We start from the raw sequence: 57,671 nt of genomic DNA, 5'->3' as shown, positions 1-57,671 counted from the left end.
ATCAGGTTGATAGCCAGGAGACAACAGAGCAAACAACGATTCAGCTGCACACAGAATCGACACTGAAATCATTAGATTGGTCGCTTGCGGTGCAGCACGCGGCGAACAAAGAGGATTTAGCTCATGACTTACTGCGTATGCTGCTGGAATTACTGCCGCAAGTGACCCTGTGTGTACAAGCTATTGTTGATGATGAAAAAACTCCAATGATCAGTGATGAAGATTTTTTATCTTTAATCCACAAACTGCATGGCAGTTGTGCATATTGCGGTGTACCTCGTTTGAAACAAATTTGTTTCACTATAGAACAACAATTACGCCGACAGCTAGATTTACAAAGCTTACAACCGGAATGGTTGGAATTATTAGATGAGATTGATAATGTCACTCAAGCGGCACGACTGCATTTATAAATATATTATTATAGTTAATCAAAATAATAATCTTATTTCTATAAGATGTTTTTTATAAAAAGTCTACTAACACTTTGCCATAATAAAGCGTGTTGCAACAGAGATAGAATGATATATTGGCAACCAAATTAGCGTGACACAATAGACCTCTTCGGAAACTCTGATTTATCTAATTTCCATGTTATAAATTGCTGCAATCAGATTAAATCGTAATCCAAAACGTTTTCGCCTGTTTCGATAACGATCTGATACGATTTTAAATCGTTTAATCATACCAAGGACATTTTCGTTTAATACACGCTGGCTTGATAACTCACGATTGTTGCGTTTATCTTCTTTTGTTAAGGGATTTTTCTTTGTCTTTTTCTTAGGCAACGCCGAGTTTGAATGGATCTTGCCAAGCCCTTGGTAACCTGTATCTGTCACTGTTTTGATTTCAGGATGTATTCGCACGCCAGACTCTTTGAACAACCTAAAATCATGACGCCTCCCATGAGTAAAGCTTGTACAGATGACTGCTTTGCTTTTTTTATCGACGATCACTTGGGTTTTTAAGGTGGGTCGTTTCTTTTTTCCTGAGTAAAACTGCTTTTGTTTTTTTGGGGACGTTCAATCGGCGTTTCTGTGGCATCAATAAGAACGAGCTCATACTCCCTATCACTTTTTAATAAAGCTTTGCGTCCAGGGAGTGCAAAATCAGGATGCTTTATTAGCGTATTTTCTATCCATTTAATCGTTTCATAGCAGGTGCTCTCACTCACCCCATCGCTTCGGCTAACATGAAAATAAGTGCGATATTCGCGTAGATACTCAAGGGCCATTAATAAGCGATCTTCTAAACCCAGCTTGGGTTTCTGACCTCCTTTCCCTTGCTTACATTTATCTGCTTCATTCAATATCTTTATCATCTTTTCAAATGTACTGCGTTTAACTCCGGTTAAGCGCCGAAATTTTTCCTCTTCCAATACCTTTATTTGTTCATATTTCATGGGGGCTCCTTGTTCAGGAGATTTTTAACAACATTCCTACATGAATGCTATAGCAGGCGCCGTATCAGTTGATTATGAAAATCAGAAATAACATATTGATATTAATTAATATTTATTAACAAAAGTGATCACGTTACATGGCGCCTGCTATAGTTTCCGAAGAGGTCTAATAAATAAAAAAGCTATTGATTAAAAGTCATCTAATATTTCCAATGCCGCCGCCAATTTTTTCACACCAAATACCTGCATTGTGGATGGTTTTTTTTTCGGCATATTGGCATAAGGGACAATGGCACGGGTAAAACCGTGTTTAGCGGCTTCAGCGATACGCTCTTGTCCACTGGGTACTGGCCGGATTTCCCCCGACAGACCTACTTCACCGAATACAACGACGTCTTGTGGTAAGGGACGATTACGAAAGCTGGAAACCAAAGCCAGTAATAACGCCAAATCAGCACTTGTCTCGGTGACTTTCACTCCGCCGACAACATTGACGAAGACATCTTGGTCTGACATTTGCAGACCGCCATGACGATGTAAAACCGCCAACAATATCGCCAGACGATTTTGCTCGAGTCCCACGGCTACACGGCGTGGATTAGACAGCATAGAATGATCTACCAATGCCTGGATCTCAACTAATAGAGGGCGGGTGCCTTCCCACACCACCATCACTGAGCTGCCAGCGGTCATTTCATCGCCACGACTAAGGAAAATTGCAGAAGGGTTGTTCACCTCACGTAGCCCTTGTTCTGTCATCGCAAATACTCCCAGTTCGTTAACGGCGCCGAAACGATTTTTATGGCTACGTAGCGTACGAAAGCGAGAATCACTCTCGCCGTCGAGCATCACAGAACAATCGATACAATGTTCTAGCACTTTGGGGCCAGCTAGCGCGCCGTCTTTTGTCACGTGCCCGACCATAATAATTGCCACTCCGTGGGTTTTAGCAAAACGGGTCAGATGAGCAGCACTTTCCCGCACCTGTGCTACGCTGCCTGGTGACGAATGGATGTCGGCGATATGCATCACCTGGATCGAGTCGATAACCATCAGTCGTGGCTGCTCTTGCTGAGTGATCAAACAAATCTGTTCAATGCTGGTTTCCGATAGCATATTCAGATTAGCGGTAGCCAGACCAAGACGGTGAGCGCGCATTGCTATCTGTTGTAACGACTCTTCGCCGGTAACGTACAGGGTTTTCATTTGGGGGGCGAGTTTGCATAGTGTCTGCAATAATAAGGTACTTTTACCGGCACCGGGGCTACCACCGATAAGAATGGCGCTCCCGGGGACTATGCCACCACCTAGTACGCGGTCGAATTCCTGAAATCCGCTAGAAAAACGAGGAAGTTCTTTGAGACTGATTGCCGATAATTGTTGCACTTTATTGATACCGCTCTCGCCAGCGTAGCCTACAAAGCGCTCATTACGCATAACAGAAGGAGAGGATGTTGCCGCTATACGCACTTCAGTAATGTTATTCCAGGCGAGACAGGCGCTGCACTGCCCCTGCCAACGTGGGTAATCTGCACCACATTCATTGCAGACAAATGCGCGTTTTGCTACTTTAGCCACTGTGCTTACCTCTATTTGGTTAATGTTAAATGAGTAACAAAAAACTGTCGCATTGCTTTTTATTTGCGTTACTGAACGCGATTGGCATTACCGGTGTGATAAGTGGGTTGTCTTTTGTCGATCTTAACAATCTGTGGGCATTTAAATATCACCTGTTTTTGATAATACAGCTTAATTTGATAATTTTGCCACCGATGGTCGTGATTAATCACTTTTTTTGCCAAAAAAGCGCGCGTATAGTCATTGTGTTGTTTGTTGCTTTGCTAACAATACTGTTTTATACCGATGCGTTGGTTTACAGCCAATATCGTTTCCATCTATCGATCAATGTATTGCGCTTATTTTTTTCTGGTGGTGTCAATTTTGATATTAGCGTGATGTTACGTTTTGCTCTCTATTTTATCGGATTGATTGTTTTACAACTGATTCTATTATGGGGATTGTTGTTGATGGAGAGCAGTGTGGCTAAAAAGATTACGCTGGTGTTATTGTTGTTAATAGGAACAGCTTTGATCACCAGTTTCATTTTTAATAATAAAGGCAATAACGATGCGTTGCGTAAATCCTTTCCGCTGTTATGGATCCCGGTTCATCGTACCGGTAATGATGCTTCGGCTTTCGATTTTCAGCAACTAAGACAACAAATTAATAATTCGACAGCTAATTATCCACGTCATCCGATCAATTATGCGACGGCACAGCCACTAAATTTGCTGTTTGTGGTGATAGATGCCTGGCGTGCCGATGATATGAATATGATAACTACTCCGAATGTGGCGGCTTTTGCCGATAACTCACGGGTGTATAAAAATCACTGGTCGGGAGGGAATGGCACACCTCCGGGTATGTTTTCGCTGTTCTATGGTTTGCCCGAAATTTATTCTTCACTGTTTGTTAAAGAGGGGGTACGCCCGTTGTTATTACAGCGGCTTGCAGAGCTGAATTATCAATTTCTTGTTTATGGATCAGCGGCCTTAACCTCACCGGTGTTTAGAAATGGGCTATTCCTCGGTATTGATCATCTGCGTCGTTATACGCCCGGTGATACCCCGTGGTTGCGTGATGTACAAATCACTAAAGACTTTATTAACCATCTAGATGACCGTAAACCTTTCTTTGGTCTGCTATTTTATGATGCTGCTCACGGTTATAGTCTACCCGAAAATAGTACACCGCATTTTCAGCCCTCCTGGACGGCTTTGGATGTATTGAAGTTGACTCCCAATGCTTCATCGGTGGAAGTACATAATCTTTACCGCTCGGCACTGTACAATATCGATGGTTTAATCGGCAACGTCTTGACCCATTTAAAAAACAGGAAGTTACTGGATAACACCATAGTGATCATTACCGCTGATCACGGTCAAGAGTTTAATGATAATAAAAAGAATTATTGGGGGCATGGCAGTAATTTTAGTCGTACTCAACTTCAGGTACCGTTAGTGATCCATTGGCCGGGCAAAGACAAACAGCAGGTGTTAGCAAAGACCCTGCACTATGATATTTCTGCCACGCTACTCAAGGAATTTTTACATGCTCAAGGGAAGACAGATAACTACAGCAGCGGTCACTCGTTATTTGAACCCATTCCAAACTCTGAATGGATGGTTGCCACTGCGTATGGGGAATGCATAGCCTTTATCTCCAGGGATATCATCAAGGTGTTTTATCTTGATGGGACGACAGAAACCTTAAATCCACATTTGGATCCGATTAGCAGCGGCAAAACCCCTCCTTCACTGGGAGCACTGATGGCATCGCTGACTGATTATGTAAAGCCGTCGATTGATAAAGCGGCGGTAAATTAAATAAACGTTGACTGTTGGCATGAAGTTGCTGAGCGATATGTTGTGGTGACTCTGGTCTTAGCCGACACAATGCAGCAAAAACATCGGTTATTCTCTCTGGTCGATTCGCCTGTCCTTGGAAACCAGACAATGGCATGTACGGGGCATCTGTTTCTAATAATAATACGTTCAGGGGGAGCTCTGCCATTACTTGCCGCGTTTTTTTCGCGCGTTGATAGCTGATGATCCCTCCGACGCCGATATAATAACCTAGCCGGATAAAAGTCCGCGCCTGTGCCAAACTACCGGCAAATCCATGTATTACACCGGTGCGCGGTAATGCTATTTTACGTAATAATGCTGCTAATTGATCATGTGAGCGGCGTGAATGTAATATCACGGGAAGATCATATTGCTTTGCTAGCATCAACTGTGCTTGTAGCATTTTAAGCTGTTGTCTTACAGATAGCGCATTGTCTTGGTATAAATCTAAACCAATTTCACCCACTGCCACTAACTTTTCTGGCATTGTCGCTAGTCGATCAGCTAACACTGTCAATTCTGCATCCTGATGTGGGTTTAGATAAAGCGGATGCAACCCTAAAGCAGCAAACAGTGCGGGATAATCACGCGCTAGCGCGAGTACACGATCGAAATAACGCGCCGCCACGGCGGGAACAATCAGTTGTTTAACCTGTGCTTGATGTGCAGCAGCCAAGCTATCAACTTCGGTACCGCTAAAAGGGGAGAAATCAAAATGACAATGGGTGTCGATAAAATAAGATGGCATGTAATTTTATTTATTTAAGCTGGTCGGTGAAAATAGTAGATTCCTTGCAAAACCGTAGTGAGTGCTGCGAAGTCAAGGTGCCTGGCGCGCAGTAACTGCGCGGTACAGGCGAGCACTAGGTAACTCAGAATTTCGCAGCACGTATTTACAAACACGTATGTAAGTTTTGCAAAAAATCTATCAGTGTTTGACCTTTATATCGTTAATGACTTTATTCACGCCGTCAGTCTCTTTGGCAACTTTCTCTGCATTTTTAGATTGCTCTGCATTTTCTACATCACCGGTAAGTTGTACAACACCGCCAGTGGTAACAACTTTGATATCATGCGAAGGCACGCCACCAGTCGTCAGCAATTTTGCTTTCACTTTACTGGTGATGGTTGCATCATCTGTATACGCACTGATGGATTGAGCGGTATTTTCTTTTACTACCTCTAGCTTATTATTGACCGACTTAACACCCATGACTTTAGCTGCCACTGCCATTGCCTTTTCAGACTGAGCGAGGTTATGAACTGAGCCACTGAGAGTAACCACGCCGTCTTTGGTTGCGACCGAGATATTACCACCCTGCTTCAAGCTTTCATCCTCAAGCAACGCTTTTTTAACTTTCATGGCAATGCCACTGCTGTCCTCCGTGGCAGCGTTATCGATTTTTTTGAGCGAATCATCCACTTTTTTGAGCGAGTTATCTATTTTTGCACCGGTGTTTTCCATCGTGTTTGATACTTGACTACCGATGGATCCTTCAGCAAGAGTTCCACTACTCAGCGACAATGTACCTAAAGCAGCCACAGCTATCAGCGAATGAATAAATTTTGTATTCTTCATCGATCTCTTCCTTTGTTATCACGAATCCATAAAATTTTGGATCCTCAAAACGAACCCCAGCACTCTAGAGCAAGGCCGTAACAAAATATTTCAATAAACAATATAGACTATAACCAAAATAATGCTGCCAAAGTTGATCGCTATTGTTAATGTTCACGTGTTTCGTGGAATATTACTTCGGGATAACGTTTTTGTGTGAGGTTAAGATTGACCATTGTGGGTGCGATATAACTGAGATTATTCCCCCCATCCCAGGCTAGATTCTGTTCGTTCTTATGTTTAAATTCTGCAAACTTTTTCATATCGTTGCACTCTACCCAACGAGCAGTAGAAACATTGATTGATTCGTACACCGCTTGAACTTTGTATTCACTTTTCAGCCGTGCAGCGACCACATCAAATTGCAGTAGCCCCACTGCGCCGACAATCAGATCGTTATTGGTAATGGGGCGGAATATTTGTACTGCGCCCTCTTCCGAAAGCTGAACTAGGCCTTTCAACAGTTGCTTTTGCTTAAGTGGATCACGTAGGCGGATACGGCGAAACAGTTCAGGGGCAAAATTCGGAATACCGGTAAATTTCATTTCTTCACCCTGAGTAAAGGTATCACCAATCTGGATAGTGCCGTGATTATGTAGCCCAATGATGTCACCTGCGAATGCTTCTTCAACCTGGGTGCGATCACCTGCCATAAAGGTCAGTGCTTCGGAAATCACCACTTCTTTTTTGGTGCGCACCTGGCGTAGTGTTATCCCTTTTTTATAACGACCGGAAACGATGCGCATAAAAGCCACCCGATCTCGATGTTTGGGATCCATATTGGCCTGAATTTTGAATATAAAACCGGTAAATTTTTCTTCCGTGGCGACGACTTGCCGTACATTGGTTTGACGTGGCATGGGTGTAGGCGCCCAAGTGGTCAGTCCATCTAACATATGATCGACGCCAAAATTGCCCAAAGCTGTGCCAAAGAATACCGGTGTCAGATCGCCTGACAAAAAATCAGTGTGAGAAAATCTGTGTGATGCTCCCCACACGAGTTTTACTTCTGCACGTAACTGATCTGATAGATCGGCTCCCACTGCTGTATCTAATTCTGTATTATATAACCCTTTGACAAGGTGTACTTGCTGAATGGTATGACCTTGACCTCTCTGATACAGATAAACCTCATCCTTATAGAGGTGATAAACGCCTTTAAATAACTTACCGCAGCCAATGGGCCAAGTAATGGGTGCACAGGCAATATTCAGTTCCTGTTCAACTTCATCCAACACTTCCATAGTGTCTCGGGTATCCCGATCTAACTTATTCATAAAAGTTAAAATTGGCGTATTGCGCAATCGAGTCACTTCCATCAATTTACGGGTACGATCTTCAACCCCTTTGGCTGCATCGATCACCATCAAACAACAATCGACAGCAGTTAGCGTACGGTAAGTATCTTCGGAAAAATCTCCATGCCCAGGTGTATCGAGCAAATTCAGCAAACAGTCACGATAGGGAAACTGCATCACTGAGGTGGTGATCGAAATACCGCGCTGTTTTTCCATTTCCATCCAGTCAGATTTGGCATGATGGCTAGAACCCCGCCCTTTTACCGTACCTGCGGTCTGAATCGCTTGTCCAAACAGCAATACCTTTTCAGTGATGGTAGTTTTTCCTGCATCGGGGTGTGAGATGATAGCGAAAGTTCTTCGGCGAGAAATGTGTTGTTGGATTGCAGTATTTGACATTGATTAAAATCTTCTAATGTATATGCGGTTGATTTCGTAGTGTACCGCAAATGACACTACCGGATACAGTAACCCCATTTTCTAAAGATGAATTCAAAAAATGGGATCAGGGTAGATTTGATGCCATTAATGGAACGTCAATAAACGCTGGTACCAGCAACGTTTTGATCTTGGTTTGACAATAAAAGGTCTACTGTATCCCTTAATAAATGGTACTGCGTGGGTTTTAGGTTGGAAATGGCGCGCGTCAGGTGTTTCTAGCCAGCCCCGTTGTGCGCGCTGTTCTACTGCCATTTTTATTTCTGCTTCATGTTGCAGAAACTGTTGCCAACCTTTTGTCATCTCCTTTTTCTTCGCTTTTTTTCTTGGTGGGTTAAGTGAGACTACCACGAGAATAATGGCGACCAGGATGAGTAATGCGTTGCTATAATTCATCGTAAACTTTCCTCCTCCTTCATCTGATGAAGCCAATCGATATGCTTTGTTGCCTGTTCCAATGTATCTACTTTGCCAAACGAGTGGTTGTTAAACCACAAATGATAACGATTCACCAGGTTGGTTACCGTTTTCGGATGGCGAATAATGACGAATTCACGGTATTGGTGAGAATGGCGGCTTAGTGTAGTCAGACTATGTATCATTATTTTTTTAAGCCTCCATTCCCATTACGTCAAAACCTTCGATAAAAGGGATGGCATAGAGCGCAACCATATTAACGCGTTTTAATTCGCGACGATTGCTGACTGCTGGTTTTAATAATGGAAGGTAACGACGTTCGGCGTCACTTTGAACTTGACGTAATGACATACCGGAAAATTTTGCATATTCATTCAGCGTCATACTAGGCTTTATATTATTCGTTATTAGGTAAGATAGTGCCAACTCCATGGCTTCATTTATCGATGGGCGTAAATTTATATTTTTCTTCAATGGAATTATCTCCCTTTTTAATTTTTCCACTGAAATTCCCTTGTTTTCCCTTAGTTTATTTTGCTGCATTTCTTTCATGAGTTATCCTTACTCTACGGATTGAAGATCCTTTATAATTTCTCCTTGTATGGAGTATTGGTTGAAGGTTAACTCCTATATAGGATATATGTCAATGACACTAAGCGAAAAAGTCAAAGCAATAAGGAAAGCCGAGGAAATGAGTAAGGCTACGTTTTGCAAACTTACTGGCATCCCTTTGAGTACATTAGATAAATATGAAATGGGTAAATTTGAGCCGAGTGGCACAGCACTAACGAAAATTACTCAACATCCCATTTTCATGAAGTACACTTTATGGTTAATGACAGATCATGCAGCACCTGAAGCCGGGCAAATATATCCGGCGCTCTCCCCTGATGGGCACGAAAATATATTCAATCTCCTAAAAAGCCAGAAGGTTGGTTGATTGCGGAAAAAATAAAGAGAATGTGGGGAAAAGGCGGTATTTGCTACGAAAGGAATTATTTCGATTGATATTGATATCTGTTAGATGTAAAGAAGCTCAATTTTTTCTAAATGTGATTGAGCGATCTTTATCAATATCTCTGTCACACCTCTTTTTTTTGCGATGGAGGCAGAGTACAGTTAGTCATGCACCGATAAAATCGAGAACATAAGGGTGCTTTTGGGCATGTTGTGTGGCTAGAGTAATAAGTAATGATCTTGGATTAGTGTTTTTATTAATATTGGGTGTGATGGTCAGTGTAGAGGGAAATAGAAGCGATATCCGTTGTGATATTGCTGGTGGTATCTCGTTGCTCCCGATCCCGAGTTCACTGACCCCATCAGCAAGCAGTTGGATAAAATCAATTTTTTTATTTACCTGACAGGGTAGTGCAGCAGCAATCTCAAGTTTTGCGAATTGCTGTACCCAGGAAGGTAAACTTTGTAATACTCCCCGCCTTGATAGCAACGCGCGATGGCGCTGACAGGCAATCAAAAAACTAATCTGTGGTAAAATATACCAATGCTTGACCAATTGTTGGTTAAAATCGGCAATGACCGGTCGCTCAATATCCAATTTATATTGATTTATTAACATGTCATTCAGTACTGAACGGGATCGACTCCCACTAAAAAAAAGTGGCAAATGAAATCGGGTGTGATGAATATACGATACAGGGTCGAATAATATCCGATCAATAGTCGTGAGCTTAAGCATCAGACTTTTCCTTATTTTTATTTTTCATCGGTTGTATTTTTATCGGTAATAATTGCTTTTTCCAGGCCAGTAACAACGCTGCAATCAGCATAATCAGGACAATAACAATATAAATCCAGCTTTGATTACCCTGACTCTGTTGTAGCTTGACAGGAGCTTGATGCTGAATGACTGATCGTTTTGATAACACTACTGAAATATTGTCATAGTCAACATCATGAAAGCTATTTTTCAAAAAACGTTTAACATCTCCGATTAATAAACTGGGGTCGACACTTTGATCGTAAGTGACCAAAGTTGTCATATGTATCGGCACTACTTTTCTTCCGCCCTCACCTGAATCCAAATCATAGCTAACATGAACCCGGGCGGTAACGATACCATTCATTGTTTGTAATGATTGTTCCAACCGTTGTTCTATTCCTGAATATAAACGCGCTTTTTCTTCTCGCGGCGACGATATTAATGAATCGCTGGGAAACATGTGCGAAATTTCCATTCGTGGTTTAGAAGGTAAATTATAAACTTTCATTAGATCGACAGCAGCCACAAAATCGACAGGATCTACCGTAATACGATAGCCTTCTTTCACACCATCGATTTTATTGGATGCAATATTATTGCGCTGTAATAGCGCGGAGACTTCATTAGCTTGCTGTTGATCCAATCCTTTAAGCAAATCTTGCTGTTTACAGGCTGCTAGTAGCAAAATAAGTGAAAGGATAATAAGTCGTTTTGTCTTTATCATGGGTGTCATAACTCTTCTATTTTGATGTAAATAAATAATAGACTTCTTGCAAAACCTACTACGTGTTGCAAACTGTGTGCTGCAAATTCGGTGTTACCTGGTGCTCGCAATCCTCATGTATTCGCATGTCAGCGAAGGTTGCTGCTCCAGGCTCCTTAACTTTGCATAACGAACGACGGTTTTGCAAGAAGTCTGATGAAACACAAAAAGGAAAATCAGGTAAAGCCTTATCTTTTTTATAAAGGTTTAGGAAAGTACCAGTAACCAGGAGTCACCTTTATATAACCTTGGTTACCGTATTTAAATGATTCACCTTTTAGCCAATCATCTTTTAATTCAACGGAAAATTTCACATAGTGTTCGCCCCAAGCCTGAATGTAATGAGCGACAAACCTGCGTAGTTGTTGTAGTTGTTCATCATTCAGCGCGCCTTGAATAATAAAGGTGACACTATCTCCATTATCATAGCAGGTGTAAGGAACGGCCATTTTTTTAATTCCAGATTCAGCCTGATAAGAGACTTCTTTATCACTAATCGACAGCAATTGACTTTGACTGGCATAAGGAATTTGTTTATTTAAATTGTTTATCAGCTGTGCCCGTTTTTCATTATTGAGTTGATTACGCTCTTCACTGATTAGTATTATCGGTGCTCGAGGCGTATCTATTCTGACACGATGATATTTCACTGTTGGCCAATTCTCAGCTAACCATGATCCTATCCGTTCTTCTTCGTTTTGAATATTGAGCACTTTCACCGGCTTGGAAAAATGAAGTTGTATCAAATATTGCTGCACCCATGCGGCTTTTTTTTCATTATTTGCCAGGATATAAATCCAACCATCATGACCGTAAAAAATATGGTATTGTTCTCTGCTATCACCAAGCAGTGATGAAAGTTCACGGATTTGCTGTTGCCTGGTATCTCTGGAGTGAACATAAGCAACCATCAACGCTGAAATTAATGCGAATATGCTTAAAGCATACCAAAGAATAGCATGAGATTTTTTTCTAATGGTGCCACTACTTTTTTTTCCTTGCCACAGCCTTTTAACAAACCATTAAACAGGCGAATAACGACTTGTGGTATCCTGGTTTCTTTTTTTATTTTTCTATGCATAATCGCTTATTACTTTGTTTTAGCAACCTGGTGTGAAATCTGGTCATGTAAATAGTATGAGAAGAGATTAACAAAAGGTGATTATCACATCCTGATAAGAATCTTATGAATTATCCTGATAACCATCATTTTTCGTTTTATTTTTTCATCGAAACAAAGGAGAACGTACCATGTGGAAACCCATTGTTAGCATTATACTAGGTTCAGCACTTGGCGGACTCTTACGCTGGGATCTCGGATTGAAGCTCAATAGTTTGTTTCAGACAGTGTCATTGGGTACCCTGGTTGCTAATTTGATAGCAGGATATGTCGTTGGCGTGGCGGTCGCTTATTTTTCCCAGGCTCAGGGGATCGCTCCAGAATGGCGCTTACTGATTGTAACAGGTTTTTGCGGCGGGCTTTCTACTTTTTCGATGTTCTCTGTTGAAGTGGTGGTGTTAATCCAGCAAGGAAGAGTCGCTTGGGCGGTGGGGGTCATTGCTATTCATATTATTGGGTCGCTGCTGATGACGTTACTCGGTATGGTTTCGTGGCAAGCGCTCGCTACGGTTTTGCAAAAAGTCTAATGTTATAGCTGCGCGATTTAATTTTGATTGGTATTCAAATATGAGCCACTCCATAGATTTATTCCTCAATGTATCCGTTAGGAAATCAAAATTAAATCGTGTAGCTATATTTGTAATTAAATTTATTTAATTATTAATCATTTTTTTTCGTTATACGTTTAAATTAAAAAAGATGATAAAATGGACAGTTCTGTATTTACATTACCTAATAATGTGCAAGTGAAATATAAATTCTCTCCGGCTCAATATGATTGTAAACACCTTTTGATTGTTATGTCTGGATTTAATATACCTGATCCAACGATTTATGATTTTCAGAATACCTTGGCACATTGTCGTTCTAATATTTTATGGATAAAAGATGATTTTAATGGGCTACCCGCTTATTGCTTATGTAATGATATGAGATTTGATATTGAGTTAGGTGTCAGTAAATTAATTGATAGTGTAATCATTCTTCTTGACTCTTGTCATGTATCAATTCTAGGTGCTTCTAAAGGAGGGAGTATTACGCTGTATTATGGTATAAAGCATAAGATAAAAAATATTATTTCAGTAGTACCTCAATTTAATATTGGCAGTTATGTTGCAACAGGAACCTATTGGGAACACGTTGGAAAAAAATGATGGGCAATATCAATCAGAAACATGTTGATTATCTTGATAAAATTTTATCTGAAAGTATATATTGAATGATAATGAATTAGATAGAAGTATATATCTTTTTACATCTCCGACAGATACCCAATTTATAAAAGAGATAGAACCTAACTTGTCATTATTTGAAAAATATAATAATTTTAACCTGGTGATGACGGAATCAGAATATGTAACACAGCATGTTGAGGTAACTCCATATAATTTATTATTAATTCTTTCATTAATTTATTAATTTGAAAATGGTATATTTCCAGTATGGGGAGAAATAAAGAAGGGTACTTTATGACGAACAGTTTGATATAACTCTTCCAAGAAGACCTAACCCGCAATGTTACTGAATGTTTCTAGATCTATATTGTTGCCAACGTTTTTTCACGAATATTATTGCTGGATTTTGTCGCAAACTTTCAGCGAGTACGATAAACATTCGATCAGCATAAATTTTTTCGCTTGGCTGTTGAGGTTTTATCTTACACTGCCTGATGTTTTTCATCCTGTTTCGTGCTCGCTTGACTGTTGTCACTGCTTTAGTCTCATGAAGTAATGGTTGTGTTAATAACATACTGGGAGGGACTAAAACGATATCAGAAGGTAATGTCGGTAGCATCTTTTGCAATACATGGATAGTCGTGGGATGAGGATGACCAATAGCGATGACTGAACCATGGCGGTTGGCGAGTTGTAGTGCATGGTTAAATTGTTGACGAATAGCCGCCTGATTGATGACATCATCAAGAAATACCTGCCGTTTGAGTACCTTGACACTGGTACCTATGGCAGCGTGGCTAACCTGACTATTACTCGTGGTCCGGCTATCGAGAAAATACAAGGGATACTGATCTAATATCCGCATCACTTTTTGCATCGCGGATAAACTGGCCGTCATCGCACTACCCATATGATTATTTATTCCCACAGCATAAGGCACATTAGCCAATGCATTACGGATAATACGCTGAATTTCTTCAAGATCCATATCCGGCTTTAGGGTATCAGGTTCCAATCGTTGTTTGCTGAAGGGTGCCATGGGCAGATGAATCAGAATTTCTCGCCCCTGATTATGGGCTTTAATTGCCATTTCTCTGGCATAAGGCGCATTAGGCAGAATGGCTATTGAAATGGCGATCGGCAGCTGTAATATCTGATTTTCATTATCGGGACGATAGCCAAAATCATCCATAACGATGGAAAGTTTACCGGCTTGGGTGCTGTAGGCGATAACCAAGAGTACCGACAGCAATGAGGACATGTTGAAGTAACACAATATCTTTTTCCCTCGTGTTGTTCGATCTGCGGCAAAATTGTCGCGAGGGGCGTTCATTTATCGCCCTAACCAGGGTAGAGGATTAACCGCTTGTCCCTGGCGGCGTATTTCGAAATAAAGCGAAGGTGTTCCCTGACCACCACTGTTGCCAACCAAGGCGACAGGTTGCCCTGCTTTAACCTGTTCTCCAATATTGACCAGTGCACTCTGATTATAACCGTACAGACTCATATCACCTTTACCGTGTTCAACCACCACGACCAGCCCGTAGCCTTGCAGCCAATCTGCCAGTAAGACGCGTCCATCAGCAATCGCTTTGACTTCACTGCCTTCGGCGGCGGCAATAACCATACCTTTCCAGCGTAATTCTCCTTGCAAGGCTTCACCAAAACGGTGGGATAAATGACCATGCACAGGCCAGATAGCTTGCCCATTGGGTTGACCAAGGCCACCGGTCCTTGCCATAAGCGAGCGCTCGCTTTCGCTGGGTGTATATTTGCTGCCGCTTTTCTCTGCCTGCTGTTTTTTGGTTTTTATTTGCGCTCGCACTCGAGCAGCTTCTTGCTCTTCCCGTTTAGCGCGTGCCTTGGCTCTACGTTCAGCTTTGACTATTTTATTGCGTAACCGCTTTTCATTTAATTTTAACTCAGCCAAACTTTGTTGATCTTTTTTTAGTGAGGCTTCCAACGACGTTAGGGTTTGTTTACGTGCTGTACGGGTGTACTCCAATTTTTGCTGTTGGTTCTTTTGTTTATTTAAGAGGACGCTTTGTTGATTCTGTTTTTGTAGCAAACTACTTTTTTGTTCTTTCAGACTCGTGCTAATTTGTTGTAGTTTGCTAATTGAGGTTTCTCGCGCTTGATTAATATAGTTAAAATAGGCGAGAATGCGTTCATTGCGTTGACTTTTTTCACCGTTTAATATTATCCGTAACCCACTGTTTTTCCCTTGCTTAAAGGCGGTATTAAGCTGTTTGGCAAGAAGATGTTGTTGTGTGGCTTGCTGATTTTTGAGGTCATCGATGGATATCGTGATATCAGCAATATTTTTATCGAGTTGTTTGAGTGTGGATTGTGTTTCACGCAGTGTACGGCTAACTAGCGCGATGCTGTTTTCTTGTTGTTTCAGTCGCCCCAATAATGTATTGCGCTGCTGTTCTTGCTGTTTAACACTTTTTTCTTTTTCTTCAATACCTTGTTGAAGTGTCTTCAGTTGGTTTTTACTGTCGATAGTTTTATTAGGCATTGTTTTATCAGCGGTATGACCAGTTATTGGCAATAGGCTAAGGTAAAAAATGCTAGCACAGAACATAAGGGAAAGACATAGTGTAAAACGGTTAGCTTGTTGTTTAGTAAGTACTTTATTTCCCTTGGCGCTTGCATGCTCCATAATTATTGATAAAGAAAATAATATCTTATTAATCATAATGCTAAATTATTCCATGATAAGTAGCCGTTTACCCGTTATTTTGCAGGTGTTTGAACAATTTCCTCTAAGTTTAACAGGATTTAATGGTATCCAAGATATTCTGCTGCCAACATTGCCTGGAACCTATCAAACACAGCGATTTTTTGTATGCGATAACGGCAGTAAAGGCGCATGTTGAGTGCATTTTTGAAGCAGTATCGGCGAATACAACAGAGTTCGAACAGGCTTCAGATAGAGGGTAGTCATCAAAGTAACACTTTGTCGAATGGAACATATTTTGGCGAGTTTCCTCTCAGTTTTTGCATTTGCATTGGCTTACTGGCTGTATTTACTACAGCACGCAGGTATACTCTGCGGTCTTAAATTCTGTGATTTAAATATTAGACCTCTTGCATAGCCTGCTGCGTGGTGTGAATTCGGCGTTACGTGGTACTCGCAATCTTCATGTACTCGTATGTTAACGGAGGTTGACGTGTGCGCTTTGACTTCACATAACGAACGACGGTTCTGCAAGAAATCTGTTGCCTCTTAGCCCACGGGAGTTTTTACCTCAATGTTACAAGAAATGACGCAATTTATTGGTCAACATCCTATTTTAAGTCTGGCTTGGGTAGCGCTGCTGGGTGCTGTAATTATCATCATGCTTAAAAGTTGTTTTTCTAATGTTAAAGAGACGACCCGTAGTGAGATAATACGATTGCTTAATAAAGAAAATGCTACTGTGGTTGATATCCGTAGCCGTGAAGATTACCGTAAAGGTCATATTGCTAATTCGATCAATATAAGTCCAAGCGATATAAAAAATGGCAATTTGGCTGAGTTAAAAAAGCGTAAGGCGCGGCCTGTTGTTGTGGTTTGTGCCACGGGTACGACGGCTGGCAGTGTGGCTGGTGATCTAAATAAGGCGGGTTTTGAACGTGTTTTTATCCTAAAAGAGGGGATATCGGGTTGGAATCGAGAAAATTTGCCTCTGGTATGGCTCAAATCAAAAAAATAGGGTAAGTGGAAGGCAGGGTGAAAATTTGCGTTATTACTGTAACGAGGTGACACCGGTATCTTGACGGCGATTGCCATCTTTCAGAAATGTTTAACTTAAGGGTGTTTATATAAATGTCAGCACAAGGCAAGACAGATATGGTGTTCCATATCCAACGGATTTACACCAAGGATATTTCTTTCGAAGTCCTCCATGCGCCGCAGATTTTTCAGCAAGAGTGGTTGCCGACAGTGAGTATTGATCTTGATACGCATTACGAAAAATTATCGTCATCAGAGCAAGTATCATCATCAGAGAATGAGTTGTTTGAAGTGATGTTGCGTATCACAGTGAAAGCAACTCTGGATGAAGCGGCGAAAAAAGTAGACAACAACACAGGCAAGCAAGACAAAAATCAAGAAGAGAAAGAAGAAGATGGAAAAACCGCTTTTGTCTGTGAAGTTGAGCAAGCAGGTATTTTTTCCATCGGAGGGACTAACAGTGATTCACTGGAGCTTTGTTTGCGTGCTTATTGCCCGAATATACTGTTTCCTTATGTGCGTGAATGTATCACGAGTCTGGTTGCTCGCGGGACCTTTCCTCCACTGTATTTGGCGCCGGTTAACTTTGATGCCTTGTATATGGATTTCCTGGCACAGAAAGCGGAAAGCAAAAAAGCTAAAGGCCAAAATTCTGAATCCCATCAGGATGCTTGATGAATACGAATGATATTTCAATGACGGTTATTGGTGCCGGATCTTACGGCACCGCGTTAGCGATAGCTTTGGCACGTAATGGTCACAAGGTGGTGCTATGGGGACGTAACACCCCCCATATTCAGGAACTACAACGCGTTCGCTATAATCAGACTCTGTTGCCTGATGTTTCCTTTCCCAAAAATTTGCTACTAGAAAGTAATTTGGCTCAGGCGCTTGCTGGCAGTCGTAATGTATTGGTTGTGGTTCCCAGTCACTGTTTTAAAAATGTGCTAAAGCAATTACAACCCCATTTACATGCTGATGCGCGTATTGTATGGGCGAGTAAAGGATTAGAAACTGAAAGGGGGTGTTTATTGCAGCAAGTGGCGCAGGAGGTTGTCGGTAAGTCTGTGCCTTTGGCGATTATTTCCGGCCCTACTTTTGCGAAAGAGCTGGCTGCTGGGCTACCGACGGCGATTACACTGGCTTCTAAAGATGACGGCTTTCGTCAGGATTTGGAGCGGTTATTCCATTGTGGGAAGAGCCTCCTTGTATACAGCAGTACTGATGTCATTGGAGTACAGCTTGGTGGCGTGGTAAAAAACGTGATAGCTATCGGGGCGGGTATATCTGATGGTCTTGGTTTTGGAGCCAATGCGCGTGCTGCCCTGATCACTAGAGGTCTAACTGAAATGAGCCATTTAGGTATTGCTTTGGGGGCTGATGCGGCTACATTTATGGGTATGGCTGGGCTAGGCGATTTAGTGCTAACTTGCACGGATAATCAATCCCGTAACCGTCGTTTTGGCATTGAGATCGGTCAAGGTTGTAGTGTACAGCAAGCACAGACAAAAATTGGTCAGTTGGTTGAAGGATATCGTAATACTCAGGAAGTATCGGTTTTGGCAAAACGTTATGCTGTCAGGATGCCAATTACTGAACAAATTTATCAAGTATTATATTGTGATAAAAAAGCGAGTGAGGCTGCGTCTACCTTGTTAGAGGGTTGTTAAATCTCGAACAGGTTTTGTTGATAAAAATCTTCTTCCTGAAAGGATACATCCTGAGAGCTAAAATAATGTTGGCAAAAGAGTTAAAACAGTTATGGAGCAGTATTCAATTAGAAGCGCAAGCACTCTGTAATAATGAACCTATGCTAACTGATTTTTTTCATGAAACATTACTCAAGCATGAAAGTCTGGCGGATGCGTTAAGTCATATGTTGATTAAAAGATTAGCCGATCTTCATATGAGGCCTAGCATAATGGGTACAGTAATAGAAGATGCGTATTGCGCCCTCATCTTGTTATTTCTGCTGCCAGAGATATTCTCGCTGTTCGTTTACGTGATCCTGCTGTTGATCAATATTCAACGGCATTGCTTTATCTAAAAGGTTTTCATGCTTTACAGATTTATCGCGTCGCTCATTGGCTCTGGTTGCAGGATCGAAAGGCACTGGCGATATATTTACAAAACCAGGTTTCACTGATCTTTAATGTCGATATTCATCCTGCAGCAACCGTTGGTTGCGGCATTATGTTGGATCATGCCACTGGTATTGTAATTGGTGAAACTGCGGTAGTGGAAAATGATGTTTCTATTATGCAATCAGTGACATTAGGGGGAACGGGTAAAATGGGCGGAGATCGTCATCCGAAAATCCGTGAGGGGGTGATGATTGGTGCTGGGGCGAAGATCCTGGGTAATATTGAGGTAGGAGTAGGCGCTAAAATTGGTGCGGGTTCTATCGTGCTCCAGTCTGTTCCAGCACATACGACCGCTGCGGGTGTACCTGCTCGTGTTGTCGGAAAACCGGCAAGTGAAAAACCTTCATTTGACATGGATCAATATTTTAATAATCTTGGATAGCTTATCTGAATACGGTAATGAGGGTATTCCATCCATTAGGTAACTTTTGCATTTTGCATAAAATTGGTGTAGGTTAAACCGACAGTAGCGCATGGTCGCATTGGTACCCTTCTTCCAACTATGAGGTTCCGGTTAATAGCCGGAGCCTTTGTTTTTATTATCTTGCCTTAGCTTGTTATCTATAGCGGGTTGTCCAGCCAGGTTATGCAAGAAGTCTATTTTATTCGTCGACATAAATGGGTTGATCTCTATCAGCTCATTAAGTCTATTTTTTGAAAATTTCCCTCCAACGAAGCACCGTCATTTTTTAGGAGACGTGACGATGAGCATATTGAGTAAAAAGATTAAGGAGATGATCGTCACCGGAGCCAGCGCATCGATACTTTTGACGGCTTTTTTAAACGAATGTGAAGGTGATAAACTTCATGCTTATCAGGATAGCAGCGGTATTTGGACTATTTGTCAAGGTGTCACTACTGGTGTTTACGAAGGTATGACACTGACTAAAGCTCAATGTGCGATCAGAAACAAAGTAGAGGCAGAAAAAGCGCTAGCACTTGTCGAACACTATATTGAAGTGCCGTTGACTGAGCCACAGAAAGCCGGTGTGGCTTCTTTTTGTGCCTATAACATTGGGATTGGTCGCTGTCGCCAGTCCGCTTTTTTTCGCAAGTTAAATAGCGGTGATCGTCAGGGTGCTTGTGCTGAAATGAAACGCTGGATATTCGATGGCGGCAGAGATTGTCGTATCCGATCGAACAATTGCTACGGACAAATTATACGTCGTCAACAGGAGAAAGAATTATGTATGGTCGATTAATGATTTTATTTATCACCGTGTTAATTGGGTTGCTCTTTTATTACCACGGACGGTATCTTCAGCAAGAAAAATACTATCAAGGAAGAATGGCAGAAAAAGACACAACCATTACCACTTTGAATGGAGAACTTACCACTAGCAGAAAAAATCTTATAAAACTGAAAAAGTTGCAGGAAACTGTTGCTGCCACAGATAAAAAATACACTGAGGAGTTAGCCTATGCCAAAGCCAATATCGATAGCCTACGTGTTGCTCTTGCTCATGGCAATAAGCGGTTGCGTCTCAACGCCAGCTGCGATATGTCCAAAACCACCACCGCCACCGGCGTGGATGATGCTCCCCGCGCCCGACTTACTGACGCCTCTCAATGGGATTATCTCAATCTCAGAACCAACATAGCCATAGCGACGACCCAGATTGCCGGATTACAGAGTTATATCAATAACTTATGTTTAGCTAAATCACCCCCAAAAAACTAACTACTCTCCGCGCATAATTATCCTTGCATGGTTTTATCAAATAAAATTTGATGGGACAGTCCTGTTACGGCAACAGAGTTCTGATATGCTACTGGCTATTGTCTTTAGATCAATTCAAGGAATTAGGATGAGCCGAAAATCTTCTGAGCAGAGCATTCCTGATCTGTTGCGATCACAGGTTATTGAGATACTCACCCGCTTTGTTCATCCGACGCTGAAAAAAGATCTGGGTAAGCTAAATGCTGTACATCATTGCGCTTTGCTCGATAATACGTTGCATATCGAACTGATCATGCCTTTTGTCTGGGTTTCTGCTTTTGCAGCGTTGCAAAAAGAAACCAATAAGAAACTATTGAAAGTGATCGGTGCTAAGGCCATCGACTGGAAGCTTTTACATGATATTAAGAGATTACGTCCACTTAACAAGCAGGCAAACATACAAGGCGTGCGCAATATTTTAGCGGTCAGCTCCGGTAAAGGTGGCGTTGGCAAATCCAGTATTGCAGTCAATTTGGCGTTAGCGTTGGCAAAAGAGGGTGCTAAGGTGGGCATTTTGGATGCAGATATCTATGGTCCATCAGTGCCTAATATGTTGGGGACTATGGGTAAACGACCGACTTCGCCTGATGGTAAACATATGGAGCCGGTTATGGCATATGGGCTGGCAACCAATTCCATTGGTTATTTAGCGAACGATGAAAATGCGATGGTTTGGCGTGGTCCAATGGCGAGTAAAGCGCTAATACAGATGTTGCAAGATACCTTGTGGCCTGATTTAGATTATCTAGTTGTCGATATGCCGCCCGGCACTGGTGATATTCAACTGACGCTGGCACAGCACATTCCGGTCACTGGCGCATTGGTGGTGACTACGCCGCAGGATATTGCATTGATCGATGCACGGAAGGGTATTGTAATGTTTAAAAAGGTGGAAGTACCTGTATTAGGCATTATCGAAAATATGAGTGTGCATATTTGTAGTAACTGCAATCATTCAGAAGCGATCTTTGGCAGTGGTGGGGCAAAAAAACTGGCAGAACAATATGACTGTGAACTGCTGGGTCAAATACCCCTGCATATTGCTTTACGTGAGGATTTAGATTGTGGCGAACCGACGGTGATCCGTCATCCAGGCAGTGATTTTAGCGATATTTATTGTCAATTAGCTTCTCGAGTGGCGGCTGAAACGTACTGGTGTTGTAGTGAGGAGATACTACCAGATATCCCCTTTCGAGCCTTGTGATTATCCCTTCATCATTCACGACTAAATTAAATGAGAATTTGCAATGAGACTCTGTGATCGTGATATAGAAGCCTGGCTGGACAATGGCACGTTGGCGATTACTCCACGTCCGCCAGTTGAGCGTATTAATGGTGCTACTGTTGATGTCAGTTTGGGCAACCAGTTCCGTGTTTTCTGTGGCCATACCGCTCCTTTTATCGATTTAAGTGGCCCCAAAGAGAACATCAGCGCTGCATTGGAGCTGGTAATGAGTGACGAAATTATTTTAGCGGAAGGAGAAGCTTTCTTTTTGCATCCTGGTGAGCTAGCGCTGGCGGTAACGTTGGAATCGGTAACGCTACCGGATAATTTGGTTGGTTGGCTTGACGGTCGTTCATCTTTAGCACGTTTAGGATTGATGGTTCATGTTACCGCGCACCGTATCGATCCCGGTTGGCAAGGTACTATCGTCTTGGAGTTCTATAATTCAGGTAAGTTGCCGCTGGCACTGCGCCCGGGGATGTTAATTGGCGCGCTAAGTTTTGAGCCGCTTTCTGGTTCTGCCGCTCGTCCCTATAATAGCCGACAAAACGCTAAATACCGCGATCAACAGGGTGCTGTTGCTAGCCGTATCGATAAAGATTGATTTAGAACTTATTCGAAGTCGTCGTAAGCGACGCTCTAAACAAGAGGACGTCATGAGAAGACTACTGACAACGTTGGTTATTTTGTTAGCTGTGCTGGTGGCGGGTATGACTACATTGGTGCTGCTGGTAAATCCTAATGATTTTCGAGCCTACATGGTTAAACAGGTCGCTAGAAAAAGCGGCTATCAGCTTAATTTTGATGGTGATCTGCGTTGGCATGTCTGGCCGCAATTTAGCATTATTGCTGGCAGAATGACATTAACCGTTCCTGGTGCACCCACACCTGTGGTGAGTGCAGAAAATATGCGTTTGGATGTTAAACTATGGCCGTTATTATTTCATCGACTCGAGATCGAAGAAATAATGTTAAAAAGGGCTGTGATCAGTTTAACCCCTGAAAGTCAACCTCTTGATATTCCGGTAGCTGTTGTTAACAGTCGTAGTCCCACTAACGGTAGCAGCGCTTGGGCGTTGGATATTCGTACGGTAAAACTGGTTGATAGTTTGCTTATCTGGCAGAAAATTAACGATGATCAAATCAATATACGCAGCCTTAATCTCGACCTGGTACAAAATAAACCTCGTCAACTAACGGTATCAATTTCCAGCCAGGTGAACCGTAATCAACGAGATTTGACCTTCTCTCTAGGTGCTGATCTCGATTTACGAGATTATCCACAGCAAATTAATGCTAATGTTAATCAGTTTACTTACCGGCTAGAAGGTGCTGATATTCCAGTGATAGGGATCAGTGGAGAAGGAAATACGCAAGCCAGCTACCAGGCTGCTTCTCGACGTTTAGCGTTAAATCAGCTGCAGGTACAGGTTAACAATAACCTGTTCACTGGAAATGCGAGTGCCACGTTAGACGACATTCCTGACTATTTGATAAAATTAACAGCAAAAGACATCAATCTTGATAGCATCGAGGGCTGGCAACCACCACAAGATAAGCGCCAAACAACGGCTGAATATCGGGTGATAACAGCACCGGTTATCGCCAATCAGGATGAAGATATACGGCAGGGTTTACAAAAATTGCGTGATTTTAACGCCCACTTGACCTTGAATGCTGACACTCTGGTTTATCGTGGGATAAAAATAAATCAACTGGAATTGGCGGCGGAAAATAAGCGAGGTAACTTAGTAATACAACGATTATTGGGTCATGCACTCAATGGCAATTTTTCCATATTGGGTACGGCTAACGTCATCGGTAATAGAATGCAACTTGCTATTGAACCTGTAGTCAATCATATGGAGCTCGCACCGATATTGAGTGCATTTGGGCTACCGCCGTTGTTGAGTGGTGCCGGTTCCATGAAGGGGGAATTATCAGGTGATGGCTTGAATATGGAGGCTTTTAGCCGGCGTTGGCAAGGTTATGTAAAATTTGGCATGGAAAAAGCGCAATTTCATGGCATCAATATACAGCAACTTATCCAACAGGCGGTGACCAATAGCACCAGTGAAGTGAGCGGGAAAGATGATTATGTTACTGATACTTCGATACAGAAATTGCGAGCTGATCTCACGTTGCATCAAGGGATATTGAAAGTGAGTAACCTCAGTGGTGATTCAGCATTACTTGCTCTTAAGGGGAAGGCTATGATTGATTTACCGATGCAACAATGTGATATCAACTTAAATGTACGGGTGATACAAGATTGGAGAGGAAACTCAGATTTTATCAGGATATTACAAAATACTGAGATACCTCTGCGTATTTATGGTTCCTGGCAGCAATTAAAATATAAATTGGATGTGGAATCATTATTGCGTGATGAGCTAAGGCAAAAAGCCAAAGAAGCATTCGACGGCTGGGTTGAACGCAATATAATCGAAGGTAATAGACCTCTTGTGCAACCGTAGATAGTGGCGTGACGGTTTTACAAGAAGTCCACTGAGTTATGATATGTTATTTTGATTAATGTTAAGCGAAGTGATTTTTACTTTATTGATACGGTGGCTACTGACTTCCAGTGATTCAAACAGATAATTACCGATTTGTAATTGTTCTCCGGTTTGAGGAACCCGTTGACTATATTCCATCAGTAAACCCGCTAAAGTGTGATATTCGCGTTTTTCATCAATAGGGAGTGGTAGATGCAATACTAAATCTTCGAGCGGCATATAGCCATTGGCAATCCAGCTGCCGTCTTCCATTTGTTGGATATCGTGGCGTGCATCCGTTACTTCCCCCGCGACGGGTAGATTACCTGCGATAGTCTCCATCAGATCAGTTAATGTCACCACCCCTTCAATGGTACCAAATTCATCGACGACAAAAGCAAAATGTGTTTGAGCTTGACGAAATTGCTCCAGAGCCATTAACAGTGAAGCTTGTTCGGGAAAAATCAAAGGCTGGTGGATCAGGGCACGTAGATCCAGGGATTCTTTTTCTAATTGCTGTTTCAATAGGTCAATGACATGGATCACGCCTAATGGTTCGTCTGTCGTACTGTCCTCGGTCACTACCAGGCGAGTATGCAGATTTTTTGTTAATAGCTGAGTCAATTTTTCAGGTGGATCATTGAGATCCAGGTACTCCACATCATGACGGGAAGTCATAACACTGTTGACGGTACGCTGTGCTAACCCCAGGACTCGCTCAATCATCCGTCTTTCCTGTTGATTGAACACTTCCTGACCTTCACGGGTATTGTCGGCAATCAGATTGGCTGTATGATTATCCAGTTCTGCTTCTTCATGTTTGCCACTTAACATACGTAACACTGCTGCTGCGGTACGTTCTCGTAGTGGTCGTACAGTAGAAAGAAAGCGACGGCGATTAAATTGGGCAAATTGATTGAGGGATTCAATCACGACGGAAAAACCTATTGCGGCGTACAGATAGCCTTTCGGAATAAGATAACCAAAGCCTTCGGCGAGTAGGCTGAAACCAATGGTTAACAAAAAACTCAGACAGAGAATAACAATGGTGGGGTGTGCGTTGATAAAACTGGTCAACGGTTTACTGGCCAGCAGCATCACACCGATGGAAATGACCACTGCTGCCATCATAACGGCGAGGTGATTGACCATACCGATAGCGGTGATCACAGAATCTAATGAAAAAATGGCGTCAAGCACCACGATTTGTGCGATAACAGGCCAAAAACGCGCACTTTTATCTTGACCAGGTTGTTGGTGATCCTTCCCTTCTAAACGAGCATTCAGTTCGACAGTGGCTTTAAAAAGCAAAAATATCCCACCGATTAACATAATCAGATCACGAGCACTAAACTGATGAGCATAAAGTGTTATCAGTGGTGTCGTCAGGCTCGCTATCCATGAGATACCCGTCAGTAACAATAATCGCATCAAGAGTGCACAGACCAACCCGCTAACACGCGCCTTATCCCGTAGATGAGACGGCAGTTTTTCTGCCAAAATAGCAATAAATATTAGGTTATCAATACCTAATACAATTTCGAGCACCACCAGAGTTGCCAAGCCTGCCCAAATAGTTGGATCCAGGATCCATTCCATAGGTTTCGTTATACCTTTTCGTCACGGCTTATACCGTAGCCAGAATAATGGGTACTGATGAGATAAAATTCAACTAGCAATCAAGGATATTGATCCATTAATAAAGCTATCTAGCATGTCATTCTGTAATCAAATTGGTAATAATGATGATTTTTTATTCAATATTAGGCGAATAAATCATCAGTAGATTTCTTATGAGTGAGCGACCTGGATGCTATATTACGTTAGCGATCCTCAACCTGTGTTAAAGAAGCAAGGCTTGGATTACAATTCAATTGATAAGGTCTATCATCATCAAGGTTAGAAGAAAATGAGAAAAAGATGGAAAGCGGTTATCCCGGTGGCAGGTCTTGGCACGCGTATGCTACCGGCAACCAAGGCGATCCCAAAAGAAATGTTGCCGATTGTTGATAAACCGTTAATTCAATATATTGTCAATGAATGTGGTGCTGCCGGTGTAAAAGATGTTGTCTTTGTTACCCACTCATCAAAAAATGCCATAGAAAACCATTTTGATACTTCTTTCGAATTAGAAACCCTGTTAGAGAGGCGAGTCAAACGTCAATTATTAAAAGAAATCAAAGAGATCTGTCCGCATGACGTTAACATTATGCACGTACGTCAAGGGCAAGCACAGGGATTAGGGCATGCGATACTCTGTGCTAAGCCAATAATCGGAGAGGTTCCTTTTATTGTTCTGCTGCCAGATGTCTTACTCGATGATAAGCTAGCAGATCTTAAGCGCGAAAATCTGTTTTGTATGATTGAAAAATTTGAACATACGGGTCGCAGTCAAATTATGGTAGAACCGGTGCCAGCAGAGGATGTGTCTAAATACGGCATTGCCAGTATTGATGGTGTGGATTTATTACCAGGGAAGAGCGCAGTCATCACCAATATCGTTGAAAAACCTGCTGTAAATAAAGCACCGTCAAATTTGGCAGTGGTAGGGCGTTATGTTCTTGCGGCAGATATCTGGTCATTACTGGAAAAAACCCCGCATGGAATTGGGGGGGAAATTCAGTTAACCGATGCTATAGCCATGCTGATAAAACAGCAGTCAGTTGAGGCATTTCATATGACCGGTAAATCATACGATTGTGGTGATAAACTGGGTTATATGAAAACCTTTGTCAGCTATGGTAGGCGTCATGAGACCGAGGGTGAGGCATTCTCGGCTTGGTTAAAACAGCTTTAGAAAGGAGTTTTTGATATGTCGAAACAACAGATTGGTGTTGTCGGTATGGCGGTGATGGGGCGTAACCTGGCGCTCAACATTGAGAGTCGTGGTTATTCAGTGGCGATTTTTAACCGTTCAGAGGATAAAACAAAGGAAGTCGTCAACGAACATCCTGGAAAAAATGTATTTCCTTGTTATAGCATCGAAGAATTCGTTGAGTCACTGGAAATACCGCGGCGTATTCTGCTGATGGTGAAAGCGGGTGAAGCCACTGATAAAACCATTGCCTCTCTGATTCCTCATTTAAAGCGAGGTGATATTCTGATCGATGGTGGCAATAGCCACTATCAGGATACCCTTCGTCGTAATCGCGAATTATCTGCGCAAGGTTTTAATTTTATTGGTACCGGTGTTTCTGGTGGTGAAGAGGGGGCATTGAAAGGACCCTCGATCATGCCCGGTGGTCAGAAAGAAGCATACAAGTTAGTGGCCCCGATCTTGGAAAAAATTGCGGCCAAAGTGGATAATGAACCCTGTGTCACCTATATCGGCGCCGATGGTGCCGGACACTATGTCAAAATGGTACACAACGGTATTGAATATGGTGATATGCAACTGATTGCTGAAGCCTATTCATTGCTGAAACTGAAATTGAAGGGTGATAATGACCAATTAGCAGAGATTTTTAGTGAATGGAATAAAGGTGAACTGAATAGTTATCTAATTGAAATAACAGCAAATATACTCATAAAAAAAGGCGATACAGATCGTTATCTGGTTGATGTGATACTCGATGAAGCGGCGAATAAAGGAACAGGCAAATGGACCAGTCAAAGTGCGCTAGATCTTGGCATTCCATTAACATTGATCACTGAAGCGGTTTTTGCCCGTTATCTCTCCTCGTTGAAAGAGCAACGTGTAGCGGCTTACAAGGTGCTCCAGGGTCCGAACAGTCAGCCTTTTAATGGTGATAACAGCGAATTTGTTGAAAAGGTTCGGTGTGCATTGTATTTGGGTAAAATTGTTTCTTATGCACAAGGTTTTCAGCAACTGAAAGCGGCAGCAAAGGAGCATGGCTGGATGCTGAACTACGGTGAAATTGCGCGTATCTTCCGTGCTGGGTGCATTATTCGTGCCCAGTTCTTACAAAAAATTACTGATGCTTATACTGAAGATAAGGATCTTGCCAACCTACTGTTAGCACCTTACTTCACAAAAATCGCGAATGATTATCATCAGGCATTGCGTGATGTGGTGGCTTATGCGGTACAAAATGGCATCCCAACCCCTACTTTTTCTGCTGCGATTGCCTACTACGATAGCTACCGTGCTGCGGTGCTACCTGCCAATCTGATTCAGGCACAGCGCGACTACTTTGGCGCTCATACTTATAAACGCACTGATAAAGAGGGTGTGTTTCATAGTGAATGGACGAGTATTGACTAGATTATTAAGATAACGATCCCCAGTTAACGTTAAATTTATTAATGTCAGCTGGGGAGTTGGTGGTTGATTATGAATGCTATACGATCTTCTTCTTCATCTGAGTGTGCATGACGATCTCGAATGGTCTTTGAGTGTAGTAGCTCAAACTTAACCTGACAGACACAAGCTAAGCGATCGAATTTGTCAGAGTAGTCTGAGTGTGCGATGGTTCAAATAAATTATCGAGTTGTTTTTCTTTTACTAACTCTTTTGATGCAATCCAAGTTTCCCAGGGGGTTTTGCCATAACAATACCAGCCTGAATGAGGTCGCTCTCTGTTGTAGAATGCGAGCCATTTATCGATGTCTTGCTGAATGTCTTCCAATGATGAATAAATTTTACGCCGAAACATCACGTCATAGCCTTCATTTTTCATCGTCTTATGAAACCGCTCACAGATACCATTAGTCTGCGGGCTGTATGCCTTGGTCCGCGTATGCTCGATATCTTCTAGCTCCAGGTAAAGCTGATACGCATGGGTTTCCTTTTTCCCCGAGTATTCTGACCCTCTGTCGGTCAGGATACGCAATAAGGGAACCGCTTGCTCATCATATAATGGCAGCACCTGATCGTTTAACATATCTGCGGCAACCAAGGCATTTTTCTCTGTATAGACCTTGGCAAAAGCGACTTTGGAATAGGTATCAACAAAGGTCTGCTGATAAATTTTACCCACACCTTTAATGTGCCCCACGTAGTAAGTATCCTGAGAGCCGAGATAGCCCGGATGTTGCGTTTCAATTTGTCCATGAGCTTCTCGTTTATCCTGCACTTTTTCTAATGCTTGCAGTTGGGCTTCCGTCAGTAAGTACCCCTCCTGCGCTACTTTGGCTTCCAAGGCAGAAAGGCGTTTCTTGATATTTTCCAGGTCAGATACCGTCTTGCCCATCATGATGCAAGTGCTATTTTTGTATCGAATGGGATGCCTGATTTCAGCACACCATACGCCAGTTGGAGTAATTTGCGCATTGCCGCACAGACGCCCATTTTACCCCCTTTATGGCGTGATACGAGTCGTTGCCACTGTGCTTTCACTATCGGATTACAAGAAAGGGCAGCCAGAGCGGGCATATACAACGCTTTCCTGAGCTCGGTATGACCCCGTTTTGATAGGCGGCTCCGTCCTTTAAATAAACCTGATTCACAAAGTTTTGGGTTAAGCCCGGCATAGGCCACCACTGCCTTACTGTTAGTGAATTTTGACACATTACCCACATACGCCAGCAAACTGGCACTTAGTATTTCACCGATACCAGGAATACTCTCCAGCAACGCTTTATTTTTCTTTAAGTCAGGATCGTTATCGATATGGTTTTTTATTTTTTCTTTGGTGGCCTGGATTTGTTGTTTAAGTGCAGAAATGATTTCAAGCAGTGAGGATTGAACGACATCGTCAGCCACTGATTGCCGATTTTCTTGCATTTGCCTCATTTCCTCTAAACTCTTTAGATGGCGTACTAGCGCGGTTAATTGACGTTCGCTCAAGGGAGGAGGAGTCCAGAGGACAGGTGTATGCAGTGCGCAGTAGCGCACTATCATTTTTGCATCCCCCTGATCCGTCTTGTTCCGACTCAGTTCACTCTCACCAAAGGCATGAATACGTGATGGGTTTTCTAGGCTGACGTCAATGCCATTATCAACTAAGAACATAGCCAGTGGAACACTGTAACTCCCTGTGGCTTCGAGACAAATATGACAATCCCCGTAAGGGATAAGCCATTTCAGTAGTTGGCTAAATCCAGAGGGGGTATTCGGGAATGCTTTTGTTTTATACTTTTTTCTCTCTACCCACACTGCAACATCGAATTTTAATTTGGCAACATCAATACCCACTGCGGTCTTGTCCATGGCTGATTCTCCCATGAAAAACAGATAATTAAATGATCGCCCCGACCTTCCTTATAAATACGTGCTCTTAGCACAAGATACCGTTCGGTCTTACAGGCGACGATAAATATGTCACCGGGGTTTTATCTGACTGCACAAGCTTTAAGCCTAAGGGCGCAAACAAACTCTCCGGTGACATCCCAATGATCAGTTGGGGATCATCAACCTTTGAAAGTTAATAATCAAGATATAAGGGCGCAACCAAACCGAGCGAACACCACTGCCGGAAATCATTATCCCCTGTCGGTTAAGTTCATTCGCCACACGGTGCTGACCATAAGCAGGATAGTCGTAAGCCATATTCACCACCGCTTGTTCTATATGCGGCTCCACTCGATTTTTTTCGAGTGGTTTTTTACGGCTTATTTCCACCAAGGCTGGCTCACCTCCCTGCTCATACAGCTTTTTAAAACGCTAATAACTGTCTCTGCTGTAGCCCATGACTTTACACGCTGACTGAACATTACACAGCTGTTTTGCCAGGTCAAGTAAGCCGAGTTTCGGTTTGATTATTTTTGCTGTTTGATTCATTTCTAACACGCCTTCATTTAATATTAAATATATTGAAATGTCAGATTAAATTCAAATTTTTACATATTAACCTGTTCAAAACGCTTATCAATCTGCTCAAACCGCTTATCAACCTGTTCAAACCGTATATCCATATCTTTACGTAGGTCGGTTATTTTAGCGTCGGTTTTTTCAAATCCGGCGTCCATATCTTTACGTAGGTCGGTTATTTTAGCATCTGTTTTTTCAAATCCGGCGTCCATATCCTTACGTAGGTCGGTTATTTTAGCGTCGGTTTTTTCAAATCCGGCGTCCATATCTTTACGTAGGTCGGTTATTTTAGCATCTGTTTTTTCAAATCCGGCGTCCATATCCTTACGTAGGTCGGTTATTTTAGCATCTGTTTTTTCAAATCCGGCGTCCATATCCTTACGTAGGTCGGTTATTTTAGCATCTGTTTTTTCAAATCCGGCGTCCATATCCTTACGTAAATCGGTTATTTTAGCATCGGTTCTTTCAAAATTGGCATCTATACCCTTACCTAAATCACCCAGATCACGCTTAGTGGTGACATCTACAGCTTCGTGAGATTGACGGATAACGAAAGAAATTGCTCTAGCGTGAGGCGTTAAAATACCTGCCTTTTCAAGGTTTTCTACAACCTGTTGTGTATCAAGTGCAACCAATGCCATTTTTACATGCTCCTTAATCGATCACCATGCTATGGCTGTAGCCGTATAAATTGATTCAAAACAAAGGGTCAGAAAAGAGAGTGTCGATATCGCATTGTCGTTTCCTACGAAGGGCTTTAGCCTGAGCCCATTTGTGCTCAATTGGGTTGAGGTCAGGAGAATACGTCGGGAGATATTCCAGAATAAAACCGGATTTTTGTCTAGCAGACTGGATATCCTGGCGTTTGTGAAAGCTCACATTATCCATCACGATGACAGCCCCTTGAGGGATTTTTGGCAGTCAGTCTTGGGTTACCCACGCATAACAAATATCGCTATTGATATTATATTCAAAGGCACAAACGGTGGTTAATTTTCCGTTAAGCTGAGCGCCGATGACATTGGTACGCGCTTTAGCGTGCCAATCATGTTGACCGTAACACCGCTTACCTTTAGTTCAATAGCCGTAGAGGCGGGGCATGTCATGAGCAAAACCGCTTTCATCCACGTAAATAATGGGGGTCTCGCTGGCTTCATAGGCCTGGATCTTGACCTGAAAATCTTCTCGGGATTGGACGTTGGCTTTTGGATGATAAAATGTTTTTTTTATAGCTAAACCCTGCCCGTTTTAACGCATGGCAGATACCTCTAGCGCTCACTCCCATACGTTGGGCTTGCTCGTATTGAGACGCGTCAGGGTAGGTTTCCACATCAAGAATCAACGCCGCTCGAGCTATTTTACTGGCGGGTTTATCACGTGTCAGACAAGGTTCTATTCGTTTAGCCCAGCGCATTAGACCTGCGGTTCCAATACAAAAACGTGTGGCCGTTTGGGCATATGTAAGCTTTTCTTCCTCTTTAATAGCCAATACATGTTGGCGAAATTTTAATGGATAAGTCATCTCGAAATTATACATCAATTTATACAGCCTACGCTATATTCCCGGTATAATGCTAAATATGTCCCGCAGTATATACTTTTTTGTTTGTTGAGGGAGTCAGATTTTTCCTAGAGGAAAAATGGCCATTAGACTTCTGTTGTCTGTCAGAGTTGGTTTAATCAATCTGGTTCGGCGTAACAGGAAAATATACTTGTCCAGAACTAAGGTTAGATTGGATCAGCCTATTAAGATTTTTGATATATTAAACTTTATTGATTTTTTTTGAGTAGTCTAAAATAATTAACCCCCCAGTTAACGTTAGTAATACTAATTTTAATTGGGGGGAGTGTTTTATAGAGTCATTGATTCTATTTTAATAATTATAAGAGCTGTACCTGATAGGTATTTATAGGTAACTGTCAACGTTCGTCCTGCTTGGATTCTGTATTAGAAAAAGATTCCCAGGAACGACTTTCCCAATAATAACTTTTAAGCTCAGTCTCAATCTAAAAAAATCAGACCCTATTAGCGATATAAAATTATCTCTAGTTTCATTTTTTCTCAATTCATCATTTTCAGGCGTGCTTATCTTAAGTAAATTATCCCTTTCTATTTTAGTGGATTTAAGCAATTGTTGAATATCTTGATATGCTTTGAAGGCTTTTGCTGTTTCTTTTTCAGCTTCTACCTCATTCCCAACGTTTGCAGCCTTTATTGTCTTTTCTTTAGATTGTGTAGCTTTATTTTCTATAAACTCCGCAGTCTTTAAATTGTTTGCAGCTATTGTAATATTTTTTTGCATTTCTCTAAGCGAATCAGAATTTTTGGTAGGTGTACTGACATAATATTCTAAATTTGTTCTCATTTCTGTAACGTGTTCTTTTAAAATTTGCACAAGTTTATTTGACTCGGATTCGTATTGCGATGCATGTTTGACATGGGGTAATGCAAATTCACGGTTTTGGATTTTTTGGTATACAGCAGAGTTATTAGCTAAAAACTCATCTTCAGATAGACTATCTTTTAGAAAGCAATCCACATCATTATTTAAATTTATCAATTTGTTAAAGAAAGCAATCTTTTCATCCTTATTAGCATCTGTTATATCAAACATTCTTGTGGCTAAATCGATTGTATAGCTGCTAATTTCGCCTTTAAAAGCCGTTTCTTTCCCGGTTATCATCGGATTTGACTTTATAATATCACTTTTAAGATCAGTCATTTCTTTCTGGTAACTATTTTTCACTTGCTCCAACTCTTCTAGTCTTTCTTGAGTGGTATTTTTGTAAAAATCCTGAAAAGTTTTAAGAAGATTAGTGGGTAGCGCCGGATCTGTGGCTACAGGAGTTGTGGTAGGTATAGCAGGAATGGAAGGAGCAGGACGACTAGGCACAGCCACTGTAGCAGCTGGGGTAGGTGCATGTTTCTTTTTTTTATATTCTTGTCCAGCTAAAAGTTCTTGTAATGCTCTTTTTTTATTAGCAGATAGAGCCGGTTTTTTCAATTTCTTGTTGATACACGCTATATTATGGCGTGCTATTTTATGTTTTTCACTTGAACTGAGTCTTTGACCTGAAATTCTTCCGATGAAAGATTCTTTGAAATAATTTCTTGCTATTAAACCTTTTTGTTTTTTATTATTAGTAGATGCAGTAGATGCAGTAGATGCAGTAGATGCAGTAGATGCAGTAGATGCAGTAGATGCAGTAGATGCAGTAGATGCAGTAGATGCAGTAGATGCAGTAGATGCAGTAGATGCAGTAGATGCAGTAGATGCAGTAGATGCAGTAGATGCAGTAGATGCAGTAGATGCAGTAGATGCAGTAGATGCAGTAGATGCAGTAGATGCAGTAGATGCAGTAGATGCAGTAGATGCAGTAGATGCAGTAGATGCAGTAGATGCAGTAGATGCAGTAGATGCAGTAGATGCAGTAGATGCAGTAGATGCAGTAGATGCAGTAGATGCAGTAGATGCAGTAGATGCAGTAGATGCAGTAGATGCAGTAGATGCAGTAGATGCAGTAGATGCAGTAGATGCAGTAGATGCAGCGGGTGTAGTAGATACGGCGGGTGCAGTAGATGTACTAGTAGATACATTGCTACTCGGACCTTTAGGATACATACCTGTCCCTGTTATCTGAAAACTGAATGTAGCAGTGAGCGTCCCGTTATTCTCACTAAATTTTCCACGTATTTGCCCTATAGAAATTGTATTTTGATGCTGTAATTTTGCCTGAAGACACATAATTATTATCTCATTGTTATTTAAAAAAACGGTTTAAAAGATTTATTTTCAATAGTCAAAATATTACATTTTATTTGATTTTAAAAATATCAAAAAACGCCCATTAAATAGATAATAATTTTTGATTCAAGAAAAAAATGACTTTATTTTACTTATTTATACAAAACTTTAAAAATAATCACATTAACGACTTGGTAATAATGATTTTCTGGATGTTAGCAGAATTTATGCGAGAGTCAACGAGAAACTAAACGTAGGTGAGATGGGGTTAAATTATAATGGCGAGGTACGTTTAGTTAATCTTATCAGAGCAGCTAAACGTACAGGCTACTAAATTATTTGAGTTGTTACTGTATAATAGGGTTGCTAGACTATTTTCCCTTTTTGCCATTGAAATATATTATTGAGCATGATATTTTTGTAAATTATATGAGATCAACCTATCTGTTTTCCTCGTTTGGTTTATTATTTTTCAGACAATCCTCTAGAATTTTTGTAGGTATGCCTGCCATGCGTTCTTCTTCTATTCCTGACGCAAATTTGTCTTTCAACATCTTTAAAAATTGCGTTCTTTCCTCTTTTTTTGCTATTTTTTTTCTCTCGTTACTTATCATTTTAATGAAGGGACCTATTAATTTCATGATATAGCTTGGTCTTTTAGATGTTGTATTATTATTTTCTAATTTTAAACTGGAATTTCTTCCTTGAATGAAAGAATTAGAATCTCCAAAACCATCGATGGTTATTGATACTCCAACTGAACGAGATACTCCCATATCCATAATTATCCTCTCATAGTTATTTTCTCACTGTTATTTTTAAAAAGTAAAACCACATTACACCCTGTTGTGTTTTCAAAATATCAAAAAAGGGTTAAAATTTTAAAATAAAAACATAAATAGAAAAAACACGACATATTTATCGAGGTTTTTCTATTAATTCATTTATTATATTTATGTTATATTATTAATGCTACTGCCAGATAAATAAGTGGTAAATAATTACTAAGGGGTTTGGGCTAATAGTTTTACTGCCGTACCCTTTATACAGATCATCAGCATATTACCGCCTTTACCTATCATCTGATAATCAATAGTGATGCCAACAACCGCATGCGCGCCTAATTCTTCAGCCTGTATTTGCAGTTTAGTAAAAGCATTCTCACGGGCTTTACGCAGTGCTAATTCATAGCCTTTTACCCGACCACCAATGAGATCACGTATACCGGTGAGAAAACCTTGAAACGCATTGATATTCAGCATGACTTCACTACTGACGATGCTGCAGTATTCGCTAATGATAAACCCTTGCAGGGTTGGGGTAGTAGATAATTGCATGCACGCTTCCTTAGAACCTGTTCGCAATCTCTTGTGCTCGCATTTAGACTAGATGCCAAGCAACCGGGTAATTTGTTCCTTGAACAGCAAACCCAAGGTCGCAGCATAAAGAAACCATTGAATGCGATCGAATTTGGATTCAAGCTTATCAAAACGTTTTTCAGATTGATCAAAACGTTTATCAACTTGTTCAAACTGTACATCCATATCCTTGCGGACTTCGGCTATTGCAGCCGACAGATCTTTACGGAATCCGGCTATTGCTGTGTCAGTCTTTCCAAATCTGGCATCGATATCCCTATGTAAGTTCAAGGTCACGCTTAGTGGCGACGTCTACAGTTTCGTGAGATTTACGAATAACGAAAGAGATGGCTCTAGCATGAGATGTCAAGACACCGGCCTTTTCAAGGTCTTCTACAACTTGTTGTGTATCAAATGCGACCAATGCCATTTGTATGCTCCTTATTGTTTGGCAGTAGAATGCTTCGAATCCGGTAAAGGTACTGAATCTTTCCTCTAGATGCAACCTAGTTCGATAATGGTTTCATGCGATTATTTTGTGATTAACGCACAAAAATTGCATAATTATTCGATAACAGTTACCCTTATCAGCATCATTAATTATTCATATTTTTAGCATGAATATTCAACTTAACGCCATTAATTGTTACTACGGTTCACATCAGGCATTGTTCAACGTTACCTTAGACTGCCCTGCAGGAGAAACATTGGTGTTGCTGGGGCCCAGTGGTGCCGGTAAAAGCTCGTTATTGCGGGTGTTGAATCTGTTGGAAATACCCCGCTCAGGGTCACTGGCGATTGCGGGTAACCAATTTGATTTTAGCCAAAAGCTGAAAGCAACCGCTATCCGCGAACTGCGCCGTAATGTGGGCATTGTTTTTCAGCAATATCATCTGTGGCCACATCTCAATGTCATGCAAAATCTGATAGAAGCGCCTTGCCGGGTATTAGATCTGTCAAAAGAAGAAGCACGAGAGCGTGCGCAAAGATTGCTGAGCCGTTTAGGTTTAACCGATTTTGCTCAGCGTTTTCCTTTGCATCTCTCTGGTGGTCAGCAACAACGGGTGGCGATTGCCCGTGCGCTAATGATGGAACCTCGGGTATTGTTATTTGATGAGCCTACCGCGGCATTAGACCCGGGAATAACCGCACAAATAGTGAACATTATCCGTGAATTATCGGCAACCGGGATCACGCAGGTGATAGTGACTCATGAAGTTGAAGTAGCACGTAAAACTGCCAGTCGAGTAGTTTATATGGAAAAGGGGCATGTGATCGAGCAAGGTAATGCCAGTCATTTTACCGCGCCCAAAACCGCAGCTTTTGCTCATTATTTGTCACATTGATATTTATTAAGGATATAAGATGAAAAAATTAATCATTACTGTGTTTATTGCCAGTCTCAATTTTACTGTTTTTGCTGCTAAGCCGATTAGCTTTGCGACAGAAGCCTCTTACCCCCCTTTTGAATTTATTGGCGCCGATAATGAAATACAGGGTTTTGATATTGAATTGGCACAGGCTCTGTGTAAAAAAATGGACGTCCCCTGTAATTTTACTAATCAAGCGTTTGACAGTTTGATTCCAAGTTTGAAATTTCGTCGTTTTGACGCAATTATTTCGGGGATGGATATTACTGCCGAGCGTTTGAAACAAGTTGATTTCAGTAAACCTTATTATGAAAATTCCGCGCTATTTATTACGCGTAACGTGCTTAAGCAGAAAAACACAATCACGGATATCGGTTCATTGCGTGGTAAACGTGTTGGTATGCAAAATGGCACGACTCACCAACAATTTTTACAGCAAGAACATCCCGAAATTACTACCGTTCCCTATGACAGCTATCAAAATGCGATCCTAGATCTAAAAAATGATCGTCTGGATGCGGTATTTGGTGATACCGCCGTGGTGAATGAGTGGCTAAAAAAGAATAAGACCCTGGTCGCTGTTGGCGATAAGATTACCGATGCTCATTATTTCGGTAGTGGTTTGGGGATTGCAGTGCGTCACAACAATACTGAGTTGCTGAATAAATTAAATGCGGCCTTGGTACAGGTAAGACAGGATGGCACTTATCAAACCCTCTACAATAAGTGGTTTAAACAGTAGACGGCTCGGGGGGTGGGTTTTATGAATGACTTTCAGTCTTTGGTTAATGCTGCAGGGATGACCGTTGGCCTCGCTGTCTGTGCATTAATTTCTGGTTTGCTGTTAGCGATGCTATTTGCTGTTTGGGAGTCGTCACGTTGGCGGTTTTTTCGTTATCTCGGTACCTCTCTTGTCACGTTGTTACGCGGATTACCAGAAATTTTGGTGGTTCTTTTCATCTATTTTGGCTCTTCTCAGTTATTGATGTTGTTGTCTGATGGATTCACGTTGAATTTTTATCTGTTTCAATTACCGCTCAGATTGAATATCGATAGTTTTGAAGTGAGTCCTTTTTTATGTGCAGTGATTGCTCTGGCTTTGCTCTATGCTGCCTATGCTTCACAAACTCTACGTGGTGCGCTGAAAGCCGTGCCGATCAGTCAGTGGGAATCGGCTCAGGCATTGGCTCTCAAGCCCGCCGTGATTTTCTTCCGGCTGATTATGCCGCAAATGTGGCGTCATGCACTGCCTGGTTTGGGTAATCAATGGTTGGTGTTATTGAAGGATACCGCATTAGTATCATTGATCAGCGTTAACGATTTGATGTTACAAACTAAAAGCATTGCCACCCGTACTCAGGAACCTTTCACCTGGTATCTTATTGTGGCAATGATTTATCTGGTGATCACTTTACTGAGTCAGTACCTGATTAAGTGGATTGAATTCCGTACTACAGATTTTGAACGGAACTTGGCTGATGTTTGAATATTTACCCGAGATAATCAAAGGATTGTACACCAGTCTGACGCTGACTATGGCATCACTGTTGCTTGCATTGTTGCTGGCCGTGCTATTTACCATCGTTTTGACAATGGATTTTTTACGACAGCGTGGCGAGTGTTGTGGCGTCAAGATGCAGGATGCACACCCTGTAGCGGGTTTCATGGCAAGAAGTATCATCAAAACACCGTTGCTAGCACCTTTAGTAAAAATCTATATCACCCTGTTTACCGGTACTCCTCTACTGGTTCAGATTTTTTTGATTTATTACGGTTCAGGGCAATTCCCGTCAATTCGTGAGTACCCGTGGCTATGGGATCTGCTGTCACAACCTTGGCTGTGTGCCATGATAGCACTGGCACTAAACAGTGCTGCTTACAGTACTCAGTTGTTTTATGGCACAGTGCGGGCCATTCCCCAAGGTCAGTGGCAAGCTTGTGTTGCTCTAGGTATGTCAAGGATGCAGTCCTTGCGGATTTTACTTCCTTTCGCATTGAAACGATCGCTTTCTTCATACTCTAATGAAGTAATATTGGTGTTTAAAAGTACTTCTTTGGCCTATACCATTACGTTGATGGAGGTAATGGGTTACAGCCAAATGATATACGGTCGTACTTATGACGTCATGGTGTTTGCTGCAACCGCTGTCGTCTACTTGTGTATTAACGGGTTATTAACGTTGTTAATGCGTTTAGTCGAGCAGCGCGCCTTGGCTTTTGAACGCTGTAATTGATAATTAACCGCTTGGATATAGGAGATCACGTGGTGCAATCTATTTTTAAAGGAATTTTGGTTGTCTTATTATTGTTTAGTGCTCAGGCTATTTCATCATCGACCTTGTTAGAAAAACCCCGTGTCACTATTGCGGTGGGAGGAAAGAGTGTTCTTTATAATCTCCCGCTGACCATTGCACAGCAGCGAGGCTATTTCGAACAGGCCGGATTGCACGTTGAAATTGTTGATTTCGCAGGTGGCGGCAAGGCGTTGCAAGCGATGATTGGCGGCAGTGCCGATGTGGTCAGTGGTGCGTACGAGCATACGATCAAATTACAAGCAAAAAATCAGTACATTACCGCGTTCATCATGACAGGCTTAGCACCACAGATTGTTGTCGGCGTCTCACGAAAAACCTTGCCCAATTATCGTCAGATTGCCGATTTAAAAGGAAAGAAAATCGGTATTAGCTCACCAGGTTCCTCCACCAATATGGTGGCGAGTTTTGTCCTGGCAAAAGGAGGTTTAACACCACAGGACGTCTCTTTTATTGGTGTTGGCACTTCAGCTGGTGCTGTTGATGCGCTACGCTCAGGACGTATTGATGCTATCGCCAACACAGAACCTGTCATTTCTTTACTCGAAAAAAATAACGAGATTACTGTTATTGCCGATACTCGCACATTGTCAGGCACTGAAGCCATTTTCGGTGGTGCGATGCCAGCGGGTTCTCTTTACGCTCAAGGATCCTTTCTAAAGGATAACCCCGCTACCGTACAGGCACTGACCCAAGCCATGCTTAAAGCACTACACTGGCTCAGCACAGCTTCACCCGAGGAAGTTGCAGCTGTGGTGCCTAAAAATTATTTACAAGGCGATCCCGAACTTTATAAAACGGCTTACGCTAATATCCGTCATGCTATATCAAAAGATGGGCTATTCTCCCCTGCTGCGGCGAAAACAGCATTACATGCGCTGGCGACATTCAACCCCAGTATTCACCCTGAAAATATCGATCTTTCTCGTACCTGGACTAATCACTATGTATTAGTTGCACAACAGGTATTATCTGAGCAGCAGCATGCACTTTAATCAGCCTTCTGGAAAAATAGAAGACAAGGCACTGTGGTTGCATGCGGTTTCATATCACTATGTGAACTCACTGGATCCTTTGGAAAGGTTGATTGTACTGGCGGAAACCACCTTGACGGTCAATGCCGGAGAGTTTGTTGCTGTCGTTGGTCCAACGGGTTGCGGAAAATCGACGTTACTGAATCTTTGTGCGGGGTTGATAGCGCCTTCTTCGGGGCACATCCTGGTATTTAATGAACCATTGAACGGTATTAATCAGCGTGCAGGGTACATGTTTCAAAAAGAAGTGTTAATGCCTTGGTTCACCGTGCTGGAAAATGTGGTATTAGGGTTAACCTACCGTGGTATGTCACCCGGAGAGTCTAGTACTCGAGGAAGGGAATGGTTGACACGTGTAGGGCTGGCAGCCTCAGCAGATCGCTATCCTTCTCAGCTTTCTGGCGGAATGCGTAAGCGTGTGGCATTGGCACAAACACTGATCCTTGATCCAGATATCATTTTGATGGATGAACCTTTTTCTTCACTGGATATACAGACACGTCAGCTGATGGAAAATGAATTGCTGGCGTTGTGGGAGAAGAAAAAAAGTGCGGTGCTATTTATCACCCACGATCTGGACGAAGCGATTGCTCTGGCAGACCGGGTGGTTGTGCTTTCGGCTGGCCCCGCTACGCGCCCGATAGGAGAATTTGATGTTTCTCTGCCACGTCCACGAGATGTGGCAGAAATCAGAAGCCATCCCGATTTTGTTGCACTACATCGTAATATTTGGGATGTGCTACGTAGCGAAGTGCTTAAAAACTATCAACATGGTTTGTCTCATGATCATGAAGTGTAAAAACGTTAACATCTCCCCGACCGCCTTGTTACTGGGAAAACTTCTATTGCTTGGCTGTTTTTTGACGCTATGGGAGATCATGTCATGGAACCCGCAACTGGCATTTTTTTTCGGCGAACCTTGTAAGGTACTGATGAATCTCTGGCAATGGTTTACTCAGGGAGAAGGAAAAATGGATATTGAGTGGGGGGATAGGCTGCTTTTCTCTCTCTCTTTTCCGGCGCAGATTTACCCTCATTTAATTATTACGTTAACGGAAACTTTACTTGCGTTTACCTTGGGAACTTTGGCTGGCATGTTGGCTGGGCTTTATCTTGGTGTCTCTCCGTTGGCTTCTGCGCTATTAGCGCCCTATATCAAAGCCGTGAATTCGCTACCACGTGTGATTTTGGCACCCATTTTTGCCATGTGGTTTGGTCTGGGCATTTGGTCAAAAGTTGCGTTTGCTATCACATTAGTATTTTTTGTCGTGTTTTTTAACGTTTATCAGGGTGTGCGTGACGTTAATCCTACACTGTTAGCCAATGTGCGTATGCTAGGTGCGAGCCGGCGACAGCAATTATTGACAGTCTATCTGCCATCCGCTACGTCATGGGTATTCTCCAGCTTGCATACTGCGATCGGCCTGGCCTTTGTGGGTGCCGTTGTGGGTGAGTATTTGGGATCCTCTCGTGGCATTGGTTACTTGATTCTGCAAGCAGAAGGTAACTTTGATATCAATACGATATTGGCAGGTACCTTATTATTAACCCTATGTGCGTTATTACTAGATGTCGGCGTTAATGTCATTGAACGTAAGGCGTTAAGATATCGGCAAGTGAAATAGGTATAATATCAACCCCGCGCGGCTCTACGCAGGTCACGTAGTCGCTGTTTTTCTACTCGTGACATAAACCACCATGTGATCAAACCGATAACACCCACGACTAATAGGATCAATGTCGCTAACGCGTTGATTTCTGGATTAACGCCCATCCGTACGCTAGAGAACACCAACATAGGCAAGGTAGTCGCGCCAGGGCCAGCAACAAAGCTGGCGATCACCAAATCATCTAGAGAGAGTGTAAATGCAAGTAGCCAGCCAGATACCAATGCTGGGGTAATCATGGGGACAGTGATCACAAAGAATACTTTCAGTGGTGTTGCGCCGAGATCCATTGCCGCTTCTTCAATCGAACGGTCTAATTCGCGTAATCTTGAGCTGACCACCACAGTGACATAGGCGCTGCAGAAAGTAACATGTGCTAACCAGATGGTGACCATGCCGCGTTCCGCCGGCCAGCCAATGGCATGTCCCATAGCAACAAATAGCAATAGTAATGATAGACCGGTGATCACATCTGGCATAACCAAAGGTGCCGTTAACATAAAGGCAAAACCGGTTGAACCGCGAAAACGCCCAAATCTGATCATCACAACAGCGGCCAGGGTACCGAGCACCACTGCCATCGTTGCCGATGCTGCTGCTATTGTCAAGCTGAGCCCTACGGCTGAAATCATCGTCGAGTCATTAAATAATTCACTGTACCAACGAACCGACCAGCCCGCCCAAACTGTCACCAATTTGGAACTGTTAAATGAATAGACGACCAGTATTAACATCGGAGCATAGAGGAAGGTGTAGCCTATCAATAGGATCAGGCGACGCCATACCGAGTGTACTGAGTTTTTCACATCCTGGCTCCTATTGTCTTAGACTTCTTGCAAACCCACTGCTTGGTGTGAATTCGGCGTTACGTGGTGCTCACAATCCTCATGTACGCATATATACCACGCAGTTATTGTGCTCCGAGTGCCTTGACTTCATACCACTTGTTACGGTTTTGCAAGAAGTCTCTTGTTTTGATGCTTATGAAACCAGAGTATTGGCATAATCAGTAAGGCCAGCATGACTATCGCCACCGCTGAAGCTACCGGCCAATCGCGATTATTAAAAAATTCTTGCCACAGGATACGACCGATCATAATGCTATCCGGTCCTCCCAATAATTCAGGGATAACAAATTCTCCCACCGCTGGGATAAAGACCAGCATCGAGCCGGCGATAATACCGCCTTTAGTCAGTGGGATAATGACATTGACGAATGTTTTAAATGGTTTAGCACCGAGATCTAATGCTGCTTCTACTAATGAATAATCTAGCCGTGTTAACGCGGTGTAGATAGGTAATACCATGAAAGGCAAGTAGGAATAAACGATCCCAATGTATACCGCGAGATTGGTATGCAGGATCACCAAGGGTTGATCAATAATACCTGACCACATCAACAAGTTATTTAGGATGCCATTGTTTTTTAGCAACCCCATCCAAGCATAAACTCGGATTAAAAATGATGTCCAAGATGGCAGGATAATCAGCAAAAGAAAAATATTGCGTGTAGAAGATTTACTTTGAGCAATCGCCCACGCCAGTGGGTAACCAATAAGTAGACAACATAGCGTCGAGATAAGTGCAACTTGCAAGGATTGTAGATAAGCATCGATGTACAGTCGATCGTTGAGTAATTGCAGGTAATTACCCAGATTCAGCGCAATACTTAGCTTGCCGTCCAACCAGGTAACGAGATCAGAGTAGGGTGGGATGGTGCGTACCACCTCGGCCAGACTGATTTTAAACACGATCAGGAAGGGCAACATAAACAGCAAAAATAGCCAGAGATACGGCAGTGCTATTACCAGTTTACGGCCTTGGGTCAGCTGAATGCGTTGCAATAGTGTTTTAACCGACAGGATAACGCGAGCGATGGATTTTGCTGAGGTACGTGCAGGATCTAACGTTGCCATATCAACTCCCCAAAACCACACAACTGTCGGCATCCCAACATAAGTGTACTGTGTCGCCCCAGGTTGGCATGCCTTTACGGTAGCGATGACTGTTCTGTAATTGGGCACTGATCATCTGACCACTGTGCAGTTTTACATGATAGATAGATAAATCTCCCAGATAGGCGATATCTACTACTTCTCCCACTGCAAAATTACATTCATCTTGCGGTATGTTTTCGCAAAGCATAATCTTTTCTGGGCGCAGTGCGATCAATACTGGAACACCATCGATTACCGAAGCATCAGAAGGGACCTTTAGCGAATGGCGCAAGCCAGGGCTATGGATCCGCAATGCATCATCTTTCCTATCAATCAATAAACCTTCAAACACATTTATCGAGCCAATGAATTCGGCACTGAATCTACTGTTTGGATGTTCGTAGATTTCTTCCGGTTCACCGATTTGTACAAATTTTCCACGGTTCATAATGGCTATACGCCCGGCCATTGTCATCGCTTCTTCCTGATCATGTGTCACCATGACACAGGTTGCACCGACACCTTCCAAAATATCGACCACCTCCAATTGCATACGGTCACGAAGTTTTTTATCCAGCGCACCCATAGGTTCATCCAGCAGCAGTAATTTGGGTCGCTTAGCCAGACTGCGTGCTAAAGCTACACGTTGTCGCTGACCACCGGAGAGTTGATGTGGTTTACGTCTGGCAAATTCTTCCATATGTACCAACGTCAGCATCTCGGCGACGCGATTTTTAATTTCCTGCGCTGCGAGTTTGTCTTGCTTCAATCCAAAAGCGATATTCTGCTCTACCGTCATATGAGGAAACAGTGCATAGGACTGAAACATCATATTGATGGGACGCTGATAGGGCGGCACACGGGATAAATCCTGCCCATCAAGCACTATCTGTCCTTGAGTCGGTTGTTCAAAGCCCGCCAACATACGTAATAACGTTGATTTTCCGCAGCCCGATGCGCCTAGCAGCGCAAAAATTTCACCCTTGTAGATGGTTAAATCGACATCATCGACTGCGGCGTGACCATCAAAAAATTTGGTTAAATTGCGTATCTCCAGCAAAGGAGTAAAAACCTTCTGGGATTTCGGTGGTAGGCGGCCAGTAACTTCGTTCACTCAGTGGACTCTCCAATGGTTCTATTTACCGCTTTTAACTTTAGTCCAAGCGCGCGTAATTACTCTATCCAATTTTGGTGGGTGTAATTTCAGAGTAAACATTTTGGCGCGGATGTCCGCTGGAGGGTAGATCTCAGGGTTATCTCGTACCACTGCATTCATCAAGGGTGTGGCCGCCTGGTTAGCATTGGCGTAGTAGATATGGTTACTGACATCGGCAATGACATTTGGGCGCATCAAATAATTCAGGAACTGATAGGCTTCCTGTGGATTTTTTGCATCCGCAGGCATAGCAAACAGATCAAAAGTCACTAACGCACCTTCTTTAGGAATGCTGTAAGCTAAATTAACACCATTCTTTGCTTCTTTTGCTCGGTTGGCTGCTTGGATCATATCTCCACTCCAACCAACAGCTACACAGGTATCCCCGTTTGCCAGATCATTAATGTATTGGGAAGAATGAAAATAACGGATACTGGGTCGCAATTTTAATAATAGCTCAGTTGCCGTGCCGGTATAGTCTGAGGCCAATGAACTGTTTGCATCTTTGCCTAAATAATGCAGTACGGTAGCAAAAACTTCACTGGGTGCATCAAGAAAAGAAACCCCGCAGTTTTGCAGTTTCGCCAAATTTTCCGGTTTTAGCACTAAATCCCAGCTATCGACCGGTGCATCGTTACCTAATGCCTTTTTGACTTTATCAACGTTATAACCAATCCCTGTAGTCATCCACATATAGGGGATAGAAAATTGATTATCTGTATCGTAACTGGCTACCAATTTTAGCAATTGTGGATCAAGATTTTTATAGTTGGGTAACTTACTTTTATCCAAAGGTTGGAAAACCTTAGCTGTCAATTGGCGTTCAAGAAAACTGTCCGAAGGAACCACCAAATCAAAACCGGTGCTGCCTGCCATAAGCTTACCGTCCAGCACTTCGTTGGAGTCAAACACATCATAGACCACTTTGATGCCGGTTTCTTTTTGGAAATTAGCCAGTGTATTGGGTGCGATGTAATCAGACCAATTGTAGACATGCAACCTTTTCCCCTCAGCAGCAACGGAGACGGATGTGGCCATTAACAGACCCATAGCTATAGCGGATAACCACTTTGTGTTGAACATCTACAACTCCTTAGAAGCTTATTAGAACCTGTTCGAAATCTCTTGTGCTCGCCGTGTTTTGGTCAAGCAATTCGTCAAAAACGCGCTCAAAATACTCATTTTTTCCTTGTCTGAGCGTCGCTCAAGAAGATTTGGAACAGGTTCTTAGGAATTTATTACACTCGTTGATACTTCATCAAAAATGAGTATTCTTGTTGTATACAAGAAGTGACGACGTTTTTTCGCCTATTCCAAGATTAATGGATAATTGGACGAAATCTTGACACCGGTGGCGAGTTTTTTTCTTCCTCCTCTTCCTCCTCTTCTTCGTCGTCCTCATATTCATAGTCGTCACTAAGAAATAGCATATCATTTTCTGCCACTGTGGAAATAATCATCGAGATTTGTTCTGTAGATTGCTGCATAAAGTGGTCAAATTGCTGTTCAGTGATGCCGGTGGCGATACTGATAGATTGGCATACGATCAGCTGTGCCAGATTGTCATTTTCTTCGATATTAATAAATGCTTTTGCTGTCAGAGAGAGAGTATTAATCTGGCTTAAATTGCTGCTTAGCGGGATCAATGCCGTTGGCCTGATTTCTGCCAGCACTGAAAACAGGATAACGTCATCCTTGAGATCAATTCTGGCATCAGACACACCGTCACATTTTTGCATGTGGCATAAGTGGAGAGCTTGGCAGGAGTCACACTCGAAAAACGGGCATCCCAGTTGACTTAGCCAACAGCGCAATAAGGCCAAATCTGGAACCTTGAAATCTAGAGCATTGAGTGAACTCATTACAATCAACCTCATTAAGACGAAAAGTGGCATATCTTACGGAATATTTACGACAAGCGCCATCATCAATTCTGACAAATTAAAGAATAAGCATCCATCGTAGCTTTACACTCCTTAGAGCCTATTCGAAATCTGCGGCTCTCGTACGTACCACAAGCTATGGGCTTAGCAAGAGGTCTATTATTAATCAGAATAACAGATAATTGCTACTTTTTTTCCTGTGAATTTTTTCTCCTCAACAATAAATACAGTAAGCGTGAGTAATATTTTGTTTAAATTAATTGACAAAGTCATTAACCTAAATAAAGGATGAAGACTGTGATATCTCTATTTAGCTTGTAGTTCATATCTCAATACACTGATATTGCTGTTTGTTTATCATATCACTTTATATTGTCCAATATTTAAAAATTAACTATTTGCCAATAGAATGAATATACAAAATGGCAAGTTGAAATGATACCGTTTTGACTTAACATGGTTAGGATAGATTTCTAATTCTTAATCCCAATTAAGATCCATTTTTTTATATTCAGATGGAAAAATGTAGAGTGTATTTATAGTATATTAAAAGTGGTACGAATGTTTTGAAAATGATCTCTATTTTTTTTGTTTGTGAGTTTACAAAATAGCATTCTGAATAATCTAGCATATTTCATTTTTCTTGGACCACAATAATTATAAATTTCTGCCTCTATTTTTTAATAGTGGGCGGTGTCGTCATGTTTTGAGCTAAATATGTACTCAATATTAGACCTCTTGCATAACCTGCTGCGTGGTGTGGATGGGATGACATTTGACATCTTTCCAAGGCTGTTAGATAGTTAGATGGTAGTAGAGACGTCAAAAAACCGGATAATTTTGTAAAAGCCTGTTTAAAAATGAGGAATGTTGGTGTGTATACCGTGATATTTGGACGTCCTGGATGTCCTTTTTGTGTTCGTGCACAAGAATTAGCAAAAAAGCTTGCGGCGCAACGTAATGATTTTAAATTTAGTTACATTGATATCCACGCAGAAGGTATTAGCAAAGCAGATCTGGAGAAGAGCGTGGGTAAACCGGTTGAGACTGTGCCACAAATTTTTATTGATAAACAACATATCGGTGGTTGCACAGATTTTGAGGCTTATGCTAAAAAATACTTGTGTCAAACTGATCAAACGAGCGCATCCTGCATTCCTTGATGGGGCACTTTGGATCACAATAGGGAAACAGCGGACGTCTGCTGTTTCCTATGCCGATTTTCTCGGGTGCTTGTGGGTTTAATGGGGTAAGAATTTATTTTTTTTTGGCTTTTAGATTCGGCAAGTCAGTAATACTACCCTCGTAGATCTCCGCAGCCAGACCCACAGACTCGTGCAAGGTTGGATGGGCATGAATGGTGAGGGCGAGATCTTCAGCATCACAACCCATCTCAATAGCCAGGCCGATTTCACCCAATAGCTCGCCCCCGTTGGTACCGACGATGGCACCTCCGATGACACGATGCGTTTCTTTATCAAAAATCAGTTTGGTAACACCTTCGGCACAATCAGAAGCAATCGCACGCCCTGATGCTGCCCACGGGAAAGTAGAGGTTTCATATTTTTTCTCGCTGGTTTTTTCATCATAAATAGTGCCATCTTTTTCTGCTTGTAGTTTTTCTTTTGCTACGAGTTCTTTTTCTGTTAAACCAACCCAGGCAACTTCTGGTTCAGTGTAAGCGATAGAGGGGATCACCTTAGGATCGAAATAATGTTTTTTCCCCGAGATAACTTCAGCCGCGATATGACCTTCATGTACCCCTTTATGAGCCAGCATCGGTTGGCCTACAATATCGCCAATAGCAAAAATATGTGGCACATTGGTGCGTAACTGTTTGTCGACATGGATAAAGCCATGTTTATCAATGTTAACCCTTGCTTTTTCCGCATCCAGTGACTTGCCGTTGGGCACTCGACCGATCGCGACCAGTACTGCGTCATAACGCTGTGCTTCAGCGGGTGCTTTTTTGCCTGCCATCGTCACATAGATACCGTCTTCTTTCGCTTCTACTTGGGTGACTTTGGTTTCCAGCATTAGGTTGAATTGCTGACTGATCCGTTTAGTGAATACCTTAACGATGTCTTTGTCCGCTGCGGGGATCACTTGGTCAAGCATTTCAACCACATCAATTTTAGAACCTAGCGCATGGTAAACCGTACCCATTTCCAAGCCGATAATCCCACCACCCATGATGAGTAATTTTTCAGGAATCGTGTCTAGTTTCAGTGCATCGGTAGAATCCCATACACGTGGATCATCATGGGGAATAAACGAGAGTTGAATCGGAGATGAACCTGCTGCGATAATCGCATTATCGAAATTAATAGTCCTAGTTATCCCTTTCTCGCCTTCTACTACCAATGTGTGCTCACCAGTAAATTTACCTGTTCCATTCACCACTGTGACTTTACGGCCTTTTGCCATCCCTGCTAAACCACCGGTCAGTTGAGAGATCACTTTTTGTTTCCAGCCCCGTACTTTTTCCATGTCAATGGTAGGATCACCAAATGTAATGCCGTGATTACCTAGTGCCTTGGCCTCGTTGATGACTTTTGCAACATGCAATAACGCCTTGGAGGGGATGCAACCCACGTTGAGGCAAACACCGCCCAAGGTCTCATGGCGTTCAACCAATACAGTTTCAAGACCCAAATCTGCGCAGCGAAAAGCCGCAGAGTATCCTGCGGGGCCTGCTCCAAGTACTACGACCTGAGTTTTTATTTCAGTATTCATTATGCTCTCTCATAGGGTTTATTTGGTGATAAAACGTTACATAATAAGACGACGGATGTCCGCCATCAGGCAGCCAATATGACTGACAAAGCGAGCACCTGCAGCACCATCGATGACACGATGGTCAAAGGAAAGTGATAGCGGTAACATTAAGCGTGGTACAAACTCCTTACCATTCCAAATCGGCTTCATCGATGACTTAGAGACGCCGAGGATTGCTACTTCCGGTGCGTTGACGATAGGTGTAAATGCTGTACCGCCGATACCTCCTAAGCTGGATATGGTGAAGCATCCCCCCTGCATATCGGCAGCGGTTAGCTTACCGTCGCGTGCTTTTTTGGAAATCAATGCCAGTTCACGTGATAATTCAATCACGCCTTTTTTATTAACATCACGGAACACCGGAACGACCAAACCGTTAGCTGTATCAACGGCGACACCAATATTAATATATTTTTTGAGTGTCAATTTTTGAGCATCGGAAGAAAGAGAGCTATTAAAACGTGGGTAAGTTTCTAGCGCTTGCGCCGCCGCTTTCATCAGGAAGACCAGGGGGGTGATTTTTACATCCCATTTCTTCTTTTCTGATTCAATGTTCTGTTGTTTACGGAAAGCTTCAAGCTCTGTGATGTCGGTTTCATCGAATTGTGTGACATGTGGGATCATGATCCAGTTGCGGCTTAAATTAGCGCCAGAGATCTTTTGGATACGACCCAGTTCGATTTCTTCGATGTCACCAAATTTACTGAAATCAACTTTTGGCCAAGGTAAGATGCCGATATCTGACATCCCTCCCTCGCTGGTATGTTTAACCAGGTTTTTCACGTACGTCTGTAGGTCTTCACGTAGGATACGCCCCTTACGGCCCGTTGCGGTCACTTTTGCCAGATTAATACCGAATTCACGCGCCAAACGACGGATCAGCGGTGTTGCATGTGCGTAAGAGGAATTTTCCGTAAACTCATTTGTGCTTTCTGTTGTGCTTTCTGTCTTACTGCTACTAACACTACTGTTATCGATTTTACTGCTATCGGTATTGTTATTATTGATATTGTTTTTATCGATAGCAATAGGTGTTGAGGGAGGCTCCACTGCCGGTTTTTCTTCCTCATTAGCAGACGCGGTGTCACTATCGGTGCCACGCTCACAGATCATGATCAGTTTGCCGGTTTCGATTTTGTCACCAAGCGCAACTTTGATTTCTTTTATGATACCTGCGTGTGGGGAAGGGATTTCCATTGACGCCTTGTCACCTTCAACGGTGAGCAGCGATTGTTCAATCTCAACGGGATCACCTATTTTTACCATAATTTCGGTGACTTCCACTTCATCGGCACCAATATCCGGTACTTTTATTTCAATAGACATAAATACGTTACCTTTTATTTCTAGGTCTGTTGTGTGTCTGTTACGCCAGGCGTGGGTTGACTTTATCGGCATTAATGCCAAATTCAGCGATGGCTTCTGCAACGATATTGGTATTGATGTCACCACGTTTAGCCAATTCACCCAGTGCGGCAACCACCACGTAAGAAGCATCAATTTCAAAATGGTGACGTAAGTTTTCACGGCTATCGGAGCGACCATAGCCATCAGTACCTAATACACGGAATTGACCAGCAGGAATAAAGTTTCGGATCTGCTCAGCGAATAATTTCATATAATCGGTAGAGGCAATCGTGGGTGCATCATGCATGACTGTTGTGACATAAGGGATACGTGGTTTTTCTGTTGGGTGCAACATATTCCAACGTTCACAATCTTGACCCTCACGTGCTAGTTCAGTAAACGAAGTGACACTATAAACATCAGAAGTGATACCATATTGCTCAAAGAGGATTTGCGCCGCTTTGCGGACATGACGCAGAATAGCGCCTGAGCTCATTAATTGAATTTTACCCTTGCCACCCTCCTTATCGGTCGTCTCCAATTTGTAAATACCTTTACGGATACCTTCTTCAACCCCTTCTGGCATCGCTGGCATTGCGTAGTTTTCGTTGAGCGTCGTCAGATAATAGTAAATATTTTCTTGTGCTTCGCCATACATACGTTCTAAACCGTCATGCATAATGACCGCAACTTCATAGGCATAGGCAGGATCGTAAGAAAGACAATTGGGGATAGTCAGTGATTGAATATGACTGTGACCGTCTTCGTGTTGTAAACCTTCACCATTGAGAGTAGTACGTCCTGAAGTACCACCGATAAGAAAGCCACGCGCCTGTTGATCACCAGCCGCCCAGCACAGATCACCAATACGCTGGAAACCGAACATAGAGTAGTAGATGTAAAACGGGATCATCGGGAAGTCATTGCTGCTGTATGATGTCGCTGCGGCTAGCCAGGAAGCGGCCGCCCCCAACTCGTTGATGCCTTCTTGCAAAATCTGCCCTTTTTCGTCCTCTTTATAGTAAGCAACTTGTTCGCGATCCTGTGGGGTGTACTGTTGACCATTGGGGCTGTAAATACCGATCTGGCGGAACAGACCTTCCATACCAAAGGTACGTGCTTCATCAGCAATAATAGGCACGATGCGGTCTTTGATCGATTTATTCTTCAACAGTAAATTCAACACTCGTACAAAGGCAATGGTGGTAGAGATTTCTTTCGTTTGTGCTGTTAGCAGTGAATTAAAATCTGCCAGCACAGGCAATTCCAGTTTCTGTTTTTCAGTGAAATTTCTTAAACGGGTTGGCAAATAGCCAGACAATGCCTGACGGCGGGCGTGTAGGTATTTATATTCTTCAGAGTCTTTATCGAAGGTGATATACGGCATTTTTTCGATATCAGTATCGGTAACAGGCACATCGAAACGATCACGCAGGTGATTGACCCCAAGCATATTCATCTTTTTCACCTGGTGAGCGATATTTTTACCTTCTGCTGTTTCACCCATACCGTAACCTTTGACGGTATGGGCGAGGATAACCGTCGGTTTACCCTGAGTATCCTGTGCTTTTTTCAACGCGGCAAAAACTTTCTTGGGATCATGTCCACCACGGTTTAGCGACCAGATTTCATCGTCGCTCATGTCTGCGACCAATGCTTGGGTTTCAGGGAAACGATCGAAGAAATGTTTACGAATATAAGCACCATCTTTAGATTTGAAGGTTTGATAATCACCGTCTAAAGTTTCATTCATCAATTGGATCAATTTACCGCTGCTATCTTTACGCAATAGGGCGTCCCAACGATCTCCCCAGATAACTTTCAGAACTTGCCAGCCAGCACCTGCAAAAATACCTTCTAATTCATTAATAATTTTGCCATTACCTGTAACCGGGCCATCAAGGCGCTGTAAGTTACAGTTGATAACGAAAATCAGGTTATCCAGTTTTTCGCGGGTGGCGATGGTGATCACGCCTTTGGATTCTGGCTCATCCATTTCACCGTCACCCAGGAAGGCATAAACCGTTTGCGCTGAGGTGTTTTTCAAGCCACGGTGATCGAGGTATTTGAGAAATTTTGCCTGATAGATAGCACTGATAGGCCCTAGTCCCATGGAAACTGTAGGGAATTGCCAAAATTCAGGCATTAATTGGGGATGTGGGTAAGAAGAAAGTCCTTTTCCATCAATTTCTTGGCGGAAGTTGTCCATCTGTTCTTGCGTCAAACGACCTTCAAGAAAAGCACGTGCGTAGATCCCCGGAGAAATATGACCTTGGAAATAAACCAGATCGCCACCATCTTTTTCGTTGCGAGCACGAAAAAAATGATTAAAACACACGTCGTAGAAAGTTGCCGAAGATTGGAAAGAGGCAATGTGCCCACCTAGGTCAAGATTTTTCTTCGAAGCACGTAATACGGTCATCACGGCATTCCAACGTATAGCAGAGCGGATACGTCGCTCTAGATTGAGATTACCGGGGTAAGCGGGTTCATCCTCTACGGCAATGGTATTGATGTAATCATTATTTGTCGAATTTATATTCATTGAACCAGGAGTCACGTTAACGCCACCTTTACGGGCTTCGCTCAAAACCTGATCTAGTAGGTATCGAGCACGCTCAATACCTTCTTCACGGATGACCGATTCGATAGCCTGTCGCCAGTCGCTGGTTTCGATCGGATCTGGGTCGTTATGTAAACGATCTGACACGGTGGTATTCCTTCTTTGTCTTTCAATGGGTTATACTCGGTTACCCTGTGCTTAATTCTCAGGGACAAAGCACATGCTCTTGGTGAAAACACCGAAGTCATTATACTCAATACTCAACTCATTTTAACATTAACAATATATCAGTAGACCTCTTACCAAATCTATTCGTCTATTTTCAAACTCAGCAGTTTAAACCCAGTTTTACGTGAGCTTGAGTTCCAGTGGTGTTTTACTCATCGCACCGCCAATTTCTCGCACGAGGCGCGGCACCAGATAACCAGATACACGGCTTAATAGTCCTTTTATTAGATGCCGTGCTTCATTGTCATCGATCATAAAATGTGCTGCGCCCTGCACTTTATCCAATAGATGAATGTAGTAGGGCAAAATACCAGCATCAAACAAAGCATTACTAAGTTCTACCAGTGCTATCACAGTATCATTGATACCTCTTAGCAAGACACTCTGATTCAGTAATGTTACTCCTGCACGTTTCAATTGTGCCATGCTGTCACACAATGGCTGATCGATTTCGTTTGCATGGTTGATATGTGTCACCATCAATATTTGTAGGTTTGAATCAGAAAACTGTTGGCACAACGCTTTGGTAATGCGTGCCGGGATCACCACAGGCAGACGAGTATGAATACGTAGTCGTTTAATATGCTGAATGTTTTCAAGCTCAGTGATTAACCAATTGAGTTCATGATCTTTTGCCATCAAAGGATCACCACCGGAGAAAATGATTTCATCAAGTTCAGTGTGTTGACGAATATATTGTAATGATTGACGCCAATTGTCTTTATTGCCTTGATTATCCTGATAAGGAAAATGACGGCGGAAGCAGTAGCGACAATTGATAGCGCAGCCTCCTTTCACCAATAGCAGTGCACGATTATGATATTTATGCAGCAGACCGGGTACTACAGTGCGTTGTTCTTCCAGAGGATCGTGCGTAAAACCGGGTGCAACTATAAACTCTTCCCGGGCGGTGAGAACTTGCAGCAGCAGGGGATCTTTGGCATTACCGGCTTGCATGCGTGCGACGAAGGCTCTGGGAACGCGCAGAGGAAATAGGCGACGTGCATCACGGCCTTGTGGTAAATCTGGATGTTTATTGAGCGCTAAAAGATGCAACAATTCGTCAGGATCGGTGATGGCGTCAGCGAGTTGCTGCAACCAATCTTCTCTAGCAGATGTATTTAGGGTTACAATGCGTGTCATTTTTTATTTAGCTACTAGCTCCGAGAGGGCCATCATGGCGACTTATTCTAGCAACGAATTTCGTTCCGGTCTTAAAATCATGTTAGACGGCGAACCCTGTTCCATTATTGACAGTGAATTCGTTAAACCAGGCAAAGGGCAGGCATTTGCCCGTACCCGTATTCGTAAGCTGGTTTCCGGTAAATTATTGGAAAAAACTTTCAAGTCTACTGATACTGTTCCCTCGGCGGATGTGGTCGATATGAACTTGACCTATTTATATAACGACGGTGAATTTTGGCATTTCATGAATAACGACAATTTTGAGCAATTAGCTGCCGATAAGAAGGCTGTTGCTGCAAATGCAAAATGGCTGGTGGAACAGGCCGAATGTGTTTTGACTTTGTGGAATGGTCAGCCAATTGCAGTGAGTCCGCCGAATTTTATTGAACTTAAAATTGTTGACACTGATCCGGGGTTGAAAGGGGATACCGCAGGTACCGGTGGTAAGCCGGCAACCTTGAGTACGGGTGCGGTGGTTAAGGTACCGTTGTTTGTGCAACAAGGTGAAATAATTAAAGTGGATACCCGCTCTGGTGAATATGTTTCTCGTGTTAAATAACAGTTTTTAACTTGGGAAAAAGACGGCCTAAGGCGATAAAAAATAATTTTTTTCATTTCTCCCCTTGATGCTGTGATGCATGACCCCATCTTATCTGCTAACTGTAATAACTAATATTGTGGTGTGATGGAATTAATAGGCAGTTGAGAATTAACCATCCTTCCGCAGGTTGATGATAAATTTTTTTGGGGTAATTTCAGATGACTGAACAACAGCAGCAAAAAAAGAATAGATCTAAAATTATTGGTATCGACTTGGGTACGACGAACTCTTGTGTCGCTGTTATGGATGGTAAAAAGGCACGTGTTCTGGAAAACAGCGAAGGTGATCGTACTACGCCTTCTGTTGTTGCCTATACTGAAAATGGAGAAATTTTGGTGGGGCAACCGGCTAAGCGTCAGGCTGTCACCAATCCACAAAATACACTGTATGCCATCAAACGTTTGATTGGTCGTCGTTTTGAAGACGAGGAAGCACAACGTGATAAAGGTATCATGCCGTATAAGATCGTTGCCGCTGATAACGGTGATGCTTGGGTCGAGGTGAGAGGCGAGAAGATGGCGCCTCCGCAAATTTCTGCCGAAATACTGAAAAAAATGAAGAAAACGGCGGAAGATTATCTCGGTGAAACGGTTACTGCGGCGGTTATCACTGTACCTGCTTATTTTAACGATGCTCAACGTCAGGCAACCAAAGATGCAGGTCGTATTGCTGGTTTGGAAGTAAAGCGTATTATCAATGAACCTACCGCCGCTGCTTTGGCTTACGGACTAGATAAAGAAAAGGGTGATCGCACGATTGCCGTTTATGATCTGGGTGGGGGTACTTTCGATATCTCTATTATTGAAATCAGCGACACTGATGGTGAGAAAACCTTTGAAGTGCTGGCAACCAATGGCGACACGCATCTCGGCGGTGAAGACTTCGATAACCGCTTGATTAATTATCTGGTTGAAGAGTTTAAGAAAGAACAGGGTATTGATTTACGTCAGGATCCCTTGGCAATGCAGCGTCTGAAAGAAGCGGCAGAAAAAGCGAAAATCGAACTTTCTTCCGCTCAACAGACGGATGTTAACCTGCCATATGTTACTGCCGATGCTTCTGGTCCAAAACACATGAATATTAAGGTGACGAGGACAAAACTGGAGTCACTGGTAGAGGACTTGGTCA

The 57,671-nt window shown here is 42.5% G+C and carries 58 protein-coding genes and 4 pseudogenes (2 of these 62 running past the window's edge); 27 read left to right on the top strand and 35 right to left on the bottom strand.

All coding sequences use genetic code 11. The features are described 5' to 3' along the window. Window positions 1-413: the 3' end of a two-component sensor histidine kinase BarA gene (gene barA / locus AAHH42_RS13855; RefSeq protein ID WP_342221388.1), read on the top strand. It extends 2,404 nt beyond the left edge of the window; the window shows 413 of its 2,817 coding nt (coding positions 2,405-2,817); its start codon lies beyond the left edge, outside the window; its stop codon occupies window positions 411-413. Between the two features lie 165 nt (window positions 414-578). Here the strand turns inward: barA and AAHH42_RS13850 are convergent. Beyond that, window positions 579-1,402 (bottom strand): IS5 family transposase gene (locus AAHH42_RS13850; protein WP_342221387.1). Its coding sequence is split into 2 segments (ribosomal slippage): window positions 579-1,015 and window positions 1,015-1,402, totalling 825 coding nucleotides; the frame shifts between segments, so codons are not numbered across the junction. A 189-nt stretch (window positions 1,403-1,591) separates the two neighbouring features. Then, entirely contained in the window at window positions 1,592-2,980 is a 1,389-nt protein-coding gene (gene radA / locus AAHH42_RS13845; RefSeq protein ID WP_119797288.1) for a DNA repair protein RadA, read from the bottom strand. A 29-nt stretch (window positions 2,981-3,009) separates the two neighbouring features. On the opposite strand from radA, the gene AAHH42_RS13840 reads away from it, so the two are divergent. Beyond that, a complete protein-coding gene (locus AAHH42_RS13840; RefSeq protein ID WP_342221386.1) occupies window positions 3,010-4,788 on the top strand; it encodes a sulfatase-like hydrolase/transferase in 1,779 nt (592 codons plus the stop codon). Here AAHH42_RS13840 and AAHH42_RS13835 read toward each other — a convergent pair. The 6 genes and pseudogenes from AAHH42_RS13835 to AAHH42_RS13810 form a co-directional block, all read right to left on the bottom strand. Then, window positions 4,772-5,557 (bottom strand): annotated as a pseudogene (locus tag AAHH42_RS13835) (TatD family hydrolase); the annotation flags it as partial. The gene AAHH42_RS13840 and the pseudogene AAHH42_RS13835 overlap by 17 nt on opposite strands. A 180-nt stretch (window positions 5,558-5,737) precedes the next feature. Next, window positions 5,738-6,388 carry a molecular chaperone OsmY gene (gene osmY / locus AAHH42_RS13830; RefSeq protein ID WP_342221385.1) on the bottom strand — a complete coding sequence of 217 codons (651 nt, stop codon included), beginning with the start codon at window positions 6,386-6,388 and terminating at the stop codon, window positions 5,738-5,740. A gap of 146 nt (window positions 6,389-6,534) precedes the next feature. After that, the gene (gene prfC / locus AAHH42_RS13825; protein WP_342221384.1) at window positions 6,535-8,124 is read right to left on the bottom strand and encodes a peptide chain release factor 3; all 1,590 of its coding nucleotides are present in this window, start codon (window positions 8,122-8,124) and stop codon (window positions 6,535-6,537) included. Window positions 8,125-8,250: 126 nt separating this feature from the next. Further along, on the bottom strand, window positions 8,251-8,559 hold the full coding sequence (locus AAHH42_RS13820) for a phage filamentation protein Fil family protein (RefSeq protein ID WP_119797283.1): 309 nt from the start codon (window positions 8,557-8,559) through the stop codon (window positions 8,251-8,253). Further along, window positions 8,556-8,765: a hypothetical protein gene (locus AAHH42_RS13815; RefSeq protein WP_119797282.1), complete on the bottom strand. Its 210-nt coding sequence runs from the start codon at window positions 8,763-8,765 to the stop codon at window positions 8,556-8,558. Before AAHH42_RS13815 ends, AAHH42_RS13820 begins: the two co-directional genes overlap by 4 nt. 7 nt (window positions 8,766-8,772) lie before the next feature. Then, window positions 8,773-9,132 (bottom strand): hypothetical protein, encoded by a 360-nt coding sequence (locus tag AAHH42_RS13810; protein ID WP_119797281.1) that lies wholly within the window; start codon window positions 9,130-9,132, stop codon window positions 8,773-8,775. 94 nt (window positions 9,133-9,226) lie between these two features. On the opposite strand from AAHH42_RS13810, the gene AAHH42_RS13805 reads away from it, so the two are divergent. Beyond that, a complete protein-coding gene (locus AAHH42_RS13805) occupies window positions 9,227-9,520 on the top strand; it encodes a helix-turn-helix transcriptional regulator (protein WP_342221383.1) in 294 nt (97 codons plus the stop codon). A 183-nt stretch (window positions 9,521-9,703) separates the two neighbouring features. Here the strand turns inward: AAHH42_RS13805 and AAHH42_RS13800 are convergent, their stop codons facing one another. From AAHH42_RS13800 to AAHH42_RS13785, 4 genes are all read right to left on the bottom strand, one after another. Next, on the bottom strand, window positions 9,704-10,276 hold the full coding sequence (locus tag AAHH42_RS13800; RefSeq protein WP_119797279.1) for a type III secretion apparatus protein OrgA/MxiK: 573 nt from the start codon (window positions 10,274-10,276) through the stop codon (window positions 9,704-9,706). Continuing rightward, window positions 10,269-11,024 (bottom strand): EscJ/YscJ/HrcJ family type III secretion inner membrane ring protein, encoded by a 756-nt coding sequence (locus AAHH42_RS13795; protein ID WP_425286339.1) that lies wholly within the window; start codon window positions 11,022-11,024, stop codon window positions 10,269-10,271. Before AAHH42_RS13795 ends, AAHH42_RS13800 begins: the two co-directional genes overlap by 8 nt. Window positions 11,025-11,260: 236 nt before the next feature. Next, window positions 11,261-11,974: a PrgH/EprH family type III secretion apparatus protein gene (locus AAHH42_RS13790; protein ID WP_425286301.1), complete on the bottom strand. Its 714-nt coding sequence runs from the start codon at window positions 11,972-11,974 to the stop codon at window positions 11,261-11,263. 26 nt (window positions 11,975-12,000) lie between these two features. Then, window positions 12,001-12,144: a hypothetical protein gene (locus AAHH42_RS13785; RefSeq protein ID WP_342221380.1), complete on the bottom strand. Its 144-nt coding sequence runs from the start codon at window positions 12,142-12,144 to the stop codon at window positions 12,001-12,003. A 170-nt stretch (window positions 12,145-12,314) separates the two neighbouring features. On the opposite strand from AAHH42_RS13785, the gene crcB reads away from it, so the two are divergent. Continuing rightward, entirely contained in the window at window positions 12,315-12,710 is a 396-nt protein-coding gene (gene crcB / locus AAHH42_RS13780; RefSeq protein WP_342221379.1) for a fluoride efflux transporter CrcB, read from the top strand. Window positions 12,711-12,890: 180 nt separating this feature from the next. Continuing rightward, complete coding sequence (locus AAHH42_RS13775) at window positions 12,891-13,337, top strand: hypothetical protein (protein ID WP_342221378.1); 447 nt, start codon at window positions 12,891-12,893, stop codon at window positions 13,335-13,337. Between the two features lie 364 nt (window positions 13,338-13,701). Here the strand turns inward: AAHH42_RS13775 and AAHH42_RS13770 are convergent, their stop codons facing one another. Next, complete coding sequence (locus AAHH42_RS13770; RefSeq protein WP_425286338.1) at window positions 13,702-14,634, bottom strand: divergent polysaccharide deacetylase family protein; 933 nt, start codon at window positions 14,632-14,634, stop codon at window positions 13,702-13,704. A gap of 57 nt (window positions 14,635-14,691) precedes the next feature. Then, window positions 14,692-16,023 carry a murein hydrolase activator EnvC gene (gene envC / locus AAHH42_RS13765; protein ID WP_425286337.1) on the bottom strand — a complete coding sequence of 444 codons (1,332 nt, stop codon included), beginning with the start codon at window positions 16,021-16,023 and terminating at the stop codon, window positions 14,692-14,694. Here envC and AAHH42_RS13760 point away from each other — a divergent pair. The 10 genes and pseudogenes from AAHH42_RS13760 (at window position 15,929) to asmA (ending at window position 24,645) form a co-directional block, all read left to right on the top strand. Continuing rightward, window positions 15,929-16,240 (top strand): hypothetical protein, encoded by a 312-nt coding sequence (locus AAHH42_RS13760; protein WP_240313847.1) that lies wholly within the window; start codon window positions 15,929-15,931, stop codon window positions 16,238-16,240. The two genes, envC and AAHH42_RS13760, sit on opposite strands and share 95 nt — an antisense overlap. A 375-nt stretch (window positions 16,241-16,615) precedes the next feature. Further along, on the top strand, window positions 16,616-17,059 hold the full coding sequence (locus AAHH42_RS13755; protein WP_119797273.1) for a rhodanese-like domain-containing protein: 444 nt from the start codon (window positions 16,616-16,618) through the stop codon (window positions 17,057-17,059). A 113-nt stretch (window positions 17,060-17,172) separates the two neighbouring features. Continuing rightward, window positions 17,173-17,754, top strand: a complete 582-nt coding sequence (locus tag AAHH42_RS13750) for a protein-export chaperone SecB (protein ID WP_119797272.1) — start codon at window positions 17,173-17,175, stop codon at window positions 17,752-17,754. Then, window positions 17,754-18,749 (top strand): NAD(P)H-dependent glycerol-3-phosphate dehydrogenase, encoded by a 996-nt coding sequence (gpsA, locus tag AAHH42_RS13745; RefSeq protein ID WP_119963744.1) that lies wholly within the window; start codon window positions 17,754-17,756, stop codon window positions 18,747-18,749. The genes AAHH42_RS13750 and gpsA overlap by 1 nt, the downstream gene beginning before the upstream one ends. 65 nt (window positions 18,750-18,814) lie before the next feature. Continuing rightward, a pseudogene (cysE, locus tag AAHH42_RS13740) lies at window positions 18,815-19,605 on the top strand (serine O-acetyltransferase). Between the two features lie 322 nt (window positions 19,606-19,927). Next, entirely contained in the window at window positions 19,928-20,425 is a 498-nt protein-coding gene (locus AAHH42_RS13735; protein WP_342221377.1) for a lysozyme, read from the top strand. Beyond that, window positions 20,410-20,904: a lysis protein gene (locus AAHH42_RS13730; RefSeq protein WP_342221376.1), complete on the top strand. Its 495-nt coding sequence runs from the start codon at window positions 20,410-20,412 to the stop codon at window positions 20,902-20,904. Before AAHH42_RS13735 ends, AAHH42_RS13730 begins: the two co-directional genes overlap by 16 nt. Before the next feature lie 127 nt (window positions 20,905-21,031). Continuing rightward, a complete protein-coding gene (gene apbC, locus AAHH42_RS13725; RefSeq protein ID WP_342221375.1) occupies window positions 21,032-22,147 on the top strand; it encodes an iron-sulfur cluster carrier protein ApbC in 1,116 nt (371 codons plus the stop codon). Between the two features lie 43 nt (window positions 22,148-22,190). After that, window positions 22,191-22,772, top strand: coding sequence for a dCTP deaminase (dcd, locus tag AAHH42_RS13720; protein WP_119797267.1), 582 nt, complete (start codon window positions 22,191-22,193; stop codon window positions 22,770-22,772). Window positions 22,773-22,824: 52 nt separating this feature from the next. After that, entirely contained in the window at window positions 22,825-24,645 is a 1,821-nt protein-coding gene (gene asmA / locus AAHH42_RS13715) for an outer membrane assembly protein AsmA (protein ID WP_342221374.1), read from the top strand. A 36-nt stretch (window positions 24,646-24,681) separates the two neighbouring features. Here the strand turns inward: asmA and AAHH42_RS13710 are convergent, their stop codons facing one another. Next, entirely contained in the window at window positions 24,682-26,265 is a 1,584-nt protein-coding gene (locus AAHH42_RS13710) for a TerC family protein (protein ID WP_342221373.1), read from the bottom strand. Window positions 26,266-26,575: 310 nt separating this feature from the next. On the opposite strand from AAHH42_RS13710, the gene galU reads away from it, so the two are divergent. Together galU and gndA are read left to right on the top strand one after the other, a co-directional pair. After that, window positions 26,576-27,463, top strand: coding sequence for a UTP--glucose-1-phosphate uridylyltransferase GalU (gene galU, locus AAHH42_RS13705; RefSeq protein ID WP_119963750.1), 888 nt, complete (start codon window positions 26,576-26,578; stop codon window positions 27,461-27,463). Window positions 27,464-27,478: 15 nt separating this feature from the next. After that, window positions 27,479-28,891, top strand: coding sequence for an NADP-dependent phosphogluconate dehydrogenase (gene gndA, locus AAHH42_RS13700; RefSeq protein WP_342221372.1), 1,413 nt, complete (start codon window positions 27,479-27,481; stop codon window positions 28,889-28,891). Window positions 28,892-29,057: 166 nt separating this feature from the next. Here gndA and AAHH42_RS13695 read toward each other — a convergent pair. The 11 genes and pseudogenes from AAHH42_RS13695 to AAHH42_RS13645 all read right to left on the bottom strand — a co-directional run. Next, window positions 29,058-29,801 (bottom strand): annotated as a pseudogene (locus tag AAHH42_RS13695) (integrase core domain-containing protein); the annotation flags it as partial. A 17-nt stretch (window positions 29,802-29,818) separates the two neighbouring features. Continuing rightward, entirely contained in the window at window positions 29,819-30,793 is a 975-nt protein-coding gene (locus AAHH42_RS13690; RefSeq protein ID WP_342221038.1) for an IS110 family transposase, read from the bottom strand. A gap of 219 nt (window positions 30,794-31,012) precedes the next feature. Next, window positions 31,013-31,348, bottom strand: a pseudogene (locus tag AAHH42_RS13685) (helix-turn-helix domain-containing protein); the annotation flags it as partial. A 59-nt stretch (window positions 31,349-31,407) separates the two neighbouring features. Then, window positions 31,408-32,019, bottom strand: a complete 612-nt coding sequence (locus tag AAHH42_RS13680; RefSeq protein WP_342221371.1) for a hypothetical protein — start codon at window positions 32,017-32,019, stop codon at window positions 31,408-31,410. Window positions 32,020-32,074: 55 nt separating this feature from the next. After that, on the bottom strand, window positions 32,075-32,266 hold the full coding sequence (locus AAHH42_RS13675; RefSeq protein ID WP_240313882.1) for a transposase: 192 nt from the start codon (window positions 32,264-32,266) through the stop codon (window positions 32,075-32,077). 265 nt (window positions 32,267-32,531) lie between these two features. Beyond that, window positions 32,532-32,915, bottom strand: coding sequence for an IS630 transposase-related protein (locus tag AAHH42_RS13670; protein WP_342221370.1), 384 nt, complete (start codon window positions 32,913-32,915; stop codon window positions 32,532-32,534). Between the two features lie 370 nt (window positions 32,916-33,285). Further along, complete coding sequence (locus AAHH42_RS13665; RefSeq protein ID WP_342221369.1) at window positions 33,286-35,001, bottom strand: hypothetical protein; 1,716 nt, start codon at window positions 34,999-35,001, stop codon at window positions 33,286-33,288. 563 nt (window positions 35,002-35,564) lie between these two features. After that, the gene (locus AAHH42_RS13660) at window positions 35,565-35,900 is read right to left on the bottom strand and encodes a hypothetical protein (RefSeq protein ID WP_342221368.1); all 336 of its coding nucleotides are present in this window, start codon (window positions 35,898-35,900) and stop codon (window positions 35,565-35,567) included. Between the two features lie 228 nt (window positions 35,901-36,128). Then, window positions 36,129-36,461 carry a heavy metal-binding domain-containing protein gene (locus AAHH42_RS13655; protein WP_072550549.1) on the bottom strand — a complete coding sequence of 111 codons (333 nt, stop codon included), beginning with the start codon at window positions 36,459-36,461 and terminating at the stop codon, window positions 36,129-36,131. Between the two features lie 48 nt (window positions 36,462-36,509). Continuing rightward, window positions 36,510-36,773 carry a hypothetical protein gene (locus AAHH42_RS13650; protein WP_342221367.1) on the bottom strand — a complete coding sequence of 88 codons (264 nt, stop codon included), beginning with the start codon at window positions 36,771-36,773 and terminating at the stop codon, window positions 36,510-36,512. After that, the gene (locus AAHH42_RS13645; protein ID WP_342221366.1) at window positions 36,760-36,912 is read right to left on the bottom strand and encodes a hypothetical protein; all 153 of its coding nucleotides are present in this window, start codon (window positions 36,910-36,912) and stop codon (window positions 36,760-36,762) included. Before AAHH42_RS13645 ends, AAHH42_RS13650 begins: the two co-directional genes overlap by 14 nt. Before the next feature lie 187 nt (window positions 36,913-37,099). Between AAHH42_RS13645 and artP the strand changes: the two genes are divergently transcribed. Genes artP through AAHH42_RS13610 form a run of 7 tightly spaced genes read left to right on the top strand, consistent with a single transcriptional unit; the run spans window position 37,100 to window position 42,823 of the window. Continuing rightward, window positions 37,100-37,828 carry an arginine ABC transporter ATP-binding protein ArtP gene (artP, locus tag AAHH42_RS13640; RefSeq protein ID WP_072550551.1) on the top strand — a complete coding sequence of 243 codons (729 nt, stop codon included), beginning with the start codon at window positions 37,100-37,102 and terminating at the stop codon, window positions 37,826-37,828. Window positions 37,829-37,847: 19 nt separating this feature from the next. Next, window positions 37,848-38,594, top strand: coding sequence for an arginine ABC transporter substrate-binding protein (gene artJ, locus AAHH42_RS13635; protein WP_072550552.1), 747 nt, complete (start codon window positions 37,848-37,850; stop codon window positions 38,592-38,594). 21 nt (window positions 38,595-38,615) lie between these two features. Further along, a complete protein-coding gene (gene artQ, locus AAHH42_RS13630) occupies window positions 38,616-39,338 on the top strand; it encodes an arginine ABC transporter permease ArtQ (protein WP_072550553.1) in 723 nt (240 codons plus the stop codon). Continuing rightward, a complete protein-coding gene (artM, locus tag AAHH42_RS13625) occupies window positions 39,331-40,086 on the top strand; it encodes an arginine ABC transporter permease ArtM (RefSeq protein ID WP_072550554.1) in 756 nt (251 codons plus the stop codon). The genes artQ and artM overlap by 8 nt, the downstream gene beginning before the upstream one ends. A gap of 29 nt (window positions 40,087-40,115) precedes the next feature. Then, entirely contained in the window at window positions 40,116-41,159 is a 1,044-nt protein-coding gene (locus AAHH42_RS13620; RefSeq protein WP_119797234.1) for an ABC transporter substrate-binding protein, read from the top strand. Beyond that, a complete protein-coding gene (locus AAHH42_RS13615; RefSeq protein ID WP_342221365.1) occupies window positions 41,149-41,997 on the top strand; it encodes an ABC transporter ATP-binding protein in 849 nt (282 codons plus the stop codon). The genes AAHH42_RS13620 and AAHH42_RS13615 overlap by 11 nt, the downstream gene beginning before the upstream one ends. Further along, window positions 41,987-42,823, top strand: coding sequence for an ABC transporter permease (locus tag AAHH42_RS13610; RefSeq protein WP_119797719.1), 837 nt, complete (start codon window positions 41,987-41,989; stop codon window positions 42,821-42,823). Before AAHH42_RS13615 ends, AAHH42_RS13610 begins: the two co-directional genes overlap by 11 nt. Before the next feature lie 8 nt (window positions 42,824-42,831). Here the strand turns inward: AAHH42_RS13610 and potI are convergent, their stop codons facing one another. From potI to AAHH42_RS13585, 5 genes are all read right to left on the bottom strand, one after another. After that, window positions 42,832-43,671 carry a putrescine ABC transporter permease PotI gene (gene potI, locus AAHH42_RS13605; protein ID WP_072550557.1) on the bottom strand — a complete coding sequence of 280 codons (840 nt, stop codon included), beginning with the start codon at window positions 43,669-43,671 and terminating at the stop codon, window positions 42,832-42,834. Window positions 43,672-43,812: 141 nt separating this feature from the next. After that, the gene (gene potH, locus AAHH42_RS13600; protein ID WP_072550558.1) at window positions 43,813-44,781 is read right to left on the bottom strand and encodes a putrescine ABC transporter permease PotH; all 969 of its coding nucleotides are present in this window, start codon (window positions 44,779-44,781) and stop codon (window positions 43,813-43,815) included. 1 nt (window position 44,782) lies between these two features. Then, a complete protein-coding gene (potG, locus tag AAHH42_RS13595; RefSeq protein ID WP_072550559.1) occupies window positions 44,783-45,916 on the bottom strand; it encodes a putrescine ABC transporter ATP-binding subunit PotG in 1,134 nt (377 codons plus the stop codon). Window positions 45,917-45,937: 21 nt separating this feature from the next. Then, on the bottom strand, window positions 45,938-47,041 hold the full coding sequence (potF, locus tag AAHH42_RS13590) for a spermidine/putrescine ABC transporter substrate-binding protein PotF (protein ID WP_072550560.1): 1,104 nt from the start codon (window positions 47,039-47,041) through the stop codon (window positions 45,938-45,940). A gap of 236 nt (window positions 47,042-47,277) precedes the next feature. Then, window positions 47,278-47,820, bottom strand: coding sequence for a YbjN domain-containing protein (locus tag AAHH42_RS13585; protein ID WP_072550561.1), 543 nt, complete (start codon window positions 47,818-47,820; stop codon window positions 47,278-47,280). Between the two features lie 896 nt (window positions 47,821-48,716). Here AAHH42_RS13585 and AAHH42_RS13580 point away from each other — a divergent pair. Beyond that, on the top strand, window positions 48,717-49,004 hold the full coding sequence (locus tag AAHH42_RS13580) for a GrxA family glutaredoxin (protein ID WP_072550562.1): 288 nt from the start codon (window positions 48,717-48,719) through the stop codon (window positions 49,002-49,004). A gap of 94 nt (window positions 49,005-49,098) precedes the next feature. Here AAHH42_RS13580 and lpdA read toward each other — a convergent pair whose 3' ends face one another. The 4 genes from lpdA to epmB all read right to left on the bottom strand — a co-directional run bounded on the left by lpdA (window position 49,099) and on the right by epmB (window position 55,900). Beyond that, window positions 49,099-50,577 (bottom strand): dihydrolipoyl dehydrogenase, encoded by a 1,479-nt coding sequence (lpdA, locus tag AAHH42_RS13575; RefSeq protein ID WP_342221364.1) that lies wholly within the window; start codon window positions 50,575-50,577, stop codon window positions 49,099-49,101. Between the two features lie 36 nt (window positions 50,578-50,613). Further along, complete coding sequence (locus AAHH42_RS13570; protein ID WP_342221363.1) at window positions 50,614-51,945, bottom strand: 2-oxo acid dehydrogenase subunit E2; 1,332 nt, start codon at window positions 51,943-51,945, stop codon at window positions 50,614-50,616. A 40-nt stretch (window positions 51,946-51,985) separates the two neighbouring features. Then, window positions 51,986-54,676: a pyruvate dehydrogenase (acetyl-transferring), homodimeric type gene (aceE, locus tag AAHH42_RS13565; RefSeq protein WP_342221362.1), complete on the bottom strand. Its 2,691-nt coding sequence runs from the start codon at window positions 54,674-54,676 to the stop codon at window positions 51,986-51,988. A gap of 201 nt (window positions 54,677-54,877) precedes the next feature. Continuing rightward, a complete protein-coding gene (epmB, locus tag AAHH42_RS13560; RefSeq protein ID WP_072550566.1) occupies window positions 54,878-55,900 on the bottom strand; it encodes an EF-P beta-lysylation protein EpmB in 1,023 nt (340 codons plus the stop codon). A gap of 34 nt (window positions 55,901-55,934) precedes the next feature. Between epmB and efp the strand changes: the two genes are divergently transcribed. Further along, complete coding sequence (gene efp / locus AAHH42_RS13555; protein ID WP_072550582.1) at window positions 55,935-56,501, top strand: elongation factor P; 567 nt, start codon at window positions 55,935-55,937, stop codon at window positions 56,499-56,501. A 200-nt stretch (window positions 56,502-56,701) separates the two neighbouring features. Continuing rightward, window positions 56,702-57,671, top strand: partial view of a molecular chaperone DnaK gene (gene dnaK / locus AAHH42_RS13550; RefSeq protein ID WP_342221361.1) — the start only. Its footprint extends 989 nt past the window's final position; only the first 970 of its 1,959 coding nucleotides appear in the window; it begins with the start codon at window positions 56,702-56,704; its stop codon lies off the right edge, out of view.

It is taken from the genome of Candidatus Fukatsuia endosymbiont of Tuberolachnus salignus (assembly GCF_964030845.1).
GTDB lineage: Bacteria > Pseudomonadota > Gammaproteobacteria > Enterobacterales > Enterobacteriaceae > Fukatsuia > Fukatsuia symbiotica.
The sequence above is the reverse complement of the archived record's forward strand: the minus strand, read 5'-3'. Positions and strand labels throughout refer to the sequence as shown.

Coding starts and splice junctions, on each gene's coding strand:
- AAHH42_RS13675 (WP_240313882.1), bottom strand. CDS start 32,266: ATGGATAATGTGAGCTTTCACAAACGCCAGGATATCCAGTCTGCTAGA.
- AAHH42_RS13570 (WP_342221363.1), bottom strand. CDS start 51,945: ATGTCTATTGAAATAAAAGTACCGGATATTGGTGCCGATGAAGTGGAA.
- AAHH42_RS13585 (WP_072550561.1), bottom strand. CDS start 47,820: ATGAGTTCACTCAATGCTCTAGATTTCAAGGTTCCAGATTTGGCCTTA.
- gndA (WP_342221372.1), top strand. CDS start 27,479: ATGTCGAAACAACAGATTGGTGTTGTCGGTATGGCGGTGATGGGGCGT.
- asmA (WP_342221374.1), top strand. CDS start 22,825: ATGAGAAGACTACTGACAACGTTGGTTATTTTGTTAGCTGTGCTGGTG.
- AAHH42_RS13755 (WP_119797273.1), top strand. CDS start 16,616: ATGTTACAAGAAATGACGCAATTTATTGGTCAACATCCTATTTTAAGT.
- AAHH42_RS13775 (WP_342221378.1), top strand. CDS start 12,891: ATGGACAGTTCTGTATTTACATTACCTAATAATGTGCAAGTGAAATAT.
- prfC (WP_342221384.1), bottom strand. CDS start 8,124: ATGTCAAATACTGCAATCCAACAACACATTTCTCGCCGAAGAACTTTC.
- AAHH42_RS13785 (WP_342221380.1), bottom strand. CDS start 12,144: ATGCATAGAAAAATAAAAAAAGAAACCAGGATACCACAAGTCGTTATT.
- AAHH42_RS13680 (WP_342221371.1), bottom strand. CDS start 32,019: ATGGCATTGGTTGCACTTGATACACAACAGGTTGTAGAAAACCTTGAA.
- artJ (WP_072550552.1), top strand. CDS start 37,848: ATGAAAAAATTAATCATTACTGTGTTTATTGCCAGTCTCAATTTTACT.
- AAHH42_RS13795 (WP_425286339.1), bottom strand. CDS start 11,024: ATGATAAAGACAAAACGACTTATTATCCTTTCACTTATTTTGCTACTA.
- artM (WP_072550554.1), top strand. CDS start 39,331: ATGTTTGAATATTTACCCGAGATAATCAAAGGATTGTACACCAGTCTG.
- AAHH42_RS13750 (WP_119797272.1), top strand. CDS start 17,173: ATGTCAGCACAAGGCAAGACAGATATGGTGTTCCATATCCAACGGATT.
- AAHH42_RS13655 (WP_072550549.1), bottom strand. CDS start 36,461: ATGCAATTATCTACTACCCCAACCCTGCAAGGGTTTATCATTAGCGAA.
- AAHH42_RS13760 (WP_240313847.1), top strand. CDS start 15,929: ATGCTAGCACAGAACATAAGGGAAAGACATAGTGTAAAACGGTTAGCT.
- AAHH42_RS13805 (WP_342221383.1), top strand. CDS start 9,227: ATGACACTAAGCGAAAAAGTCAAAGCAATAAGGAAAGCCGAGGAAATG.
- lpdA (WP_342221364.1), bottom strand. CDS start 50,577: ATGAATACTGAAATAAAAACTCAGGTCGTAGTACTTGGAGCAGGCCCC.
- AAHH42_RS13610 (WP_119797719.1), top strand. CDS start 41,987: ATGAAGTGTAAAAACGTTAACATCTCCCCGACCGCCTTGTTACTGGGA.
- AAHH42_RS13735 (WP_342221377.1), top strand. CDS start 19,928: ATGAGCATATTGAGTAAAAAGATTAAGGAGATGATCGTCACCGGAGCC.
- AAHH42_RS13670 (WP_342221370.1), bottom strand. CDS start 32,915: ATGTATAATTTCGAGATGACTTATCCATTAAAATTTCGCCAACATGTA.
- AAHH42_RS13645 (WP_342221366.1), bottom strand. CDS start 36,912: ATGGCATTGGTCGCATTTGATACACAACAAGTTGTAGAAGACCTTGAA.
- artQ (WP_072550553.1), top strand. CDS start 38,616: ATGAATGACTTTCAGTCTTTGGTTAATGCTGCAGGGATGACCGTTGGC.
- potH (WP_072550558.1), bottom strand. CDS start 44,781: ATGGCAACGTTAGATCCTGCACGTACCTCAGCAAAATCCATCGCTCGC.
- AAHH42_RS13820 (WP_119797283.1), bottom strand. CDS start 8,559: ATGAATTATAGCAACGCATTACTCATCCTGGTCGCCATTATTCTCGTG.
- epmB (WP_072550566.1), bottom strand. CDS start 55,900: ATGACACGCATTGTAACCCTAAATACATCTGCTAGAGAAGATTGGTTG.
- osmY (WP_342221385.1), bottom strand. CDS start 6,388: ATGAAGAATACAAAATTTATTCATTCGCTGATAGCTGTGGCTGCTTTA.
- apbC (WP_342221375.1), top strand. CDS start 21,032: ATGAGCCGAAAATCTTCTGAGCAGAGCATTCCTGATCTGTTGCGATCA.
- crcB (WP_342221379.1), top strand. CDS start 12,315: ATGTGGAAACCCATTGTTAGCATTATACTAGGTTCAGCACTTGGCGGA.
- AAHH42_RS13660 (WP_342221368.1), bottom strand. CDS start 35,900: ATGGGAGTATCTCGTTCAGTTGGAGTATCAATAACCATCGATGGTTTT.
- efp (WP_072550582.1), top strand. CDS start 55,935: ATGGCGACTTATTCTAGCAACGAATTTCGTTCCGGTCTTAAAATCATG.
- AAHH42_RS13810 (WP_119797281.1), bottom strand. CDS start 9,132: ATGAAAGAAATGCAGCAAAATAAACTAAGGGAAAACAAGGGAATTTCA.
- AAHH42_RS13665 (WP_342221369.1), bottom strand. CDS start 35,001: ATGTATCCTAAAGGTCCGAGTAGCAATGTATCTACTAGTACATCTACT.
- AAHH42_RS13840 (WP_342221386.1), top strand. CDS start 3,010: ATGAGTAACAAAAAACTGTCGCATTGCTTTTTATTTGCGTTACTGAAC.
- AAHH42_RS13800 (WP_119797279.1), bottom strand. CDS start 10,276: ATGCTTAAGCTCACGACTATTGATCGGATATTATTCGACCCTGTATCG.
- AAHH42_RS13815 (WP_119797282.1), bottom strand. CDS start 8,765: ATGATACATAGTCTGACTACACTAAGCCGCCATTCTCACCAATACCGT.
- AAHH42_RS13790 (WP_425286301.1), bottom strand. CDS start 11,974: ATGGTTGCTTATGTTCACTCCAGAGATACCAGGCAACAGCAAATCCGT.
- galU (WP_119963750.1), top strand. CDS start 26,576: ATGAGAAAAAGATGGAAAGCGGTTATCCCGGTGGCAGGTCTTGGCACG.
- AAHH42_RS13710 (WP_342221373.1), bottom strand. CDS start 26,265: ATGGAATGGATCCTGGATCCAACTATTTGGGCAGGCTTGGCAACTCTG.
- envC (WP_425286337.1), bottom strand. CDS start 16,023: ATGGAGCATGCAAGCGCCAAGGGAAATAAAGTACTTACTAAACAACAA.
- dcd (WP_119797267.1), top strand. CDS start 22,191: ATGAGACTCTGTGATCGTGATATAGAAGCCTGGCTGGACAATGGCACG.
- AAHH42_RS13690 (WP_342221038.1), bottom strand. CDS start 30,793: ATGGGAGAATCAGCCATGGACAAGACCGCAGTGGGTATTGATGTTGCC.
- AAHH42_RS13615 (WP_342221365.1), top strand. CDS start 41,149: ATGCACTTTAATCAGCCTTCTGGAAAAATAGAAGACAAGGCACTGTGG.
- gpsA (WP_119963744.1), top strand. CDS start 17,754: ATGAATACGAATGATATTTCAATGACGGTTATTGGTGCCGGATCTTAC.
- AAHH42_RS13730 (WP_342221376.1), top strand. CDS start 20,410: ATGTATGGTCGATTAATGATTTTATTTATCACCGTGTTAATTGGGTTG.
- potF (WP_072550560.1), bottom strand. CDS start 47,041: ATGTTCAACACAAAGTGGTTATCCGCTATAGCTATGGGTCTGTTAATG.
- artP (WP_072550551.1), top strand. CDS start 37,100: ATGAATATTCAACTTAACGCCATTAATTGTTACTACGGTTCACATCAG.